This is a genomic window from Streptomyces sp. NPDC018610 (assembly GCF_044391765.1).
GTDB lineage: Bacteria > Actinomycetota > Actinomycetes > Streptomycetales > Streptomycetaceae > Streptomyces.
On the sequence record NZ_JBISAL010000014.1, the window covers coordinates 103,532 to 148,346 of the forward strand.

41 protein-coding genes, 1 tRNA gene and 1 pseudogene are annotated in these 44,815 nt (G+C 74.8%); 26 read left to right on the top strand and 17 right to left on the bottom strand.

The features are described from left to right. Nucleotides 1–459 precede the first annotated feature (459 nt). A complete protein-coding gene (locus ACH5A8_RS31050; protein ID WP_399007316.1) occupies nt 460–1,845 on the top strand; it encodes a condensation domain-containing protein in 1,386 nt (461 codons plus the stop codon). On the opposite strand, the gene ACH5A8_RS31055 is transcribed toward ACH5A8_RS31050, so the two are convergent. Next, the gene (locus tag ACH5A8_RS31055; protein WP_399007317.1) at nt 1,846–4,599 is read right to left on the bottom strand and encodes a SpoIIE family protein phosphatase; all 2,754 of its coding nucleotides are present in this window, start codon (nt 4,597–4,599) and stop codon (nt 1,846–1,848) included. It lies immediately after the preceding gene. Nucleotides 4,600–4,850: 251 nt separating this feature from the next. Further along, nucleotides 4,851–5,426 carry a TetR/AcrR family transcriptional regulator gene (locus ACH5A8_RS31060; RefSeq protein WP_399007318.1) on the bottom strand — a complete coding sequence of 192 codons (576 nt, stop codon included), beginning with the start codon at nt 5,424–5,426 and terminating at the stop codon, nt 4,851–4,853. 264 nt (nt 5,427–5,690) lie between these two features. On the opposite strand from ACH5A8_RS31060, the gene ACH5A8_RS31065 reads away from it, so the two are divergent. Further along, complete coding sequence (locus ACH5A8_RS31065) at nt 5,691–6,161, top strand: MarR family winged helix-turn-helix transcriptional regulator (RefSeq protein ID WP_399007319.1); 471 nt, start codon at nt 5,691–5,693, stop codon at nt 6,159–6,161. 161 nt (nt 6,162–6,322) lie between these two features. Continuing rightward, a complete protein-coding gene (locus tag ACH5A8_RS31070) occupies nt 6,323–7,891 on the top strand; it encodes an MFS transporter (protein ID WP_399007320.1) in 1,569 nt (522 codons plus the stop codon). A gap of 74 nt (nt 7,892–7,965) precedes the next feature. On the opposite strand, the gene ACH5A8_RS31075 is transcribed toward ACH5A8_RS31070, so the two are convergent. After that, complete coding sequence (locus ACH5A8_RS31075) at nt 7,966–8,178, bottom strand: hypothetical protein (protein ID WP_399007321.1); 213 nt, start codon at nt 8,176–8,178, stop codon at nt 7,966–7,968. A gap of 154 nt (nt 8,179–8,332) precedes the next feature. On the opposite strand from ACH5A8_RS31075, the gene ACH5A8_RS31080 reads away from it, so the two are divergent. Further along, nucleotides 8,333–9,070 carry a hypothetical protein gene (locus tag ACH5A8_RS31080; protein WP_399007322.1) on the top strand — a complete coding sequence of 246 codons (738 nt, stop codon included), beginning with the start codon at nt 8,333–8,335 and terminating at the stop codon, nt 9,068–9,070. Between the two features lie 102 nt (nt 9,071–9,172). Here ACH5A8_RS31080 and ACH5A8_RS31085 read toward each other — a convergent pair whose 3' ends face one another. Beyond that, nucleotides 9,173–9,652 (bottom strand): ATP-binding protein, encoded by a 480-nt coding sequence (locus tag ACH5A8_RS31085; protein ID WP_399007323.1) that lies wholly within the window; start codon nt 9,650–9,652, stop codon nt 9,173–9,175. Nucleotides 9,653–9,845: 193 nt separating this feature from the next. Between ACH5A8_RS31085 and ACH5A8_RS31090 the strand changes: the two genes are divergently transcribed. The 11 genes from ACH5A8_RS31090 (at nt 9,846) to ACH5A8_RS31140 (ending at nt 19,842) form a co-directional block, all read left to right on the top strand. Further along, nucleotides 9,846–10,247, top strand: coding sequence for an ATP-binding protein (locus tag ACH5A8_RS31090; protein WP_399007324.1), 402 nt, complete (start codon nt 9,846–9,848; stop codon nt 10,245–10,247). 256 nt (nt 10,248–10,503) lie between these two features. Continuing rightward, nucleotides 10,504–11,331: an ABC transporter ATP-binding protein gene (locus ACH5A8_RS31095; RefSeq protein WP_399007325.1), complete on the top strand. Its 828-nt coding sequence runs from the start codon at nt 10,504–10,506 to the stop codon at nt 11,329–11,331. 463 nt (nt 11,332–11,794) lie between these two features. Beyond that, nucleotides 11,795–13,468, top strand: coding sequence for a multicopper oxidase family protein (locus ACH5A8_RS31100; RefSeq protein WP_399007326.1), 1,674 nt, complete (start codon nt 11,795–11,797; stop codon nt 13,466–13,468). A 258-nt stretch (nt 13,469–13,726) separates the two neighbouring features. Continuing rightward, on the top strand, nt 13,727–13,972 hold the full coding sequence (locus ACH5A8_RS31105; protein WP_399007327.1) for a ferredoxin: 246 nt from the start codon (nt 13,727–13,729) through the stop codon (nt 13,970–13,972). Continuing rightward, complete coding sequence (locus ACH5A8_RS31110; protein ID WP_399007328.1) at nt 13,962–15,356, top strand: NAD(P)/FAD-dependent oxidoreductase; 1,395 nt, start codon at nt 13,962–13,964, stop codon at nt 15,354–15,356. Before ACH5A8_RS31105 ends, ACH5A8_RS31110 begins: the two co-directional genes overlap by 11 nt. A 130-nt stretch (nt 15,357–15,486) precedes the next feature. Further along, nucleotides 15,487–16,722 carry a cytochrome P450 gene (locus tag ACH5A8_RS31115; protein WP_399007329.1) on the top strand — a complete coding sequence of 412 codons (1,236 nt, stop codon included), beginning with the start codon at nt 15,487–15,489 and terminating at the stop codon, nt 16,720–16,722. Between the two features lie 199 nt (nt 16,723–16,921). Beyond that, nucleotides 16,922–17,101: a hypothetical protein gene (locus ACH5A8_RS31120; protein WP_399007330.1), complete on the top strand. Its 180-nt coding sequence runs from the start codon at nt 16,922–16,924 to the stop codon at nt 17,099–17,101. Nucleotides 17,102–17,375: 274 nt separating this feature from the next. Further along, nucleotides 17,376–17,717: a hypothetical protein gene (locus ACH5A8_RS31125; RefSeq protein ID WP_399007331.1), complete on the top strand. Its 342-nt coding sequence runs from the start codon at nt 17,376–17,378 to the stop codon at nt 17,715–17,717. 90 nt (nt 17,718–17,807) lie between these two features. Then, the gene (locus ACH5A8_RS31130; RefSeq protein ID WP_399007332.1) at nt 17,808–18,260 is read left to right on the top strand and encodes a hypothetical protein; all 453 of its coding nucleotides are present in this window, start codon (nt 17,808–17,810) and stop codon (nt 18,258–18,260) included. 12 nt (nt 18,261–18,272) lie between these two features. Next, entirely contained in the window at nt 18,273–19,487 is a 1,215-nt protein-coding gene (locus tag ACH5A8_RS31135) for a YbdK family carboxylate-amine ligase (protein WP_399007333.1), read from the top strand. Beyond that, nucleotides 19,441–19,842 (top strand): hypothetical protein, encoded by a 402-nt coding sequence (locus ACH5A8_RS31140; protein ID WP_399007334.1) that lies wholly within the window; start codon nt 19,441–19,443, stop codon nt 19,840–19,842. Before ACH5A8_RS31135 ends, ACH5A8_RS31140 begins: the two co-directional genes overlap by 47 nt. A gap of 31 nt (nt 19,843–19,873) precedes the next feature. On the opposite strand, the gene ACH5A8_RS31145 is transcribed toward ACH5A8_RS31140, so the two are convergent. Beyond that, the gene (locus ACH5A8_RS31145; protein WP_399007335.1) at nt 19,874–20,281 is read right to left on the bottom strand and encodes a four-helix bundle copper-binding protein; all 408 of its coding nucleotides are present in this window, start codon (nt 20,279–20,281) and stop codon (nt 19,874–19,876) included. Between the two features lie 419 nt (nt 20,282–20,700). On the opposite strand from ACH5A8_RS31145, the gene ACH5A8_RS31150 reads away from it, so the two are divergent. After that, the gene (locus ACH5A8_RS31150) at nt 20,701–21,750 is read left to right on the top strand and encodes a 4Fe-4S dicluster domain-containing protein (RefSeq protein WP_399007336.1); all 1,050 of its coding nucleotides are present in this window, start codon (nt 20,701–20,703) and stop codon (nt 21,748–21,750) included. Next, on the top strand, nt 21,747–22,766 hold the full coding sequence (gene nrfD / locus ACH5A8_RS31155; protein ID WP_399007337.1) for an NrfD/PsrC family molybdoenzyme membrane anchor subunit: 1,020 nt from the start codon (nt 21,747–21,749) through the stop codon (nt 22,764–22,766). The genes ACH5A8_RS31150 and nrfD overlap by 4 nt, the downstream gene beginning before the upstream one ends. Before the next feature lie 26 nt (nt 22,767–22,792). On the opposite strand, the gene selD is transcribed toward nrfD, so the two are convergent. Beyond that, nucleotides 22,793–23,818, bottom strand: coding sequence for a selenide, water dikinase SelD (gene selD / locus ACH5A8_RS31160; RefSeq protein WP_399007338.1), 1,026 nt, complete (start codon nt 23,816–23,818; stop codon nt 22,793–22,795). Nucleotides 23,819–24,022: 204 nt separating this feature from the next. Here selD and ACH5A8_RS31165 point away from each other — a divergent pair. After that, nucleotides 24,023–24,115: transfer RNA gene (locus ACH5A8_RS31165), tRNA-Sec, on the top strand. 83 nt (nt 24,116–24,198) lie between these two features. Here the strand turns inward: ACH5A8_RS31165 and ACH5A8_RS31170 are convergent. Both ACH5A8_RS31170 and selA read right to left on the bottom strand, forming a co-directional pair. Continuing rightward, nucleotides 24,199–25,899: pseudogene (locus tag ACH5A8_RS31170) on the bottom strand (GTP-binding protein); the annotation flags it as partial. Nucleotides 25,900–25,904: 5 nt separating this feature from the next. Continuing rightward, nucleotides 25,905–27,380, bottom strand: coding sequence for an L-seryl-tRNA(Sec) selenium transferase (selA, locus tag ACH5A8_RS31175; RefSeq protein WP_399007339.1), 1,476 nt, complete (start codon nt 27,378–27,380; stop codon nt 25,905–25,907). A 330-nt stretch (nt 27,381–27,710) separates the two neighbouring features. Here selA and ACH5A8_RS31180 point away from each other — a divergent pair, with 330 nt between their 5' ends. Then, nucleotides 27,711–28,421, top strand: a complete 711-nt coding sequence (locus ACH5A8_RS31180; RefSeq protein WP_399007340.1) for a hypothetical protein — start codon at nt 27,711–27,713, stop codon at nt 28,419–28,421. Here ACH5A8_RS31180 and ACH5A8_RS31185 read toward each other — a convergent pair. Beyond that, the gene (locus tag ACH5A8_RS31185; RefSeq protein WP_399007341.1) at nt 28,385–29,146 is read right to left on the bottom strand and encodes a hypothetical protein; all 762 of its coding nucleotides are present in this window, start codon (nt 29,144–29,146) and stop codon (nt 28,385–28,387) included. The genes ACH5A8_RS31180 and ACH5A8_RS31185 overlap by 37 nt on opposite strands. A 62-nt stretch (nt 29,147–29,208) precedes the next feature. Further along, nucleotides 29,209–29,766, bottom strand: coding sequence for a hypothetical protein (locus ACH5A8_RS31190; RefSeq protein ID WP_399007342.1), 558 nt, complete (start codon nt 29,764–29,766; stop codon nt 29,209–29,211). Nucleotides 29,767–30,250: 484 nt separating this feature from the next. On the opposite strand from ACH5A8_RS31190, the gene ACH5A8_RS31195 reads away from it, so the two are divergent. Then, nucleotides 30,251–30,637, top strand: a complete 387-nt coding sequence (locus tag ACH5A8_RS31195; protein ID WP_399007343.1) for a hypothetical protein — start codon at nt 30,251–30,253, stop codon at nt 30,635–30,637. Nucleotides 30,638–30,754: 117 nt separating this feature from the next. Here the strand turns inward: ACH5A8_RS31195 and ACH5A8_RS31200 are convergent, their stop codons facing one another. The 3 genes from ACH5A8_RS31200 to ACH5A8_RS31210 all read right to left on the bottom strand — a co-directional run bounded on the left by ACH5A8_RS31200 (nt 30,755) and on the right by ACH5A8_RS31210 (nt 33,389). Further along, a complete protein-coding gene (locus tag ACH5A8_RS31200; RefSeq protein ID WP_399007344.1) occupies nt 30,755–31,168 on the bottom strand; it encodes an SRPBCC family protein in 414 nt (137 codons plus the stop codon). A 75-nt stretch (nt 31,169–31,243) separates the two neighbouring features. After that, nucleotides 31,244–32,374, bottom strand: a complete 1,131-nt coding sequence (locus tag ACH5A8_RS31205) for an AI-2E family transporter (RefSeq protein ID WP_399007345.1) — start codon at nt 32,372–32,374, stop codon at nt 31,244–31,246. A 262-nt stretch (nt 32,375–32,636) separates the two neighbouring features. After that, a complete protein-coding gene (locus ACH5A8_RS31210; protein ID WP_399007346.1) occupies nt 32,637–33,389 on the bottom strand; it encodes an SOS response-associated peptidase in 753 nt (250 codons plus the stop codon). A gap of 1,526 nt (nt 33,390–34,915) precedes the next feature. Between ACH5A8_RS31210 and ACH5A8_RS31215 the strand changes: the two genes are divergently transcribed. Continuing rightward, a complete protein-coding gene (locus tag ACH5A8_RS31215) occupies nt 34,916–35,887 on the top strand; it encodes an NlpC/P60 family protein (protein ID WP_399007347.1) in 972 nt (323 codons plus the stop codon). Between the two features lie 67 nt (nt 35,888–35,954). Here ACH5A8_RS31215 and ACH5A8_RS31220 read toward each other — a convergent pair whose 3' ends face one another. Continuing rightward, nucleotides 35,955–36,767, bottom strand: coding sequence for an SAM-dependent methyltransferase (locus ACH5A8_RS31220; RefSeq protein WP_399007348.1), 813 nt, complete (start codon nt 36,765–36,767; stop codon nt 35,955–35,957). A 233-nt stretch (nt 36,768–37,000) separates the two neighbouring features. Here ACH5A8_RS31220 and ACH5A8_RS31225 point away from each other — a divergent pair, with 233 nt between their 5' ends. Together ACH5A8_RS31225 and ACH5A8_RS31230 are read left to right on the top strand one after the other, a co-directional pair. Beyond that, complete coding sequence (locus tag ACH5A8_RS31225) at nt 37,001–38,332, top strand: PP2C family protein-serine/threonine phosphatase (RefSeq protein ID WP_399007349.1); 1,332 nt, start codon at nt 37,001–37,003, stop codon at nt 38,330–38,332. A gap of 1,127 nt (nt 38,333–39,459) precedes the next feature. Next, a complete protein-coding gene (locus tag ACH5A8_RS31230; RefSeq protein ID WP_399007350.1) occupies nt 39,460–39,825 on the top strand; it encodes an STAS domain-containing protein in 366 nt (121 codons plus the stop codon). Nucleotides 39,826–39,941: 116 nt separating this feature from the next. On the opposite strand, the gene ACH5A8_RS31235 is transcribed toward ACH5A8_RS31230, so the two are convergent. Together ACH5A8_RS31235 and ACH5A8_RS31240 are read right to left on the bottom strand one after the other, a co-directional pair. Then, nucleotides 39,942–40,505 carry a hemerythrin domain-containing protein gene (locus ACH5A8_RS31235; RefSeq protein ID WP_399007351.1) on the bottom strand — a complete coding sequence of 188 codons (564 nt, stop codon included), beginning with the start codon at nt 40,503–40,505 and terminating at the stop codon, nt 39,942–39,944. Between the two features lie 133 nt (nt 40,506–40,638). Next, nucleotides 40,639–41,949 (bottom strand): cytochrome P450, encoded by a 1,311-nt coding sequence (locus tag ACH5A8_RS31240; RefSeq protein WP_399007352.1) that lies wholly within the window; start codon nt 41,947–41,949, stop codon nt 40,639–40,641. 258 nt (nt 41,950–42,207) lie between these two features. Here ACH5A8_RS31240 and ACH5A8_RS31245 point away from each other — a divergent pair, with 258 nt between their 5' ends. Together ACH5A8_RS31245 and ACH5A8_RS31250 are read left to right on the top strand one after the other, a co-directional pair. Continuing rightward, nucleotides 42,208–42,741 carry a DoxX family protein gene (locus ACH5A8_RS31245; RefSeq protein ID WP_399007353.1) on the top strand — a complete coding sequence of 178 codons (534 nt, stop codon included), beginning with the start codon at nt 42,208–42,210 and terminating at the stop codon, nt 42,739–42,741. Between the two features lie 190 nt (nt 42,742–42,931). Continuing rightward, on the top strand, nt 42,932–43,468 hold the full coding sequence (locus ACH5A8_RS31250; RefSeq protein WP_399007354.1) for a hypothetical protein: 537 nt from the start codon (nt 42,932–42,934) through the stop codon (nt 43,466–43,468). Between the two features lie 285 nt (nt 43,469–43,753). Here the strand turns inward: ACH5A8_RS31250 and ACH5A8_RS31255 are convergent, their stop codons facing one another. Further along, nucleotides 43,754–44,011, bottom strand: a complete 258-nt coding sequence (locus tag ACH5A8_RS31255) for a hypothetical protein (RefSeq protein ID WP_399007355.1) — start codon at nt 44,009–44,011, stop codon at nt 43,754–43,756. Here ACH5A8_RS31255 and ACH5A8_RS31260 point away from each other — a divergent pair. Continuing rightward, a complete protein-coding gene (locus tag ACH5A8_RS31260) occupies nt 44,001–44,693 on the top strand; it encodes a hypothetical protein (RefSeq protein WP_399007356.1) in 693 nt (230 codons plus the stop codon). The two genes, ACH5A8_RS31255 and ACH5A8_RS31260, sit on opposite strands and share 11 nt — an antisense overlap. Nucleotides 44,694–44,815: the final 122 nt, after the last annotated feature.

The following is a 44,815-nucleotide window of genomic DNA, read 5'->3' on the forward strand; positions in this document are numbered from 1 at the left end:
CCCGCGCGTGGCTCTTGGCCCCAAAGGTTCCGCGGGCCCCCCGGGGGGCGGGGGGGGGGCCCCCCCCCCCCCCCGCGCGGTGCGGGCCCACCCACCCCCGCCGCGGCACTAGAGTCGCTCGTCCGGATCGCCCGGGCTCGACCCTGACTCCGTGTCAGGGTCGGGCCCGGGCTCGTTTCGGGGTCCGCACAGGGATGTCACGGATAGTGACTGGACGGTCGCGTACGGCACGCTGTCGTCATGCGGAACTCATGCCCCGGCCGCCGAGCGCTGCCGACCCCTGGCCGAAGCCCCCGACCGGCGGCCCGGCCCCCATGGACGGGGCGGGAACTCCCTGTCCCACGACGCGGCCGGCCCGCCGCGCGCCCCCGCTCGGCCTGCCGCTCCCCGTCCCGACCGCAACCACTTGTGCCTTTACGCAGTTGCTTCCCTGTACCCCCTCTGCAACGGAGGCTTCCCTTGCGTATCACCGACATCCAGCGCTGCGAGGTCCGGCCCGGACGCCTCGTCGAGTGGACACTCGATCCGGCGGCCGTCGAGGCGGCGACCGGCCTGCCGGACGATTCACGGCCGCCCGCGTACATCCAGGAGTCCCACATCCGCACCGCCAGGACCGTGCGGGAGGACGGCCTGTTCGTGCCGACCTGGCTGGGCGCGGCGTTCGACATCCCGGGCAGAGTGGATCTCGACGTGCTCGGCGAGGCGCTGCGCGCCTGGATGCTCCGCCATGAGACGCTGCGCAGCGGTTTCCGCTGGTCCGGCGACGACATGCGCCGTTTCACGCTCGACGCGCGGGACGTGTCGCTGCACCGGGAGACCGTCGGCGACTTCGACGACGCGCAGGTGCTGGTGCGGCACCTGCAGGATCGCTTCGACGTGACGGCGGACGCGCTGCGGTGGCCGAACTTCCTCTTCGCCGCCGTCGTCAGGGACGACGGGGCGAGCGTGTACATGGCGTTCGACCACAGCAACGTGGACGCCTACTCCGTCTACCGCATCCCGGCCGAGATCCACGAGCTGTACACCGCGGGTCTCGAGGGCGGCAGCGCCGAACGCGGCCCGGTCGGCAGTTACGTCGACTTCTGCCGGACCGAGCGGGCCAGCGCCGACGAGATGGACGCCACGGACGCGATCGTGGGCCGCTGGCGGGAGTTCATCGGCCGCTGCGACGGCAGGCTGCCGAGCTTCCCCGTCGACCTCGGGCTGGACCCGTCCGGCGAGCTGCCCCGCCAGAAGCTCATGCACGAGATGCTGGTGGGCCCCGACGACGCGGCCGCGTTCGAGGCGTACTGCCGGCCCTTCGGCGGGAGCCTGGTCGGGATCCTGGCGGCCACCGGCATGATCGTCCACGAGATCGGCGGCCAGCCGGTCTACCGGACGGTCGTCCCGTTCCACACCAGGAGGAAGTCCCAGTGGATGGAGTCGGTGGGCTGGTACGTCGGCGGCGCCCCCGTCGAGATCGAGACCTCCCGGGCTCCCGACTTCCAGAGTCTGCTGCGGATGGTGAGCGACCAGCTACGGGCCAACCGGACACTGTCCCGGATGCCGCTGGCCCGGGTGCTGCGCCTGCTGGGCGCGGACTTCCGCCCGACCTCGCCCGACCTGTACTCGATCGTCTCGTTCGTCGACGCGCGCGCGGTGCCCGGTTCCGAACGCTGGGCCGAGCTCAAGGCGTACGGCCTGATCAGGGTGTCGTACGGCGACCAGGTGTGCGCGTGGATCAACCGGCTGCACGAGGGACTGCAGTTCGCGAGCCGGTACCCGGACACCGAGATCGCCTACAAGAACATGCTGCTCTACGTCGAGCGGCTGCGGGAGGTGATCGTCTCGGTGGCCCGCTCCTGATCAGCTCTTCCCGTCCATCGCCTCGTCGAGTTCCAGCAGGGCGTCGAGGCCCGGGAACACCGGGTCCACCGCGCCGGCGGCGCCGGGCAGGGCCAGTTCGGCCCAGATCACCTTGCCCTCGGCGGTGTAGCGGGTGCCCCAGCGCTCGGCCATGCGCGCCACCAGGAACAGGCCCCGGCCGCCCTCCTCGGTGGTGGCCGCGTAGCGAAGGTGCGGGGAGGTGCTGCTGCCGTCGGACACCTCGCAGATGAGCGTGCGGTCGTGGATCAGGCGGACGTGGATCGGCGCGGAGCCGTAGCGGATGGCGTTGGTGACGAGTTCACTCAGGACGAGCTCGATGCTGAAGGCCAGCTCCGACAGGCCCCACTCGTCGAGCTTCGCGCAGGCCGCGGCGCGGGTGCCGCCGACGGCGGCCGGGTCCGGCGACACGTCCCAGTCGGCGATCCGGTCGGCCGGCAGCGCCTGGGTGCGGGCGACGAGCAGGGCCACGTCGTCCTTGGGCCGGGCGGGCAGCAGCGCGTCCAGCACGGCCTGGCAGCTCTGCTCCGGCGGCCGGCCGGGGTGGCCGGCGAGGGCCTGGCGCAGCAGCTCCATGCCTTCGTCCAGGTCGCGGCTGCGGTCCTCGATGAGGCCGTCGGTGTAGAGGACGAGCTGGGTGCCCTCCTCCAGTTCGAATTCGGCGGTGCGGAAGGGCAGGCCGCCCAGGCCGAGCGGGGGGCCGAAGGGCAGGTCGGGGAAGGTGACGTCGCCGTGGGGGCCGACCAGTGCGGGGGCGAGGTGTCCGGCGCGGGCCATGGCGCAGCGGCGGGTGACGGGGTCGTAGACCGCGTACAGGCAGGTGGCTCCGACGACGGCGGCGGCGGCCTCGGTGCTCGCCTCGTCCTGGTCGATGCGGCCGGCGAGGTCGTCGAGGTGGCTCAGCAGTTCGTCGGGTGGCAGGTCCAGGGTGGAGAAGTTGTGCACGGCGGTGCGCAGCCGGCCCATCGTGGCGGCCGCGTGCAGACCGTGGCCGACCACGTCTCCGACGACCAGCGCGACCCGGCTGCCCGGCAGCGGGATCACGTCGAACCAGTCGCCGCTGACGCCGGACTGGGCGGGCAGATAGCGGTAGCCGGCCTCGATGGCGCTCTGTTCGGGCAGGGCCCGGGGCAGCAGGCTGCGCTGGAGGGTGACCGCGAGGGCGTGCTCGCGGGTGTAGCGGCGGGCGTTGTCGATGCTGACGGCGGCACGCGCCACGAGTTCCTCGGCGAGCGAGAGCTCCTCGTCGTCGAAGGAGCCGTGCTCCTTGGAGCGCCAGAAGTTGGCCATGCCGAGCACGACGCCGCGGGCCTTGATCGGAGCGGAGATGAGCGAGTGGATGCCGTAGTCGATGATCTCCTGGGAGCGTTCGGGGTCCTGTGCCTGCCAGCCAAGGGCCGACGACAGGTCGGGCACCAGCTCCAGGTGGCCGGTGCCGTAGCCGCGGGCCTGGGGCGTGGAGGGCAGGAAGTCGATCAGCCGGCCCTTCTCGTAGAGCGGATGGTCGTCGCGGACGCCGTGCACGGCGATGCGGCGCATGCCCGTGGCCGTCGAGGCCGGCTCCTCGCCGTGCAGCACGGGGTCGGCGAGGTCGACGGTGACGAAGTCGGCGAAGCGGGGGACGGCGACCTGTGCGAGTTCGTCGGCGGTGCGGGCCACGTCCAGGGTGGTGCCGATGCCGAGGCCGGCGTCGTACAGGAGCTTGAGGCGTTCCCGGGCGACCTCGGCCCGGCCGGAGACGGCCTGCAGTTCGGTGGAGTCGCGCAGGGTGACGACGGTGCCCTCGGGGCCTCCGTGGCGGTCGGTGGGCCGCTGGTTGACGGCGAGCAGCAGGCCGCCGGCCAGGTGCACCTCGTCGGTGGCCTCGCGGCCCGAGGTGAGCAGGGCGACGATCTCGGGTTCCAGGTCCGGCAGTTGTTCCACGTGCCGGCCCTCGGCGTCCGCGGGCAGGTCCAGGAGCCGTTTGGCCTCGTCGTTCGCCAGCAGCAGCAGACCGTCGCCGCCCACGATGAGGACGCCCTCGCGCACGGAGTGCAGCACCGCGTCGTGGTGGTCGTACATGCGGGTCATCTCGTCCGGGGCGAGGCTGTGGGTCTGGCGGCGCAGCCGCCTGCCCACCAGCGCCGTCACGGCGGTGGCCACGCCGAGCGCTCCGGCGCCGGCGGTGAGGATGATCGGTATCTGCCGGTCCACCTGGCTGGTCACGTTCCGGACCTTGAGGCCCGCGGAGACGAGGGCGACGACGCGCCCGGCCGGGTCCTTGACGGGGACGACGGCCTGCACTTCCTCGCCGAGCGGCCCGTGGACGCTTTCGGTGTAGGTCTTCCCGGCCAGGGACGGCGCGATGGTGCCGACGAAGCGCTTGCCGATGCGGTCGGGCATGGGGTGCGTGTAGCGGATGCCGTGGGTGTCCATGACCACGATGAAGTCGACGCCCGCGGTCTTGCGGCCCGCCTCGGTCAGCGGCTGGAGCACGGTCGACGGGGCGGGCGTCCGAAGCGCGGTGAGAATGCCCGGGGAGTGCGCGAAGGTCTGGGCGACGGCTATGGAGCGGCGCTTGGCCTCGTCACTGGTGTCCCGCTCGGACTGCAGGAGGAGGGCGAAGACCGCGCAGGCCACGAGCAGCACCACGAGGGCCACCTGGAGGACGAACACCTGTCCGGCGACGCTCCGCGGGCTCTTTCCCACCAGCGACCGCCCCGATATCCGTCGAAGACGGTCAAAACGGTCTGCCATCAGGCCTTTCTAGCATCCATATACCCGAATCGTCACGACCTCGGTGAATGTTCCCTGGCGGGGCCACGGCCCCGGGAGCGTGCCGTGAAGCACCGTCTCCCCTGCTCAGGGGGCCAGAGACCGTCCGGACGGAGAAGGCTTCGAAGGCGTCCTCGCCGTCGGGTCCGGGGGCGAGGCCGCCCGCGAGGAAGCGGTGCCGGGCTCTTCGCACGGCTCACGGCCGGCGACCTGGCGCGCGGGTCCGCCACGGGTCAGGACGCGGACCCGACCATGCCGCGCAGCATGGCGTCGAGGCGGTCCAGGACCCAGGCCCACGTCTCCTGCGAGTCGGGGGCGCTGTGGCTGAAGCCGCCGGCCAGTTCCAGGCTGACGTAGCCGTGGAAGACGCTGCCCAGCATCCGTACGGCGTGGGTCTCGTCGGGTTCGGTCAGGTCGTAGCCGCGCAGGAGTGCCCGCGTCATCTGCGCGTGCCGCACTCCGGCGCTCGCGGCGGCCGTCGGCGGGTCGAGCCTGAGCCGGGCCGCGGCATAGCGGCCGGGGTGCTCGCGGGCGTAGTCGCGGTAGACGTCCGCGTAGGCGGCCAGGGCGTCCTTCCCGGCCCGTCCGGCCAGGGCGTCGGCGGCGCGGTCGGCGAGCTCCTCCAGGGCGAGCAGGGCGATCCCGGTCCGCAGTTCCTCGGAGTTCTTCAGGTGTGAGTACAGGCTCGCGACCTTGACGTCGAACCGCCGGGCGAGGGCCGAGACGGTCACATGCTCGAAGCCGACCTCGTCGGCCAGCTCCGCTCCGGCCCGGACCAGGCGTTCGGCGGTGAGTCCAGCACGTGGCACGGCGATCCCTTCAGTTGCCTGAAGGGATTGTGTGCCTCCCTAAAGGGCTTAGGCAAGCCCGTCCAGTCCGGTCCGGCGAGCTCAGCCGGACGGCGGCGTCGGCCGCCTAGGCCCAGGTGACGCGACAGGACGCCCCCACCGGCACGACCCCCTCGACCCGGTCGCACAGTCGCGCAACCACCGCCCGCCCGTCGGTCGCAGCGCGCGGCGGAACCACATTCCCTATGTTGACATACCTATATCGTCATATGTAATCTTGAAGGCGTGTCCAGAACCCCCACGCCCGCCGATCGCGCCGCCGCGGACCTCGCGGTCGCCGTGCCGGCGCTGCACCGGGCCCTGGACCACCGCATCCGCGCGGACTTCCCGCACGACAAGCTCCCCGACGGCCAGCTCGCCCTGCTGCGGCTCGTGGCCGAGCACGAGGGCGTCACCGTGCGGGAGGCGGCCGAGGCGCTGCTGATGAAGCCGAACAACGTCAGCGCCCTCGTCTCCCAGCTGACCGGCCACGCGCTGCTGGAGCGCCGCTCCGACCCGGCCGACAGGCGCGTCGCCCATCTGCACTGCACGGACCTCGCCCGGGAGCGTCTCGCCGAGGCGGACGCCCTCGCCGAGCGCCACCTCGCCGCCGCCATGCGCCATCTCGGCGAGGGCGAGAAGGCCGCGCTGGGGTCGGCCCTGGGCGCGCTGCGCTCCCTCACCGCGCATCTGCGGCCCACGACCGGCCAGGACTGAACCGCGCCCCTCGGCGCGCCCCGGCCCGTCCTGCCCGCCCGCTCCTCCCCGGCCCTCACCCGCTTCCGCACCGCCGTCGGCCACCGTCCGCCGGCGGTGCGGCGCGCCTGCCGTGCGGGCCCCTCCCCCGTCCCGATCCTCACCACAAGGCAGCCTTCCTCATGTCCTCGCCCCCTGCGACCCTGCCCGCCGCCCGGCCCGAGCCCGCCGTCGGCCGCCGCGCCAATCCCTGGCTGACCCTGATCGCCGTGGCGTTCGGCCTGTTCATGGTCGGGCTCGACGGCTCGGTCGTCTCCATCGCCAACCCCGAGATCGGCCGGGACCTCGACGCCACGACGGCCGACCTGCAGTGGGTGACCAACGCCTATCTGCTGGCGCTCGCCGCCGCCCTCATCCTCGGCGGCAAGCTCGGCGACCGCTTCGGGCGCCGCACCGTCTACCTGGTCGGCGTCGCCGGCTTCACCCTGGCCTCCGTCGCGATCGGCCTGTCCGGCGCCATCGCCCCCGTCATCGCCTTCCGTGCCGTGCAGGGCTTCTTCGGCGCCCTGCTCATGCCCAACACCCTCGGGCTGCTGCGCGCGGTCTTCCCGCCGAGGAAGTTCGGCATGGCGGTCGGCATCTGGGCCATGGTCTCCTCTGTCTCCACCGCGCTCGGCCCGATCGTCGGCGGACTGCTCGTCGAGCACGTCGACTGGCAGTCCGTCTTCTACGTCAACGCCCCGATCGGCGTCCTCGCGCTGATCGTCAGCGCCCTGGTGCTGCCGCGGAGCCGCAACGAGGCCGCCCGCACGGAGAGGTTCGACATCCCGGGCGTGGTGCTGCTCGCCGCCGGCGCGCTCCTTGTCGTCCTCGGCGTCGTCAAGGGCGAGACGTGGGGCTGGACCTCGGCCGGCACGCTCGGCTCGATCGCCGCCGGCGTCGTCGTGCTGCTGCTCTTCGGCCGGTACGAGACGCGGGTGAGCGCTCCGCTGCTGCCGATGCGGCTGTTCCGCAGCCGCGCGCTGACGATCGGCACGGTGATCACCGGGCTGAACTTCTTCGTCCTGCTGGGCTCGATCTTCTTCGTGATGCTCTACCTGCAGAACGTCCGCGGCTTCTCCCCGGTGGAGGCGGGCGTGCGGACGCTGCCGCTGAGCCTCGCCTCCGTCGTCGCCTCGCCGCTCGGCGCCGCGCTGACCGAGCGCTTCTCGGCCCGGCTGACGATGCCGCTGGGCATGGTGCTCCAGGCCGCCGCCTCGTTCCTGATGCTCACCTGGAGCGCCGACTGCGGGTACGGGGCGCTGTGGCCGCCGTTCATCGCGCTGGGCCTGGGTGTCGGCATGGTGATGTCGGCCTCCTCCGACACGATCGTCGGCAATGCCCCGGTCGCGGACGCCGGCGTCGCGGGCGGACTGCAGGCCACCTCGCTCCAGGTCGGCGGTGCGCTCGGCACCTCCGTGCTGGTGTCCCTGATCGGCTCCCGCGTCGGCGCCACGCTCGGCCCGGCCCTCACCTCGGCCGGCGTTCCGGAGCGGACGGCCCGTCAACTCGAGGCCGCGAAGGACGCCGTCTCCATGGGCGTCGCACCGGTCTCCACCGGCATGCCGGCCCAGCTCCGGGAAGCCGTCACGGCGGGCAGCGGCCACGCGTTCATGAACGGTCTGCACGCCGCCGCCCTGACCACCGGCGTGCTGTGCGCGGCGGGCGCGCTCACCGCCGTCCTCGGTCTGCGCGGCCGCCGGGACGGCTGACCCGCCGTACACGGAAGAAGGCCTGTCCGTCGTGGACTTCGTCCACGACGGACAGGCCTTCACGCCACGGACGGCTAGCGGTCCGTGGCGGCGGGGGAGCCGACGACAGGTGGTGCGGTCATCAGCTTCCCGAACAGGGCCATGCAGGTGGAACAGTGGCCGGCCCGCTGTGCGCTCGCCCCGTCGACGCGTTGGCCGAGCCGCTGGCCGCACAACGTCGTGGCCGTGTTCTTGGCCATGACGTGCCACACCAGCGCGCCGCCGGGTTTCTCGACTCCAGCACACATTTCATACATGATCGGCTCCCTTGATGGACGCCTCTCTGACTCCAGGAGACACCCGGTCAGCCGTACCCACGCTGCCACGGACGGCCATTCGGGTGACGACGCGCCGACGGGGGCGACGACCGGATGGCCCGAACACGGTGGAATCATGGGGGCCATGCGGAAAAGCGGTGCGATGCGGAGGGCGGCCTTGATGGCCGTGTGCGGTGCGGTGACGATGTCCCTGACGGGCTGCGGCGGTTCCGGGCACGCGAACGCGGGCGCGGCGGGCAGTGGCGCGGGCACGGACGACGCGGCGCCACCGGCCGCCGCCTGGAAGCAGGTGCCCGGGATCGGCGACCGGCTGTGGCAGCGCGTCCCGGCCGGCACCCGGCAGATCGTCGCCGTCTACGGCGCCGGCCCCGACTCCCCCGACTCCACCGCCGAACTCTTCGTCAAGCAGGGCTCCACCTGGAAGCGGACCGCGTCCTGGGCGGCGCACAACGGGCAGCGGGGCTGGACGACGCACCACCACGAGGACGACAAGCGCAGCCCCGTGGGAGTGTTCACGCTCAGCGACGCGGGCGGGGTGCTGGCCGATCCCGGCGCCAAGCTGCCGTACACCCACTCCGCCGCGTTCCAGGCGCCGCACTACTGGAGCAAGTCGTACTGGCACGACTTCGACTACGTCATCGCCATCGACTACAACCGGGTCAAGGGCACCCCGCCCGACGACCCGACCCGGCCCCTGGGGCAGACCAAGGGCGGGAACATCTGGCTGCACATGGACCACGGCAGCGGCACCTCGGCCTGCGTCTCCCTGCCCAAGTCGGCGATGCGGACGCTGCTGCGCACCCTCGACCCGCGCGAGCACCCGGTCGTGGTGATGGGCGACCGGCGCGACCTCGCGGCCTGACGACCTTTCCGCAAGCGGGCCCGGCCCCGACCGTCACCGCGCCGGACCCGCACCGCGCCGGACCGCCGGGACCGGCCGGTCGTGACCGGCCGCCGGGAGGCCCTAGCGGGAGCCCTTCCTGCCCGTGCCGCCGTCCGCTTCGTCCAGGAGCGCGATGCGGGCGATGACGCGCTTGCCCACCGGCTCCCGCCGCACCTCGAAGCCCTGGACGACGGCCATCACGATCTCCAGGCCGTGCTGGCCGACCCGGCCCGGATCCGCGGCCCGGGCCACCGGCAGCACCGGGTCGCTGTCCCAGACCGCGACCTCCACCGCGTCGCCGTCGACCGCCAGGTCCAGGAGGATGGGCCCCGAGGCGTACTTGCGGGCGTTGGTGACCAGTTCGCTGACCACCAACTGGGTCAGGTCCATCGCCCGGTCCGGGACCGGCAGAGCGTGCTCGTCCCGCACCCGGGTCAGAAATCCGGCCGCGAGACGACGGGCTTCGGCGATGCACGTGCCGTCCCCGTCGAGGGCCGCTGCCGTCCGTATCACGTCAGCATCCGCAGCCCTTCTCCCACCGCCGAGGAGGACGGATCGCATGTCCACCGCATTCACCACCCTGTTCACGGGGCTGCATATACCCCTGTTCGGTGAACCCACGCCCCCTCACTTCCTGTCAGCTACGTCACACCCGCCCCACGGTGTCCGGCCGGGCGGGGTCCGGTTTTCGCCGCGTCGACGGCGTCCCGGGGGGTAGACGCGCTCCAGCCGCAGACGACAGAGAGGGCTCACAGTGGACGAGACGTCGCTCCGGGCGGTGGGCTGGGCACGCTCACTGCCGATGGAAAGCGAGGTGAAAGCGGCCCGGGACTGGGCGCGCGGCCACCTGGAGACGCTGGGCTGGACCACCGACGCCCCCGAGACGGTGGACGCCGTCCTGCTGACCGTCTCGGAGCTGGTCACCAACGCGCACCGGCACGCCCACAGCAGCGCCCAGCTGGTGCTCACCTGGGACGACCGCTGCCTGCACATCGCCGTCCACGACGCCTCCAGCGAACTGCCGGCGCCGCGGGAACCGAGCACCGAACGCCTGGGCGGGCGGGGGATGTTCCTCGTCGACGCCCTCGCCGACTCCTGGGAGACCCGCAGCTGCCCGCACGGCAAGACGGTCGTCGCCTGCTTCCGGCCCACCTAGTGAGCCGCGCCGGGCCCCGCCGGGCGAGCCCCGCCGGTCCCACCGGGCGAGCCGCGCCCGTCCCTGCGGACGGCCCCAGACCGCCCCGGATGATCCCCGACCTCGCTGGGTGACTTCCGACCGCCGCGGGTGAACCCCCGCCCCCGGTCCGCCCCGCGTCCACCAGCCGGACGGCACGACGACCGGTCGGCGGACGCATCTAACGTCTGCCGTGCCGGACGGACGAGCGGCCGGTACGTCGAAGGGAGCGCGGGAGATGACCGGGAGGACGACGGAGCACGGGCCGGCGGAACCCGAGGCCGTCGTGGCGCTCCGGGAGGTGGGCGTCCGCCGGTTCACGACCGACCAGGTGATCCTGGACGGCGTCGACTGGACGGTCCGGCCCGGCGAGCACTGGGCCCTCCTCGGCGCCAACGGCGCGGGCAAGACCACGCTCCTGCGGCTGCTGGGCGCGCTCATGCACCCCACCTCCGGCACCGTGGAGGTGCTGGGCGGCCGGCTCGGCCGGATCGACGTGCGCGAGCTGCGCTCCCGCATCGGGCACGTCACCTCGGCCCAGCGCGTGCCCCAGGACCTCGACGCGCACACGGTGGTGCTCACGGGTCACACGGGCACGGTGCAGCCGCTGTGGAAGTCCTACGACGACGAGGTGCGCCGGCGGGCCCACGAACTCCTGGCCGAACTGGACGTCAAGGAGCTGGCCGACCGACCCTACGGCGTCTGCTCGGGCGGCCAGCGCGCCCGTGTGCTGATCGCCAGGGCCCTGATGGCAGAGCCCGCGCTGCTGCTGCTCGACGAGCCGTTCAACGCCCTGGACCTGCCCTCCCGCGAGGATCTGGTGGAGGCCATGCACCGGCTGGCCGAGGGCCGTCCGCGGCTGGCCACCGTGACGGTCACCCATCATCTGGAGGAGCTGTCCCCCGCCGTCACGCACGCCCTGCTGCTGCGCGAGGGGCGGATCCTGACCGGCGGGCCGGTGGCGGAGGTGCTGACCGGTCCGTGGCTGACCGCCTGCTTCGGCCGCCCCATCGCCGTGAACCGGCACGAGGGCCGCTGGTGGGCGTACTCCGCGCCGCGGGGCTGACGCCGGCCGGGAAGTGGCGCAGCGTGGCCGATAACGGTTTTCCACTACCGGCAGTAACCTGATCAACTTTGGCGTGAGGTGCTCCCGACAACCGGGTCGAGCGCCTCGTCTGCCGTTCGATCACCCCCGTGCGAGGAATCCCATGCCGTCTCAGAGCGATGCTCTGCAGCAAGCGCATACCGACTACCAACACCACATGCACACGTGCCGCCAGTGCCACGCCGACGGCGTGCCGTGCGCCGTGGCCAAGCATCTGATGCGGGTCTTCAACAACGCCCGCAGAAGCGCCGCCCGCGCCGGCTGACGGCCCGTCGGCGGCGGGACCCGCGGCGCCTCGGGTCCCGCCGACCGGGTGATCCCGCCTCGCGGGCGAAGGCTCGCCGCGGGAATTTGGCCGCCCGGATCACCGGACGCGCCGCCTCGGTTCTCCCACATATCGTCTTAAAACGTGTGTTATTCAGTCATGCACACACATACGCGGCGCACCTTGCTCAGTGCCTCGATCTTGGCTGCCGGTTCGGGACTCCTGGGCGCCTGCTCCGGGTCCGGCTCCCCCTCGGAGCCGGGTCCGCGTCCGGGCGCCACGGAGGGGCCGGGTTCCACTTCCGGCCCCGGCACCGCCGACCGCGCCACCCGCCGCTTCGTGCCCAAAGGACCCAAGGGGTACGTGAACCCCTCCGACCCCGAGGTCCTGGCCGCCGAGAAGGAGCGCGGCGCCGGACCGGTGCGCACGTACCGGTTCACCGCCACCGAGACCTCGCTGGACCTCGGCGGACGCACGATCAGAAGCTGGGCGTACGGGGACGTGGCGCCCGGCCGGGCGGTCCGGGTCACCAAGGGCGACGTGCTCGCCCTCACGCTCGCCAACCACCTGCCCGTGCCGACGACCCTGCACTCGCACGGTGTGCGGCTGCGCTGCGACATGGACGGCGTGCCCGGTCTCACCCAGGAGGGGATCAAGCCGGGGGCCGAGTTCACCTACCGCTTCGCGGTGTCGTACCCGGGGACGTACCTGCTCCATTCGCACGAGGGCATGCAACTGGACCGCGGCCTGTACGCGCCCCTGATCGTGGAGGACCCCAAGGAGCCGCTGAAGTACGACAAGGAGTGGGTCGTCGTCCTGGACGACTGGGTGGACGGGGTGGACGGCTCCGACCCGGACGCGGTGCTGTCCCAGTTGCACGGCGGCAAGCGCCCGCCGATGAGCATGGACATGGGCGGCGCCGACCAGCACGGCGGCGCTCACGGCTCCTCCGGCAAGCGGGCGCCGGCGCGCGCCGCCTCCGGCGGCCCCTCGCGCGTCCTGCGCACCTCGCACAGCGACCTGCTGCGCGGCATGGGCGGCAACGTCGATTTCCCCTACTACCTGGTGAACGGCCGTCTCCCGCAGGCCCCTTCGGTATTCCGGGCCAAGCCGGGCGAGCGCGTCCGGCTGCGGATCATCAACGCCGGCGCGGACACCGCCTTCCGGGTGGCCCTGGGCGGCCACCGGATGACGGTGACGCACACCGACGGCTACCCGGTCGAGCACCACGACACGGACGCCCTGCTGATCGCGATGGCCGAGCGCTACGACGTCGTCGTCACCGTCAAGGACGGCACGTTCCCCCTGGTGGCGCTGGCCGAAGGAAAGGGGAAGAAGGCCCGGGCGCTGGCGGTGCTGCGCACCGACAACGGCAAGAGCCTGCCCTCGCCCTCCGCCCACCCCGCCGAACTGGACGGAATGCTCGTGCCGGCCAAGCGGCTGGCGCCGGCGGAGTCGGTGGCCTTCGCCGACCGCCGCCCGGACCGGGAGATCCGGATCCGGGCCAGCGGCAACATGAAGCAGTTCAACTGGCAGTTCGACCACCAGTCCTACTCCACCGAACACCGCCACCCGGTCCGCCAGGGCGAGCGGGTCCGGCTGACGGTCATCAACGGCACCGACATGTGGCACCCCATCCACCTGCACGGCCACACCTTCGCGCTGACCGGCATCGACGACGTCGGCACCCGCAAGGACACCGCCATCGTGCTGCCGCACCGCAAGCTGGTGTGCGACTTCTACGCCGACAACCCCGGCCTGTGGATGCTCCACTGCCACAACCAGTACCACTCCGAGTCCGGCATGATGACCATCCTCGGCTACCGCAAGTGACGAACGCGGTCAGGAGCGCGGCGACGAAGGCGGCCACGGACCCGGTGGCCGGACCGCCCCGCCCGGCCCCGCGCCGTGCCTCTCACGGCGGGACGCGGCCGCGCGACGGGCACGGCCCGTCACCCCTTCGGCGGGGTCCGGCGAGCGGACGGGCCGCCGCGCCTCCGATGCTGGCGTGGGGGGAGATGACCACCGTCCCAGGACGCCCGCCGACGGGCGGTCGCCGGGGACCTGGCCGCTGAAGGGCGGATCGCGCCGATGAGGCTTGTCGTCGATCTCAACAGGTGTCAGGGGTACGCGCAGTGCGCCTTCCTCGCGCCGGAGGTGTTCACCATGCACGGCGAGGAATCGCTCGTCTACGACCCCCTGGCCGACGACGCGCACCGGGAGAAGGTGGCACGCGCCCTCGCCGCCTGCCCGGTGCAGGCGATCACCGCGGACGGGCCGGACGGCGTGCCTGGTGGGTCCGGCTCGGCGGGGCGGGCGGCGTCCGATGCCCGCTGAACAGTTCCACGAGTGGCTCAGGCGCGAGGGCCGCATCGTCGTCGTGGGCGCCTCGCTGGCCGGCCTGCGGGCCGCCGAGACGCTGCGCGAGGAGGGTTTCGCCGGCTCGCTGACGATGATCGGCGACGAGCCCCACCCGCCGTACGACCGGCCGCCGCTGTCCAAGGCGGTGCTGCTCGGCAAGGCGGCGCCGGACCGCACCGATCTGCCCCGGCGCCGCGACATCGGCGCGACGTGGCGTCTGGGCGTCGCCGCCACCGGGCTCGACCTCGCGGGCCGCCGGGTGCGGCTGGCCGACGGCGACGAGGTGCCCTACGACCGGCTGCTCATCGCGACGGGGGTGCGCGCCCGGCCCTGGCCGAAGGAGGAGGAGGCCCAGCTCGACGGGGTCTTCACGCTGCGCACCAGGGACGACGCGGTGCGGCTGCACCGGCGGCTCAAGGCCGGGCCGCGCCGGGTGTTCGTCGTCGGCGCCGGGTTCACCGGGTCCGAGATCGCCTCCGCCTGCCGGGACCAGGGCATCGCGGTGACCGTGGCCGAACGCGCCGACGCCCCGCTGGTGGGCGCGCTGGGCGGGGTGATCGGCGCGGTGGCCGCGGAGCTGCACCGGGACAACGGGGTGGACCTGCGCACCGGTGTCATGGTCACCGGGCTGGAGGGCGACTCGGTCGGCCGGGTGCGGGCCGCCCATCTGTCCGACGGCTCCGTCGTCGACACGGACGTCGTGGTGGTCTCGCTGGGCGCGACCCGCAACACCGACTGGCTGGCCGGGTCCGGGCTCGGCGCGGGACCGCGGGGCATCGCCTGCGACGCGGGCTGCCGGGCCTTCGACTTCCGCGGCATCGTCACCGACGACGTATACGTGGCCGGCGACGTCGCCCGCTCCCCGCATCCGCTGTTCGGCTACCAGTTCCTGTCGCTGGAGCACTGGGGCAACGCGGTGGCGCAGGCCGAGGTGGCCGCGCACAACATGATCAGCGCCAGTGCCGACCGGCGTCCGCACATGTGGGTGCCCGCCTTCTGGTCCTCCCAGTTCGGCGTGAACATCAAGTCGGTGGGCGTGCCGACCATGGGCGAGGAGATCATGATCACGCAGGGGTCTCTCGCCGAGCGCCGGTTCGTCGGGGTGTACGGCTACCAGGGCCGGGTGATCGCCGCCGTGAGCTTCGACAACACGCGGTGGCTGGACTTCTACGAGGGGCAGATCGAGCGGGGCGCGCCCTTCCCGCTCGAGTACCCGACGATGGACCGCCGGCCCGAGGGCCGCAAGCCGGTGCCGTCCGACTTCCCCGACCCGTCCCTGCCGACCCACGGTCCGACCGTGACCCTGAGCGGTTACTCCCCGGCCGACCGGCGCCTCGTCTTCACGCCGGCCCGCCACTGACCGGCCCCTCCCCCGCCGCACCTGCCGCGGTCCGTCCCCTTCTCCGTCGCCGGCCGCAGCGGCTCGGCCTCCCGTACGCCCGCACCGCCGCCCCGCCGGCCCCGACTCCACCACGCCCGAGGGACCCGTCATGACGCAAGCCTCGCTCCTGCGCCGGATCACCGACTACTCCAGCCGCGCCGACCCGTACCCGCTGTACGAGGAACTCCGCAGGACTCCGGTGCTGCACGAGGAGGAGGGCGGCCCGTACGTCATCAGCTCGTACCACGACATCAAGGGGCTGCTGCACGATCCGCGGATCAGCTCCGACGCGGCCAACGCCACCGCCGCCGACGACGAGTTCTCGGCGCCGGAGGCCACGGGGCTGCCGCCGAGCTTCCTGCGGCTCGACCCGCCCGAGCACGACCGGCTGCGCAGGATCACCAACAGCTCCTTCGGGCCGCCGCACTGCCCCGACCGGATCGACTCCCTGCGCGGCGAGCTGGGCGTGATCGTCTCCGATCTCCTCGACGGCCTCGCCGGCGCGGAACGGATCGACGTCGTCGACCAGTTCGCCTACCCGTTCCCGGTGACGGTCATCTGCCGACTGCTCGGCGTGCCGCGCGAGGACGAGCCGCGCTTCCGCGCCTGGGTCGACCCGATCGTGGCAGGCCTGGACCCCGGCGACGGCGAGGGTTCCGACGCCCCGGGCCCGCGCGCCGCGCAGGAGGCCCGGGTCCAGCTGGGCATGTACCTGGCCGGGCTGGTCGAGGAACGCACCCGCGACCCCCGTGGCGACATGCTGTCCGACCTGGTGGCCGGGCACGGCCCGGACGGGGCGATGTCGATGATGGAGGTGCTCAGCACGTCCGTGCTGCTGCTGATCGCCGGGCACGAGACGACGGTCAACCTGATCACCAACGGCATGCTCACCCTGCTGCGCCACCCGGAGTACCTGGAGCGGCTGCGGACCGACCCCGGGCTGTCCGTCAGGATCGTCGAGGAACTGCTGCGCTACGAACCGCCGGTGCAGTTCGTACCGCAGCGCACCTGCATCACGGACATCGAGCTGCGCGGGGTGACCATCCCCAAGGGCTCGCGGATCTGGCTCGTCCTCGCCGCGGGCAACCGGGACCCGGAGCGCTTCAAGGATCCCGACCGGTTCGACCCGGACCGCGAGGACATCCAGCACCTCGGTTTCGGCAGCGGCATCCACAGCTGCTTCGGCGCGCCGCTGGCCCGGCTGGAGGCGCAGATCGCGCTCGCCGAGCTCGCCCGCCGGCTGGACAACCCGCGCCTGGCCGAGGACCCGCCGCCCTACCGCCGCAACGCGGTGCTGCGCGGACCGCGCCATCTGAACGTCGACGTCGACGGCGTGCTTCCTTGACGGGCCTGGCCCGGGAGCAGGATCGGCGCGGCCGGGGTGCTCCCTGCCGGACCGCTCGGCCGGGCCGCTCCCCTGCCGGACCGCTCGGCCGGTCGCGGAGCGTACGGATGCGACTACGTCACAGAATTTTCTAGACATCTTAGAAAAATCAGACAAAATGGTGTGCATCCCCACCGCGACTTCGAGGAGCCGCCTCCGCATGGCGTACGGAGCCCACCACAGCCCCACCCCGCCTCCCCGCCCCGATCTGGGCCTGGCCCGCGACTGCGACCACTGCCTGGGCTGGGGAACCGTCGTCACCCGCGACGGGAACCACGAGCTGTGCGACACCTGCCAGTCGGACACGGACGGTGACGAACCTCCGCCGGGGCCGGTCTGACACCGGCGCCGCTCCCGGCCGGGAGCGGCGCTGCTCCGGTCGAGTGGTGCATCGCCCCGCCCGGCCGTAGCGTCGATACAGAGTCAGACGTCGTCGGCCGGGAGTGAACATGCGCAAACACACAGTGAGCACAGCGGTCACACTCGGTGCCACCGTCCTGCTCGGCGCGGGCGGCCTGGGAACGGCATCCGCCGCACCCGGGGCACCGGCTTCACCGGCGGTAACAGACCCGGCGCACCGACCCCCCGGACAGTCCGTGCTCGTGGACTGCTCCATGAAGTCCCAGGTGCGCCCCGACACGTTCATCCTCGCCTGCGGTGACGGCAACAGCCGGCTGGTCTCGCTGCACTGGACGAAGTGGACCGGCCGGACCGCGGTGGCCAGAGGCGTCAACGCCGTCAACGACTGCAAGCCCTACTGCGCGGCCGGCACCTTCCGCTCGTACCCGGTCGTCGTACGGCTGGAGAACCCGCAGCCCTTGAAGAAGAACCCCCAGCTGCGGCAGTTCACCCGCCTCAGCCTCGTCTTCCAGGGAGCCAGGCCCGAGGGGTACCAGCGGGTCGTGACGTACCGGCTGGGCGACTCGGCGATCGTGGCTCCCCAGCGGGGCAACTGAGCCGTCGAGCGGGTGCCCGCGAGGAACGCGGGCACCCGTCGGCGTGAACGGCCCCACCACCGCCGCACCTCGACCAAGGGAGCGTCCGGTATGCACTCGATCACCAAAGGCCTGCTGGCGGGCGCCGCGGGCACCCTCGCACTCGACGTGGTCACCTACGGCGACATGCTGCTGCGCGGCCGGCCGTCCAGCGGCATCCCGGCACAGGTCGCGGACCGGCTCGCGCAGCGCGCCGGAGTGCCGCTCGGCGGCGGCGAGGTACGGGACGCGCGCACCCAGGCCGCCGGCGCGCTCATGGGCTACGGCACCGGGGTCGCGGCCGGAGCCGCGTACGGGCTGCTGCGGCGGGGGCGGCGGCCGCTGCCGAACGCGGTGGCCGGGCCGCTGCTCGGCGCGGCCGTCATGGCGGGCGCCAACGTCCCGGCCACGCGGCTGCGGCTGACCGACCCCACCTCTTGGGACGTCGGGTCGTGGCTGTCCGACATCGTCCCGCACCTGGTGTACGGCCTGACGACGGCCGCCGTGTACCGGGCGCTGGACTGAGCGGGTGACGCCATGCAGCGCATAGGGGCCGAGGAGGAGTTCCACCTGCTGGACGCGGAGAGCGGGCTGCTGGTGCCGCGCGCCCGCGCCGCGCTCGCCCTGCTGCCCGGTCCCGGGTTCACCCGCGAGCTCCACCGTTCGGTCGTGGAGAGCAACAGCGGCGTGCACGACACCCTGGAGGGCCTGTACGCGGACCTGGCCGCGTCCCGGCGGCGGCTGGACGCGGCGGTCTCCTCGCTCGGACTCGCGGCCGCGGCGGCCGGCACCGTCCCGCTGGCCTGCGTCGCCCACGGCGACGTCACCCCCGAGCCGCGCTACCGGCACATGACCGACGAGTACCGTCAGGTCGCCGACGAGCAGCTGATCTGCAGCGCCCAGGTGCACGTGGACGTGCCGGACCGGGACACCGCCGTGCGCGCCATGTGCCTGGTGGCGCCCTGGCTGCCGCCGCTCCTGGCGCTGTCGGCCAGCTCGCCGTTCTGGCTCGGCACGGACACCGGGTACGCGAGCTGGCGGACGATGCTGTGGCAGCGCTGGCCCACCGCCGGCCCGGCCGGCTGCCACCGCGACGCCGCCGAGTACGACGCGACGATCGAGGAACTGGTCCGCTCGGGCGTCATCACCGACGCCGGGATGGTCTACTACGACGTCCGGCCCTCGGCGCACCAGGACACGCTGGAGCTGCGGATCTGCGACGCCTGTCCGCGCGCGGAGACGGTCGTGCTGATCGCCGGCCTCTTCCGGGCACTGGTGCAGGAGGCCTGCGTCCGGCTGGCCCGGCGCGAGGCCCCCGCGTGCGACGGCCACCACGAGTGGCTTCGGGCCGCCGCCTGGCGGGCCGCCCGCTCCGGTCTCGAGGGCCCTCTGGTCGACCCGGTGACGCGGCGTGCCGTCCCCGCCCGGGCGGCCCTGCACGGCATGCTGGCCCGGCTGCGTCCGGCGCTGGAGGCCTGCGGCGACTGGGAGACCGTGCTCGAACTGCTGGACCGGGCCCTGTCCGAGGGCAGCGCCGCGCACCGGCTGCGCCGGGCGGCCGAGGACGGGGGCCTGTCGGCCGCCGTCCGCCTGATGGTGGCCGACACCCGCGGCGCCGGGTCCGGCGGGCGCGTTTCACGGCCGCCGGAGCGGGCAACTCCCGAGTCCTCGTCAGCAGCACGTCCGGGAAGTGAGCGCGGTGAGCATGTGGAAGCGCAGGAAGCGGGGCCGGGGACGCCCACGGCCCGTTGAGCCGCTGCCGTTGGAGCTGTGCGACCTGTGCGCCGCGACCTTCCCGGCGGACCGGGCGGTGCGCGGGTACGTCGCCGACTCCTCCGCCGTCCATCCGACCGACGACTGGCTCGACGGGCTGCGGCCCGTCACCGCGTGCACCGACGCGCACTTCGCCGTGATCCGGGACCGCTACCGGCACCGGCCCTTCGTGCAGGAGGAGCTGTGGGCCGCGAAGATCGAACGGGCGCTGACCGGCGGCACGCCGGTCCTGACGATGGTGCAGCTCGGCTGTCGTACCGGACTGCACGAGCCGGAGATCCGGCGGGCCATCGCCTGGCACAACGCGCAGCGCGGGCACGGCGCACCGCCGTGATCCCGCACGCCCGCCGTCCTCGCGCCGGCGCTCAGCGCAGGGCGTCCAGCAGCGTCCGGCAGGCCTGGGCGCAGCGGCGGCAGGCCTCGGCGCACACCGCGCAGTGTCCGTGGCGCCGCTCGTGCCGGGCGCACTGTCCGGCGCATGCCTCGCAGGCCGCCGCGCAGGCCGCCAGGACGTCCCGGGCGGTGTCGACGCCGTAGCCGGTGTGGCGGGAGAGGATGCGGGCGGTGGCGTCGCAGATGTCCGCGCAGTCCAGGCAGGCGCGGATGCAGGCGCGCAGTTCGGTGACCGTGTCCTGCGCCAGGCAGGCGTCGGCGCAGGCCGAGCAGGCCTGGAAGCAGTCCAGGCACCGGTCTATGCAGTCGGCCAGCGTCTCGCGGTCGGCCGCGCCGAGGTCGGCGGGGCAGGTCCGGAGCATGTCCGAGGTGACGGTCATCCACCACTCCTTCGTTCGGGGTCGGATCGCGCCTCCCTGGGGGGCCGCGTCGGCGCTCCGGGGGGTTTCCGTGCCGACGGCGCCGAAACGGCGGGCCCCGGGCGTTCACCCGCGTGGCCGCGGCCCCGCGCCGGACACCTCCGAAAGGCGGGCGCCGTCTCCCGGCGGCGGGCGGGGCCGTCCCGCCGCCGCGGCTCGCCCCCGCGGTCGCGCGCGAGGGGACGGTCCGTCGGCCCGTCGGCGCGGTTTCGGGCGCGCGCCCGCCGGGCACTCGTGCCAGGCTCGTCGACGAGCACCGGGCGCGGGCGTCCGGTGCGGCGGCGAGGACGGGCGGGCACGGTGTGGCGGACGCCGCGGGTCCGCGTCACGGGCGCGGACGGGCCGTGGACGGTTCAGGAGCCGAGCTGGGAGGTCGGGACATGGCCGAGAGCGACACGGCGGCGCACACGCGGGGCGGGGATCCGCCGCCCCCGTCGCGCAACCTGCTGTCCGGGCCGCAGCCGGACGTCGCACGGGCCGCCGGATACACCGACCCGCCGCCGCGGATGGGCTTCTTCACCGACACGTCGGTGTGCATCGGCTGCAAGGCGTGCGAGGTGGCCTGCAAGGAGTGGAACTCCGTGCCGGAGGACGGTCTCGAACTGACCGGCATGTCCTACGACAACACCCAGGGGCTGGGCGCGGACACCTGGCGGCACGTGGCGTTCATCGAGCAGCGCAAGCCGTTCGGCGGCCAGGAGCCCGGCGTGGGCCGCGAGGGCTTCGACGTGTTCGAGGCCGCCCGGAACCTGGGCCGCTCCCCCGCCTCTCCCGGCCCGGGCGCCACCGCGCCGTCGCCCGGGGCGGCCCCCGCGGGCGCTCCCGCCGGGGAGATCTCGCCCCTGTCGCCGGACGGGCGGACCGAGCTGCGCTGGCTGATGGCGTCCGACGTGTGCAAGCACTGCACGCACGCGGCCTGTCTCGACGTGTGTCCCACCGGGGCGCTGTTCCGCACCGAGTTCGGCACGGTCGTCGTGCAGGAGGACGTGTGCAACGGCTGCGGGTACTGCGTGCCCGCCTGCCCGTACGGCGTCATCGACCAGCGCGAGGACGACGGCCGGGTCTGGAAGTGCACGCTGTGCTACGACCGGCTCGGGGTCGGGATGGAGCCGGCCTGCGCCAAGGCGTGCCCCACCGACTCCATCCAGTTCGGCCCGCTGGAGGAACTGCGCGAGCGCGCGGCGGCCCGGGTGTCGCAGCTGCGCGCGGCCGGGGTCCCCGACGCCCGGCTGTACGGCGAGAGCCCGGACGACGGGGTCGGCGGCGACGGCGCGTTCTTCCTGCTGCTCGACGAGCCCGAGGTCTACGGTCTGCCGCCGGACCCGCAGGTCACCACGCGGGACCTGCCCGCGATGTGGAAGCACGCCGCGACGGCCGCCCTCGCGCTCGCCGCGCTGGGCGTCGCCGGCTTCGCCGGGAGGTCCCGATGAGCGGATCGGACGTCGGCCGCGAAGGGGTGCGGGGGGCGCGTCCGGGACGGGAGGCTCCGACGGGCGCCCATGCCGGACGGCGGCGCCGGCGGCGCGGGCGCGGCGAGCGGCAGATGGTTCCCGACGTCCGCTTCTCGTCGTACTACGGCAAGCCGGTCCTGAACAAGCCGACCTGGAAGGCCCTCGACATCGCCGGCTACCTGTACCTCGGCGGGCTGGCCGGGGCGTCGTCGCTGCTGGCGGCCGGCGGCCACGCCACCGGACGGCCGGATCTGGCCCGGGTGGCGAAACTGGGCGCGGCGGGCGCCATCACCGTTTCGCTGGGCGCGCTCGTGCACGACCTCGGGCGGCCGGCGCGCTTCGTCAACATGCTCCGCGTCTTCAAGCCCACCTCTCCGATGAACCTGGGCTCGTGGCTGCTGGCCGGGTACGCGCCGCTGACGATGGCGGCGGCGGCCGCCGACGTCGCGGGCCGCTTCCGTCTCCTCGGCGCGGCCGCCACGGGGGCGGCCGCGGCGCTGGGCCCCGCGGTCGCCACCTACACGGCCGTGCTGCTCTCCGACACGGCGGTGCCCTCCTGGCACGAGGGATACCGGGAGCTGCCGTTCGTCTTCGCGGGGTCGGCGGCGAGCACCGCGGCCGGTCTGGCGCTGGTCTGCGCGCCGGCGACACAGACGGGCCCGGCGCGCCGGACGGCGGTGCTCGGCGCGGCACTGGAGACGGGTGCGTTCACGCTGATGAAGCGCCGGATGGGGCTGGCCGCCGAGCCGTTCGAACAGGGTGCGGCGCACCGGCTGCTGCGCGCCGCCGAGTTGCTCACGGCGGGCGGCGCGGCGCTGGCGGCGTGCGCGGGGCCACGGCGCGGCCGGGGGCTCGCGGTGGCCGCCGGAGCGGCGCTGCTCACCGGTTCGGCCGCCCTGCGGTTCGGCGTGTTCCGTGCCGGGGTGGCCTCGGCCGAGGATCCCAAGTACACGGTCGTTCCGCAGCGCGAGCGGCTGCGGGCGCGCGCCGGCTGACCCGCACGGGCGCCGGGGCCCGGGTCTCACCTGAGGACGACCGAGTGGGACCCGCGCGGCAGGAGTTCGCCGATCACCGGTGCGCCGGGGACCTCGCCGGCGACGAGAAGGCCGCCGGAGGTCTGGGCGTCGGCCAGCAGGAGCCGGGTGTCGGTGTCCGTGCGCCCGAAGTCGGTGAACGGTGCCACCCATGCGAGGTTCCGGCGGGTGCCGCCGCTGACGTAGCCGTCCCGTACGGCCTGCCGGGCGCCGTCGAGGTAGGGCACGGCGGCGGTGTCCACCACGGCGGTCACGTTCGAGGCGCGGGCGAGTTTGTGCAGGTGACCGAGGAGGCCGAAGCCCGTCACGTCGGTCGCGCAGGTGGCCCCCGCGGCCAGGGCCGCCTGTGACGCGTCCCGGTTGAGGGCGACCATGGTCGCCACGGCCTGTTCGAAACGTTCGCCGGTGGCCTTGTGCCGGTTGTTCAGAACGCCGAGGCCGAGCGGCTTGGTCAGGGACAGGGGCAGGCCCGCCCGGCCGGCGTCGTTGCGCAGCAGCCGCGCCGGGTCGGCGAGCCCGGTGACGGCCATGCCGTACTTGGGTTCGGGGTCGTCCACGCTGTGGCCGCCGCCGACATGGCAGCCGGCCTCGGTGGCGATCTCCAGCCCGCCGCGCAGCACTTCGCGGGCCAGGTCGAAGGACAGCACCTCGCGCGGCCAGGCCAGGAGGTTGACGGCGAGGACCGGGCGGCCGCCCATGGCGTACACGTCGGACAGGGCGTTGGCCGCGGCGATGCGCCCCCAGTCGAACGGGTCGTCGACGACCGGGGTGAAGAAGTCGGCGGTGGACACCATCGCCTGCGCGGGAGATCCGCCGGACGTGGGCAGGGCGACCACGGCCGCGTCGTCGCCGGTGGCCAGCCCGACCAGCAGCGGCGTGTCGGCCGGGGCCGGGAGCGGCGCCGTCAGCGATCCGAGCACGTCCTCCAGTTCGCCGGGCGGGATCTTGCAGGCGCAGCCGCCGCCGTGGGCGAACTGGGTGAGCCGGACGGGGGTTTCGGGGGTGGTGGTCATGCCGTCTCCCTGGGTTTTCGGGGGCGTGGGGGCGGGTTTCCGGGTGGGGCTCGGACGGCCTTCGGTGCGCGGCGTGTTCGGCGTGCTGTCCGCGTCCTCCCGCCCGCTGTCCGCGTCCTCGGGTGCGCGGGCCAGGTCTCGCCGCCGTCGGGGCGCGTCCGGGTGCCGGTGGTGACGGGGCCGTCCGGTAGCCTGGCGGGCGGTGGAGGCGTGTGGGTGCCTGGTGGCCCTCCCGGTCTTCAAAACCGAGGTGCCCGAGGATCTCGGGCAGGCGGGTTCGATTCCCGTCCGCCTCCGTCCTCCTTCTCCGCCCGGCAACGTCTGCGCTGGTCGTCCACGCGTTCGGTGAGACCGCGGGCATCGAGGAACTCCAGCAGCGGCACGGCGACCCGGCGGGTGGTGTCGAGGGCCTTGCGGGCCTCGCTCAGGGTGAAGGGTTGCGGCAGGCCGCGGAGCACGGCGGCGGCGCGGTGGTCCGCTCCCGGGAGCAGTACGACGGCGTCGTTGACGCGCAGCAGTGCGCCGGCCGTGACGGCGGCGGCCAACGCCTTGCGGTGCAGGCCGAGTTCGGCGAGGCGGTCGGCCTCGGGAGCGCGGAACGGCGCGGTCTCCAACTCCTGGCGGACGGCGTCCACGGCCGCGCGCAAGGGCGGTGGCAGGGTGGGGCCGGTGCGGCCGGGTCCGTACAACCTGCCCTGTCTGCTGAGGAGCTCGGGCTCTCCCGGGGTGTGGGCGAGGGCGTCGACGAGAATCCGGTCGGGCAGGTCCAGCAGCCGGCGGGCCGCCTCGGTGGGCAGGCCGGGTTCCATGGGGTGCGCCCGCGCGTGCCCCTCCACCTCGTCCGCCAGGCGTGCGCGCAGCCGCTTCCAGTGCTCCGGGTCGGCGAGCCAGTCGCCGGCGACGGGCTCGCCGGAGGCGGAAACGCCCATCGCCGTCAGCTCGGTGCGGCGGACCAGTCGACGGCGGCGCAGTTCGGCCGCCGCGTCGGGGCGGCCGGTCATCGTGGCCAGTTCGGCCGCCCTGGCCCGGCCCGCGCCGCGCCGGGCCAGCCGGGGCGGGCGCACGTCGAGCACGGTCACCGCGCGGGGCGGGCGTCCGCCGCCCGGTTCGCGCAGGACCGCCCGGTCCCCGACGCGCAGCGGCAGCGGCCGGCCGAGGGTGAGCCGTGCGGTGTCCTCGCCCAGGGGCCGCACGGTCACCGGGACGGCGGCCGTGCCGATGTGCAGGCTCACCTCGCGGGGCAGGTCGGCGGCGGGCTCGCCGGTGACGCGGACGTCGGCGAGCGTGGTGAGCAGCCAGCGGTCGGGGGACAGCAGCACGTCCCCGCGGCGCAGTCGGCCGTCCGGGGCGCCGTGCACGTTGACGGCAACCCGCGCCACCGCGCTCACCGCTGTCCGCTCCCGCTTCAGGCACTGCAGGGCGCGCACCCGCAGCACCGCGGAGCCGTCCCCGGTCACGAGCCGGTCCCCGACGCGCAGGGCGCCCGCGGCGAGGGTGCCGGTCACGACGGTGCCGTGGCCGCGCACGGTGAAGGCGCGGTCCAGCCACAGCCGTACGTCGGCGTCGGTGTCCGGCGTGGGCAGCGAGCGGGCCAGCCGGGCCAACTCGCCCCGCAACGCGCCGAGTCCGGTCCCGGTCACGGCGCTCACCGCGACCGCCGGAACGGTCCCCAGCGAGGTGTCGGCGAGGCGTCGCAGGGCGTCGGCGCGCACCGGCTCGGGGTCGGCCAGGTCGCTGCGGGTCACGGCGAGCACGGCGTGCCGCACCCCGAGCGCCTCCAGGACGGCGAGGTGCTCCTGCGACTGGGGCTGCCAGCCCTGGTCGGCGGCCACCACGAACAGCACGGCCGGCACGGGGCCGACGCCGGCCAGCATGGTGGCGACGAACTTCTCGTGGCCCGGCACGTCCACGAAGGCGAGGTGCTCGCCGTCGGCGTCGGGCCCCGTCCACACGAACCCGAGGTCGAGGGTGAGCCCGCGGCGCCGCTCCTCCTCGTGACGGTCGGGCTCCATCCCGGTCAGGGCCCGGACCAGGGCGGACTTGCCGTGGTCGACGTGTCCCGCGGTGGCCAGCACCCGCATGCCGCTCACCTCGGCCCACCCTCCGCCGCCCGTACGGCCCCGGCGAGCCGTTCGTCGTCCTCGGCCGGCACCGCGCGCAGGTCCAGCAGGCACCGCCCGGCCTCCAGGCGCCCCACCACGGGAACCTCTCCGGTGCGCAGCGCGACGGCGTAGGGCTCCGGCAGGGAGAGCGCGGCGCTGGGCAGGGTCACCCCGGGCGCTCCGCCGCCGCCGACCGTGGCGGCGCTGGGGACGGACCGTGCGTCGATTCCGGCGGTGCTCAGCGCGGCGGCGAGGCGTTCGGCGCGGCGCGTGAGGTCGCGCGGGTCGGCGGTCAGGGCCTCGGCGGTCGGAGTGGCGGGGCCGGTGAGGGTGGCCTCCAGGGCGGCCAGGGTGAGCTTGTCCACCCGCAGTGCCCGGGCCAGCGGGTGGCGGGCCAGGGCGCGCACGAGGTCCCCGTCGCCCAGGAGCAGTCCGCACTGGGGTCCGCCGAGGAGCTTGTCGCCGCTCGCGGTCACCAGCGACGCGCCCGCCCGCAGTTCGGTCGCGGCGTCGGGCTCGTCGGGCAGCAGGGGGTGCGGGGCGAGCAGTCCGGAACCGATGTCGACGACCAACGGCACGCCCAGTGAGGCCAGTTCCGCCGTCGCGGGGGCGCGGGTGAAGCCGGTGACGCGGAAGTTGGAGGGGTGCACCTTCAGGACGAAACCGGTGTCGGGGCCGACGGCGTCGGCGTAGTCCGCGGCGCTCGTACGGTTGGTGGTGCCGACCTCGCGGAGCCGGGCGCCGGTGGACACCAGCAGGTCGGGCAGCCGGAAGCCGTCGCCGATCTCCACCATCTCGCCCCGGCTGATGACGATCTCGCGGCCGCCGGCGAGCGCGGTGGCGGCCAGGACGAGGGCGGCGGCGCCGTTGTTGACGACGTGCGCCGCGGCGGCGGACGGCACCCTGGCGCGCAGCGCGTCCAGGGCGCTGCGGCCGCGGCGGGCCCGGGCGCCGGTCGGGAGGTCCAGTTCTACGTCGGTCGGCCCGGCGGCGTCCTGTACCGCCTGCCGGGCCGCCGCGGACAGGGGCGCCCGGCCGAGGTTGGTGTGCAGCAGGACGCCGGTGGCGTTGATCACCGGCCGCAGTCCGCCCGCCGTGCGCGGCAGCAGCGCCACCGCCTCGTCGGCCACCCGTTCGGGGTCGAGCACTCCGTGACGGGCCCGTTCCTGGGCCTGCCGGACGGCGGCCTTGACCGGGCCGGGCCCGAGCCGTCCGACCGCCGCTGCCAGGCGCGGATCCCGCAGGACGGCGTCGGTGCGGGGGACGCGCCGACGGGCGTCGGGTGCGGGCGGGGCGGGCACCGGGGTACGGGCGTCACCGCCGGTCACGGTCGGGCCGGCGAGGGCGGAGGGGCCGGCGACCGTGGACGGGCCGCCGGACGCGGACCGGCCGTCGGCCGCGGCGGGGCCGCCGGTCAGGGACGGGGCGTCGGACGCGGGCCCGGGACCCGGTCCGGTCATGTCTCCGGTTTCCGCCGTGCCGCCCGCTGCGGGCGCCCCTGTGCCGGGCCTCCCCCCGGTCGTCCGGCCCGCGACCCGCTGGTCCACGCAGTTCCTCCGTTCCGCGCCCCGCGCCGTGGCCGCCGGGCACCGCCCCATGGTCGTCTCGCGGCGCCCGCGGCCGTCCGCACGACACGCCGGTACCCCGGCGGCGCCGCCCGATGCCTGCCATGTGACACACCCGCCGTTTCGCGGCGGCGGGGCCGGGAACCCGCGCGGGTGCCGTCCGGCGCGCCGTCAGTCCGGTCCGGGGGCGGCGACCGTGACCGACGGAACGGAAGAGGTGCCGGGGTGGACAGTGACCGCCGGCCGCCGGGACCGTCCGGCGCGGCCCGCCGGACTCGTACGCGCTGGGTCTTCGACGGCTTCATCGCGGGCATCGGCACCGCGTCCGGTACGCGGCTGGTGCTGGGCCACTGGACGGACTCGCCGTTCGGGCCGGTCAGCGACGTGATGCTGGAACACGGCGACGGGCACCGTGTGCTGCTCGCCCCCGATCCACGCACGGCCGACTTCATCGCCGGCACCTACTGCTTCGACGAGGTGCGGGTCGAGCCGGTCGTGGTGCGGTCCGACGCGAACTGCTGGACCGTCACCTCGTATTCACTGAGCCTGCGCTTCGCCACCGGCCGGCGCGGGCCGCTCGGCCTCCTGTTGCGGGCCGTCCCCGCGGCTCTCGCGGTACGTCCGCTCTGGATCGCGGCGGTGGACCGGCCGGCCCGCGCGCTGCGTGGCGTGCGTACCCGCGGCACGGCGGGCGGCGGCCGTCACGAGTGGTACGGCGCACGGGATCTGCGCCCGGTCGTCTCCGCGACGGCCGCCTACGAGGGCGTCGACCTCGGCCCGCCGGCCCCGGTCGCGCCCCCGGTGCGCTTCGGCTTCGGTTCCACCCCGCGCACCCCCTGCCTCGTCCGGGTCACCACCACGGTGGAGGGCCCGAGGACGGCGGGGGCGGCGGGCGGCGGTCAGTTGCTGAGCAGGCGGTTGAAGAAGGACCGGTAGCGGCGCAGCGCCATGCGCAGGTCCTCGGTGTCCGCCCGCTCGCCCTGGCTCCACTGGCCTTCCAGGGTCTGCTTGTGCTGGGCGAAGGTGGCGGCCAGCGTGCGTATGACGTCGGCGACCAGGGTGTCGGCACTGTGCACGGCCTCGCGCGGGTCGTCCACGAACTTGCTCTGGGTCTCCCGCCAGCGGTCACGGAAGCGCTGCTCGTCGTCCGCGTCCAGCAGGCGGGGGGTCTCCTCGTCGGCGTCCGCCGTGCCCCTGGCGTCCCGCGTGCCCGCCGTGCCGGTGGTCCGTCCCGCCTCGGTGACGTCCGCGCCGGTGCCGCGTCCGGTGTCTGTGACGTCCGCGCTGGTCGCGCGTCCCGTACCGGTGACGCCCGCGGGACCCGTGACGTCCCGTGTGCCGGTGACGTCCCGTGTGCCGGTGACGTCCCGTGTGCCGGCGGCGGTCTCCGCGGTGCGTGACGGGTCGGCCGTGCCGGTGGCGCCCGCCGTCCGCGCGGTGTCCGCCGGTGCGGACGGCGGCGCCGCGGTGGTCGCGGACCGTTCCGCCGGGGGCCGGGCCGTCGTCGGCCCGCCGGTGCTCTCGCCCGGGTAGACGGGCACCTCGGGGCCGGCCGCTCCCGGTTCCCGGGCGTCGCGGCCCGGGCCGCTGGGCGGCTGGTGTGCGAGGTCTTCCGGGGTCAGGTCGCCGGCGAAGCGGCTCGGTTCCTTCTTGCTGTGCATGGCGTTCCTCCCTGCCGGGACGGCGACGTCGCCGGCGAGTGCGGCGGGACGGCGGGCCGGTGTCAGGACGGTGCGTGCTGGGGCCTGCCGCCGTCGGAGATCAGTTCGTCGAAGATCGTGCGGTAGTGCACCATCGCGCCGCGGAGCTGTTCCGTCGTGGCCTTGCTGCGGGTGGTGAGCGACTCGATCTCGTGCGCGGCGCGGTAGTGCTCGAGGGTGCTGCCGTGCTCGACGGAGAGGTCCGCGGCCTGCTGCTCGAACCCGTCGGTCGGGTAGCCCCGCTCGTGCATCAGCGAGGTCACCAGCCGGTCCGCGTCGTGCACCGCCTCCTCGGGGCGGTCCACGAACTCCTCCTGGACGCTGCTCCACTCGTGTGTGTAGCGGTCCCGGGAGGCGGCGGGCAGCGGTTTGATGTCCAGCGCGTCGTGCCGCTTTTCGCGGTCCCTGAGCTCGCGCTCGGCGGCCCTCCGGTTCCCGGCGTCCGCGACCGTCCGTTCGTACTCGGGCCCGAAGCGCTCACGCAGACGGCGACGACGCATCAGCAGTGACACCCCGACCGCCACCAGGGCGAGTACGACGACGACTGGGATGATGATCGCGAGAAGTGTTCCCGTGGACATGTGACACACCCCCTTGGGCACTGCTTCGCCTGCCCGTCGCGGGCCGCTTCATGCGCCTCGACGCCTTCCGGCCCGTGCGTGTCCGCGTCGTTCGTTCCGGCCGTCTCGGCGCTCCGTCCCAAGAGGCCGCGGACCGCCGCGGGGGACTTTCCCGGCCGCGTCCTCACCCTGCGATTCCCTGCCGCGGAAATTGTGTTGCCCCGGGCGACCGCTCAAGATGCCGACCGGCGAAGCGGCGACTAGCGTCTACCAGTGGAAGCCGCAACCGGGGCACGCCCCGTCCGGCGAGGTCTCCACCGAGGGGCCCGTAGCCGCAGCGCCGATCCGTGGAACCGTACGCGGGTGGCGTGGACGGTGTCGGAGACCGGGACGTGTTCCCCACCCACAGCGGCCCAGACCGCGCCGCACAATCCGATCCGGCGAGCGCGGCCATCATTCTCGCGCCGATCCTGTCGCGCGAGACGATGGAAAGAAAGGTATACCCATGCGAGCACAGCGCGTTAGGCGTCTCTTCGCCGTGTCCGCGGCCGGCATCGTGATGGCCGGCGGCGCCGCGATCGGCGCAGCGGGGACCGCATCGGCCCATGAGTCGGGTTTCGACTCCAACCACCACTCCGGCTACAGCCGTGACTGCGACCGCGGCTGGTGGGACGACTGCGGCTACGGAGGCTACGGCGACCACGGCGGACGTGGAGACCACGGCGGCTTCGGCGGCTACGGCGGCTACGGCGACCACGGCGGCTTCGGCGGCTACGGCGGCCACGGCGGCGGCTTCGGCGGCGGCCACGGTGGCGGCGGCTTCGGCGGCGGCCACGGCGGTGGCGGCCACGGCGGCGGCGGCCATGGCGGAGGAGGCCATGGAGGTCGCTGAGGCCCCTGACCAGACTCACTGAATCCACGGCGTGCGGCCCGGTCACCGGTCCGCACGCCGTGACGTGCGCGTCCGCTGGCCTCGCGCGGCTCGCGCCCGGTGCGCGGGCGGAGCCGGTCAGCCGGCCGCGTTGTCCACGCGGATGCGCACCTCTTCCTCCAGTCGGCGCAGGCTGCTGTCGAGGGCGTCGCACGCGGCCCGCTCGCCCGGGTCGTGGCTGTCGTCGAAGAACGACAGGTGGACGGTGACCTCGCTGGCGCCGGTGCCGATGCCCGCGACCTGGAGCCAGCCGGCGTAGCCGCCCTGCTCGCGGGTGCCCCACTCGATCCGCATCTGGTCGCGCTCGGCGCGCATCAGGGCGGAGGTGTCCTGGCCGGTGTCGTCCTCGTGGACGGTCACGGCGGGCGGCTCCTCGGCGCGCACGTGCAGGGCGTCCGGCAGCCAGGCGTCCATCCTGCCGACGTCCGCGGCCTGGTCGAAGACCTGCTCGGGCTGGGCGGGCATCGTGCGTGAGCGTTCGTACTCGGACATGGCGGCACCGTTCCTCACACTCGGGGTCGTATCAGGAACGCGTGCCCCATCTTCCTCCGCCGAAAAGCCCCCGTGTCACCGCGGACCGGAGCGCAGGGCGCTCAGCACGGCCCAGGCGACCGAGACGAACGGGACCGCCACGACTGCGCCGATCACGCCGGCGACGATGCTGCCGGCGATGACCGAGACGGCCACGACCAGCGGGTGCAGACGGACCGCCCAGCTCATCACCAAGGGGTGCAGTACGTGGCCTTCGAGCTGGCCGATCACGACGATGAGGACGATCACGGCCAGCGCCGTGAGCGGGCCGCGTCCGGCGAGGGCGACCACCGTGGCCACGGCGAGCGCGACCGGCGACCCGACCAGCGGCACGAAGGCGGCGAAGAACTCCAGCAGGGTCAGCGGCAGTGCGAGCGGCACCCGCAGCAGGGACAGGGCCACGCCGACGAGCACCGCGTTGGTCGCGGCCACGATGATGATGCCGCGCGTGTACCCGGAGAACGCGTGCCAGGCGGCGGCGCCGGCCCGGTCCCAGCCCGGCCGGGCGCCGGCGGGCAGGAACTGGTCGCGCGTCCAGTGCCAGAGCCGCTCGCCGGAGTGGAGGAAGAAGACCGAGGAGAAGAGCGCGAGCACCCCGGCGGTGACCAGTTCGACGAGCCGGCCGACGCCGCTGAGGGCGCTGTCGACGAGGTCGGCCCGATGTGCGGAGAGGTACACCAGGATCTGGTTCTGCAGATGGGAGAGCCTGCCGGGGCTGATCCGGAACGGCGGACGTTCGAGCCACTGTTCGATGCGGTGGACTCCGCCTCGCAGCTCGTTCGCGAGTTGCGCGGACTCCCCCGCCACCGCGTCGCCGACAAGGGCGAGCAGCGCCATCAGGAACAGCAGACTGCCCACCAGCGCGACGGCGACGCACAGCGGCCTGGGCAGGAACCGGTTCAGCAGGTCGGCGAGGGGCCGCAGGACCGAGGTGATCACCAGGGCGATGAACAGGGCGACGGCGATGAGCTGGAAACGGCCCAGGACCGTGAAGACGCCGTAGACGGCGATGCCGACGAGGACGAGTCGCCAGGCGTAGGCGGCGGCCACGCGCAGCCATGGCACGGTGCGCTCGGCGAGCGGGTGTTCGGCGGCCGGGGCCGCCGGGAGGAAGCGGGCGCGCGAGGGGAGGGAGGAGGAGTGCGCCGGCCGGCTGCCCAGCACCACGCCGCCCGTCCGGCGCCCGCGCCCCCGTCCGGCCGCCGGGCCGCCCGCATCCGCCACCGTGCCTCCCGTTGCCGACCGCCGGTCACCCCGTAAGCACGGTACGGGCCGGGCGCGCGCGGCCCGGGTGCAACGCGCCCGGTCAGGGGGCATCCGTGGGCCGCGGCTGCCCGTCCGGCGCATGGCCCCGACCGGGACCCGGCGGTCTTCGGGAGCCGGCGGCCGCCGAAGGCCCGCCGGCCCGGTCCCGTGGGCGCGCGGGCCGTCAGGGCGCCGGTTCCTCCGGCTCCTCCAGCAGCTGCGGGCCGTTGTGGTGGACGTCGTTGACCGCCGGGGAGACGGGGCGCGCGGCCAGTCGGCCCTCGGCCGGGGGGCTCAGCAGCCGTCGCAGCTCACCGGGGTCCCGGCGGCGGGGGTCGAGCCAGCTGTCGTAGTGCTCCGGGCCGAGGGCGAGGGGCATGCGGGGGTGGACCCGGCCGGCCGCGTCGGTGGCGTCCGTGGTGATGACGGTGCAGGTGCTCAGCCAGGCGTCGGGGTCGTCGTCACGCAGGACCGCCGGGTCGCGCCAGTACTCGTACAGCCCGGCGAGCGCCATGATGCCGCCGTCCTCGGGGTGGACGTAGTACGGCTGCTTGCGCGTTCTGCCGGCGCCCTCGGCCTTGACCCGCTGCCACTCGTAGAACCCGTCGGCGGGCAGCAGGCAGCGGCGTCTGGCGAAGGCCCGGCGGAAGGCCGGCTTCTCGTGCACGGTCTCCACCCGGGCGTTGATCATCCGGGCGCCGATCTTCACGTCCTTCGCCCAGGGCGGTACGAGCCCCCAGCGCAGCGGCCGCAGTTCGCGGCGTACCGCGCCCGGGCCCCGCTCCTCGCGCGGGGCGCGCTCCAGTACGGCCCACACCTCGTCGGTCGGAGCGACGTTCCAGCTCGGCGCCGGCGCCTCCCGCCCGTGGCACTCGACCGCGCCGAAGTGCCGGGCCAGGTCCTCGGGGCTGCGGGTGGAGACGTAACGGCCGCACATGGGGTCAGGGTGCCACGGCCCGGCGGCCCGTCGCGCGAGGGCGGCGCGCGTCGTGACCTTTCCCGAGAGGGGACCGACGGCCCCGGGCGACGGCGGGCGCAGGAGGCCCCGACGCAGGGCGCGGCCCTCGGCCGGGCGCGGGGCCGACCGGACGCGGCACGCCCGTACGAGTCGGGCGCGGGCGGACGCGACGTCGGTCCGGACGGCCCCGCAGCGTGCCGCCGGAGGCGTGAGCACGCTCCGTCCGGCACCCGAGCCCGCCGCGCCCGAGGCGATACCGTCCCCGGCACGCCCGGCACGCCCGGCACGCCCGGCACGCCCGCCCCGGCGCGGCCGGAGCGGGACCGGCGTCACGGTGGCTGCCGCTCCGAGCGGTCCTGCCCGCCGCGGCGGCACGGGCCGGGCCGTATCGGACATTCCTCACCCGAACCTTCACGCGGGGCACACATGTTCGCTAGGTTGACGTCCAGGCCGCACGATCGCCTCCGGCGAATCGCGTCGGGTCGTGCGCCCTCCGCCCAATCCGGTCCGCGGGGCACGTCCTCCGGGCGCCGTCCGCCCGAACCCGACAGCCGACCCGTGGGTCGGCCGCGCAGGCGGCCGATGGAAGGAGCACGTCTTCCTTGGCGCCGGAACGACCCCCACGCCCGCAGGACACCGGCCTCCCGGGCCCGCGCGGCTCCGCCCGTCCGGCGGCCGCCGGCGCCGACGGCCCCAGCCGCGCCGAGGTGCAGCGGCGGATCAGCAGTCTCTACGACCGGGCCGAGACCGCGACGGGGAACTACAACGCGACCCGCGCGATGAGCGGGGCGGGGCGAGCCGCCCGGTCCGGCTCGGCCTCGGGCGACGCCGCCGGGCGGTCCGATCCGGCGCTGGACGCCATGGCCAGGCAGTGGTTCGAGGCGGCCCGCGCCCGCCTGGGGCCGTCCGTACCGGCGGCCCTGCCGGCCGATCGTCTGCCGCGACCGGCCGACGCGGGCGCGGCTCGGCCGGTGAGGGACGCGGCTCGGCCGGTGAGGGGTGGGGGTGCGGGTGACACGCCGGCGCCGGACGCCCCGGGGGCCCGCGACGCGCTGGGCGCCATGGCCGTGCTCGGCCGTCGGGACGCGGCACAGGCCCTGCCGGAGCCGCCCGCCGGCCCGACCGCCGCGCCGCTTCCCGAGTTGACGGCCGGTCCGACGCCCGGCCCGGCGACCGCCGCTGCCCCCGCGTTCCCTGCGGACCCGGTCCGCCCGGAACCGGCCACCGGGCCGTCGGACGGACCCGCGGACGGCGGGCCCGCGACCGGCGGAGCGCCCGTCCGTGGGCGGGGAACGGCCTCCGGGCCGGCATTCGCCTACGGCCCGGAGGGTGACGGCCCGGTCGTCGAGGGGCGGGGAACGAACGGTCCGGCTGCCTACGGATCACCTTCCTACGGATCGCCTTCCTACGGCCCGGGACCGAACGGTCCGGGGTCCGGCGGCCGGCCGGCCCTCGACTCCGCGCTGGAAGGCTCGTCGCCGCTCGATCCGACGAGCGGAGGCCTGGTGACCGCCGGCCCGGGGTACGGCGCCCCGCTGGACTTCGGTCCCGCGTCCGAAGCAACGGCGGCGCCCGATCCGACGCACGCCCGCACGGGGGGCACCGGGCCGTGGAGCAGCGCTCCGCCCGCCTTCGGCCCCGCACTCGAAGGAGGGGCGACGCTCGGCGGAACCGGCGACGGCCCGGTGGCCGCCGGTCCGGTGGCCGGCGCCTCTTCGAACTTCGGCCCCGCGCTCGACGAACCGCCGGCACTCGGCCGGACGTACGACGGCCCGGTGAGCGCCGGCCCCTCCAGCGGCGCGCTGCCGGTCATCGGTCCGGCGTCCGACGGCCCGACGGGCCCGGGCCCTGGCCCGGGAGTGGCCGGTGGGACGCCCACCGGCGCGGTGGCGCGGCCCGGGCAGCCGGTGTCGGGGAACGCCAAGGAACGTTCGCGGCGGAAGCTGTACCAGGCGCGTGACCTGCTGTCCCGGCACGCCACGCCGCACACACCGCCACCGGACAGCTTCCGCGCCCTGCCGCCGCGCGAGTTCCGGCTCCCGGCCGGCGGGGAGCCGGAGGCCGCCGTCGCCGTCGGCGGCGAAGCCGCCGTGGCCGCCGCCCCGGGCACCGGGTACGGGACGAAGGCCGTGCAGGCGCTCGGCTTCGCCCGCGCGCAGATCGGCAAGCCGTGCGTGTGGGGGGCCGGCGGACCGGGTTCGTACGACTGCTCGGGCCTCACCCTGGCCGCCTGGCGGGTCGCCGGGGTGGCCCTGCCGCGCACCGCGCACGAGCAGGCCGGCTGCGGCGCGGCGGTTCCGCTCGCCGAACTGGAGCCCGGGGACCTGGTGTTCTTCCACGCCGACGCCGGCCATGTCGGGCTCTACGCGGGCAACGGCACGATGGTGCACGCGCCGGGCCCGGGAGCGGCGGTGTGCGAGGAGTCGGTCTTCTTCGCCGGCGCCCAGGCCATCCACAGCGCGCGACGGCCCGGCTGAGGACCACGGTCACCGGAGCCGGGAGGGACGGAAGGCGGGCCCGGGAGCCGGCGCCTTCCGTCTCCGTTCAAGCGCTCTTGCGGCCGACGCCCGCGTACACCCAGTACTGGGACGGGTTCTCCGGGACCTCCTCGGTCCGGTCGGGGCGCCACAACGGGACGTGGACCAGGCCGGGTTCGACCAGGTCGAATCCGTCGAACAAGGCTTCGATCCCGTCGCGGGGGCGGGCGGTGACCGGGGAGGTGGCGCGGTCGCGGTACAGCTGCCCGACGGCGGCGGCCGTGTCCGGCCGGTCCTCGTCCGTGGCATGGGTCAGGGCCAGCCAGCTGTCGGCGGGCAGCGCCTCGCGGAAGGCGCCCACGATGCCGGCCGGGTCCTCCTCCTGGGTGACGAAGTGCAGAATCGTGATCATCAGGACGGCGACCGGCTGCCGGAAGTCGATCAGGTGCCGCAGGCGCGGCGCGGAGAGTATGCGGGCGGGGTCGCGTATGTCACCGGCGACGATCGTCGCGTCCGGATTGTCGGCGAGCAGCGCCTCGCTGTGCGCGACGGCCACCGGGTCGTTGTCGACGTACACCACCCGGGCGCCGGGGCAGGCGGCCTGGGCGACCTCGTGGACGTTGCCCTGGGTCGGGATGCCGGAGCCGAGGTCGATGAACTGACGTACGCCCGCCTCGACCAGGAAGCGCACCGCGCGCCCGAGGAAGGCGCGGTTGGCGCGGGCCAGGGTGCGCACCTGCGGGTCGATCGCCGTGAAGGCCGCCACCGCCTCCCGGTCTATCGCGAAGTTGTGCTCTCCGCCCAGCATGGCGTCGTACATGCGGGCCACACTCGCCTTGCCCGGATCCACACCCCGCGGCAGACCGACCCCGTCCGGCATGACAACTCCCCCAGAACTCCGGCGACCTTGACTGTGACTGGGCATCATATAGTTGCCCCTGGCACACGCCACCGCCTCTCCCGAACGCCCCGACCTCCCCCCTCCGCGCCCCCCTCTCCGCCGCTACCGGCCCCACCCGGAAGGCAACGACCCTGCGGAACACAGAACGCGGTGAGCCGAGCGAGCCGCCCGCCCCGCGCGCCACCGACGCGCCGTCGGACGCCGTCCGTCTCATGGCGCCGCCGCTCCGCGGCCGCGGGCACTTCTCCCCCGCGGCCGACGCCATCGGCTCCGAGCTGGATCTGGAGCTGACCGGCCGTCATGTCGCGCACGCGCTGGCGCCGGCCTTCTGCGACGCCGCATCGGTGTACCTGCTGCAGCGCTGGCTCCTGGAGGAACAGGCGCACAGGGCGGCCGATCCGCCGCAGATCGAGGCGCGCCGGCTCGCCCTGCGCATAGGGTCGGACGCCGCCGAGGACTGGGAGCCCCTGCTGCCGGTCGGCGAGGTCCTGGTCTTCCCGCGCGAGACGCCCTACGCGCGGGCCCTGGCGACCGGGCAGACCCAGCTCCTGGACCGCATGGACGGACACACCTTCGAACGGCTGCGCAGGAGCGGTCCGGAGGACAGCGGGGTGAACGCCCTGCTGCGCAGCGCGTCGTTCCTGATCGTCCCGCTGCGGCTGCGCGGCACCGCCGTCGGTTTCGTCGCCTGCACGCGCGGCCCGGACAAGGAACCCTTCACGCGCCGCGAGGCCCTGGCGGTGGAGTCGCTCGGCGCCCGGGCCTGCGTCGCCCTCGACAACGCGCGGCGCTACGAACGCGAGCGCCGCACGGCGCTGGCCATCCGCCGCAGCCTGCTGCCCGAGACCGGTCAGACGTTCGAGGGCTGCCGGGTCGCCCACGGCTACCGGCCCGCCGGGCAGGACAACGTCATCGGCGGCGACTGGTACGACGTGCTGCCCCGGCCGGGCCGCCGCCTCGGGATGATCGTCGGCGACGCGATGGGGCACGGGCCGGAGTCGGCCGTCGCGATGATCCAGCTGCGCACCGCGGTACGCACCCTGGCGACGCTGGAGACCGGCCCGGCCGAGCTGATGCGGCGACTGGACGCCGTCGCCGGCGACACCCCGGGCGCCTCGTTCGCCACCTGCATGTACGCGGAGTGGGACGCGGAATCGCGCACCTGCACCTTCGTCGGGGCGGGCCACCCGCCGCCGCTGGTCCGCGGGCCCGGCGGCCCGGCGGTGCCGGTCGTCCTCGCCACCGCCGGTCTGCCCCTCGGGCTGGGCCCGGGCCGCTACGAGCCGACCGTGCTGCACCTGTCCGAGCCGACGCTCGTCCTGCTCTACAGCGACGGCCTGGTCGAATCCCGCGCCAGTGACATCGATCAGGGCATCGGCCGGCTGTCCCTCGCCCTGGACGCCGGCGCCGACGATCTGCCGGACCCCGGGCGGCCGGACGCCCTGTCGTCGCTGTGTCGGCGACTGCTGAGCGAGTGCGGGCCGGACGACGTCCGTGACGACCGGACGCTGCTGCTGGCCGAACTGACACCCGGGAAGAACTGAGAAAAGGGCCGCGCCGGAGGGCGCGGGGGGGCCGGCCGGTGGACGCCGCGAGCGCGGGGGGCGCCGGTCCGTGGGCACCGCGGGTCGCTCGTTCGCGGTCCGCGTGCCCCCGGCTCAGCCGTCCCCGTCGCCCTGTCCGACGCGGTGCGGTGGGCCGCGCCGCGGTCTGTTCGTCGCATGAGCGGCAGCGTCCGTTCGGGCGGTGTCCTCACCTGATGCGGTGAGGGGCGGGGCACCAGGCGTACGGAGGGGGCGCAGTCGCCGTTGCTCCGGCATGGACAGCACTTCTCGGGCCGTACCACCGTCCTCGTCCGGGCGTCCGCGCGGGGACCGGCCCTTCGGGACGCCGGTCGGCGGGCACCCGAACCCGTCAGCGGCCCCGGACACCGGCTCGCCCCCGCCGCCCGCCCCGGCGGGGACGGATCCCGGCGCGCCGCTGCTGCGGCCGTGGGGCGCGGGGACGGGCGAGTTCCCGCCGCCGGCCGGGACGGCGCGGACGGCGGGTCCCGTCCCGGCGGTGCCGGTGCCCCGAGGGATCTCCGTCCCGTGAGGCCGGTCGCGGTGATCGCCGGGCCGGGCGCGCGGTCGTGGCCGTCGCGGGCCGCCCGGGGGCCGGGGGTGTCGGCCTCGCGGTGGCGGACGCGGTCCTGGCCGCCCCGGCGGCTGCCGGGCGCGGCGAAGGCGGGGCCGGGGGCGGGGCCGAGCGGGGACGCTCGTGCGCGATCCCGGGGCGCGGGGGCGCCTGCCTGGCTGGAGCGCGCGTACCTGGTCGTGCTGTCCGTGGCGGTGCTCACCGCGGTGGCCGCGCTCGTGGCGGCGGTGACGGTGAGGCCGGGCTGAGCGGCGAGTCGGCGTCCCACCGCGCCGTCACCCCGCCGCACCCGGTGCCCCGCCGTGTCAGCCTGCCGCCACAGTGATCTCCCGCCGGGCCGCTGCCCCGCCTCAGCGGGGTCCCGCCGGGGCCGGTGAGCCGCCTGGCGGCCGATGTGCCACCCACCCGACCGGCGTCCCGCCCACCCACCGGACCGAGTGCTTCTGCTTCCGCCGTCCCCGTCCTCACGAACCCCTGCCATCATGGGCACCGGTCCACTGGCCCTGGCCAGGTGTTCACGAGAAGTGAGGGAAGAGTGGCGGAGACCGAGGGAGCGGCGGTGCCCGACCGGCTGCTGATCACCCGTACGACGGCCGAGGACGGCACCCGCGTCGTGACGCTCGTGGGCGAGGCCGACCTCGACAGCAGCACGCGGCTGCGCGACACCCTGCTTACCTGCCTGGCGTCCGCGCCCGCAACGGTGGCCGATCTCAGCGGGCTGACGTTCATGGACTCCAGCGGCATCAACGCCCTCATCTCCGCCCATCAGGCGGCGCAGGCGGCCGGGGCGCGGCTGTCTCTGGCGGCGCCCCGGGAGGCGGTCCTGAGGGTGCTGCAGCTCGTCGGCGTCGACACCCTCATCCCCTGCTACCCCAGCGTGGAGGCGGCGCTCACAGCCTGAGGGCAGGCTGTCGGCGAGGGCGTGCGCACGCTCGCGCGGGGCCGCCGGACCGTGAGGTCACGGCGGCACCGCGCACCGTCACCGGCGCCCTGCCCGCCGGCCGGAGGCGTCGCCCGTCAGTCGGTCTTCCCGCGGCCCGACAGCGCGTCCCTGATCCGGTCGACCATTCCGGCGCCGGGAGCCAGCAGCTTGTTCGCGGGCGGGGTGTCCGGGGCGGAGGGGTGCGGCCGCGTCGGCGCCGTCTTCTTCGCCGTGCGCACCTTCTCGCCGAGCTTCTCCAGTTCCTCCGGGCTCGCGGCCTGCCGCAGCCGGGGGAAGAGGTTCTCCTCCTCGTCCGTGACGTGCTCACGGATCTCCCGCATCAGCCGCCCCATGAACTCGTCGAACCGGGGGTCGTCGGCCTGACAGCCCTCCAGCTCCTTCATGGTCCGCTCGGCCTCGGAGTGGTCACGGACCTCCCGGTCGGCGATCGCGTCGCCGTCGGGGAGGAAGTGGCGCACCGCCGGGTACAGATACATCTCCTCGGCCACGGAGTGGCGGACCAGTTCGATGGTGGCCTGGTCCGCCAGGTCCTTGCGCCGCTTGTCCCCCACCGGGAGCGCCTCGATCTGCGCGAAGATCTCGTCCACCTCACGGTGGTCGGTGGTCAGTTCGTTGATGACGTCTCCGCCGTGTCCCATGGCAGGGCTCCTCGCTGTTCGTCGTCGTCTGTCACCGGTGGACCGCGGTGCGTCACCGGTGGGCCGCCACCGGGCGGGTTCCCCCGGCGGACCGCGGCACACCGGCCAGTACGGGAAGGGGTGAACCGGGGGTTCAGCGGCCGGGGCTCGTACCCACCGCCGCCGCGGCCGGCCGCCCGCGGTGCTCCGGCGCGCGTACGCCGGTGATCACGAAGCCGCTGCGCGGTCGTGCGGGGACACGGCGCAGCGGGATCCGCAGGTCCTGCTCGGGGACGTCGTACCGGAGGCGGGCCAGGCGGATCGCCAGGGTCTCCAGCAGCCCGAGGGTGACGCCCTCGCCGGGGCAGCGGTGGCCGGAGCGCGGATCGCCGCCGCCCTGCGGGATCAGTTCGTCGCGTTCGGCCGGGTGCTCCAGGAAGCGCTGCGGGCGGAAGGCGTACGGGTCGCCCCAGAGGTCCGTGTCGTGGTTCTGGCCGTAGACGTCCAGGATCACCATCCCGCCCTCGGGCACCGACTGCCCGTGCCAGGACAGGTCCCGGACGGCCAGGCCGCCGAGGAACGGGGCGAACGGGTAGAACCTGCGCACCTCGTGGGCGAACGCGGTGGCGAACTCCGTGTCGCCCTCGCGCAGCCGGTCCCGCAGTTCAGGCCGACGGTGCAGGGCGTGCGCGGCGAAGGCGACGAACCAGCTGACGGCGACCGTCGGGCGGACGATGTTGAGCAGTTCCACGGCGGCCGTCCCGGGCGGCAGCGGCTCGCCCGTGGCGTCCCGGTGCTCGGCGACCCGCTCCAGCAGGGAGCCGGGAGCGGCCGGGGCCCGGCCGGAGCGCGCCTCGCACACCAGACGCGCCAGCCGCTCCTCCTGCCGGCCCCGGGCACGTCGGGCGCGCCAGTGGCGTGGCCCGGGGGTGGCGAAGCCGTCGACCATCGCGATCAGGTCGCGGGCCGCCTCCTCGGTCTCGGCGTCCGCGAGAGGGACGCCGGCCCAGCGGTGCGCGCCGCGGGTGAGCACCACGGCGGCCTCGTCGAACAGGACGGTCCGCGGGCTGCGGGCCCACCCGGCGACGGCCTCGTCCCAGGCCGCGCCGACCTCCTCGACGACGCCGGCGACGCGGTCGGCCTGCAGCAGGGGCAGGAACAGCTTCTTGCGCGCGCGGTGGGCCGTGCCGTCCAGGGTGTGCACCGCGCCGTGGCCGAAGAGCGTGGCCCGCACGGGGCCCGGGATCGCTCCGTGGCGGCGGACGTTGCGCTCGTCGTAGAAGAACCGCACGGCGTCCGGGCCGCGCACGGCGAGGGCGGGCTTGCCCATCAGGCGGGTGCGGACCGCGGGTCCGCCGCTCTCCCGCATGCGGGACGGCAGCCATGCGTAACCGCCGGCGAGCACGGCGAGCGTCTGGTCGGTCAGGGGGTGCGGAGGGCGTGGGGGGCGTCGATCGGCGTCCATGCGGGGGCGAGTGCCCCGGGCCCGGAGGCCGGAACCTGCCGCGCCGGGCCCTGACCCGGCGGGCTCCCGTCGCCTTCCTCGCCGCCGTCGCCGCCGTCGCAGCCGTCGCAGCCGTCGCAGCCGTCGCAGCCGTCGCAGCCGAGGATGCCGACCGTTCGGTGCCGACCGTCCGTGGCCGTTCACCCGTACGGCTCGATTGCATCCGGTCGGCCCGGGAACCCGGCGAACGCCGCACCCCCCTCACATCTGGAGAGGACCATGAGTCTGCTGCGCCTGGCCGGTCGTCCCCTGCTGGCCTCGATGTTCGTCGCCGGAGGCATGAGCTCCGTACGCAGCCCCGAGGCTGTGGCCCCGCTCGCCGAGCCCGTCGTCCGGCCGATCAAGGAGCGGGTGCCGATCCTGCCGGACCGCACCGAGCAGGTCGTGCGGCTGAGTGGCGGCGTCCAGGTCGTCGCCGGTGTCATGCTCGGTCTGGGGCGCATGCCGAGGCTCGCCGCCCTGGCCCTGGCGGCGACCCTGGTGCCCACCACGCTGGCCGGGCACCGCTACTGGGAGGCCGAGGACGCGGGCGACCGCGCCCAGCAGCGCATCCACTTCCTGAAGAACCTCTCCATGCTCGGCGGTCTGCTGATCGCGGCCGACGACACCGGCGCCGCGCCGTCGCTGCTGTGGCGCGGCCGGCACTCGGCCCATGAACTGCAGCGACAGGCCGCCGTCATGAGGCGCTCCGTCCGCGCGACGGCCCGGCCGGCCGCCGTGGCCGGCGGTATCCGGGCCAAGCTGCCCGGCTGACCGACCCGACAGCCCGGGCGACCGGCCGGCCGGGTCGACGGTCGGCCGGCCGGGGAGCCCGCCGACGCGCCCCGCGCCGTCCCGGCGGGCCGCCCGGCGACCGGCGACGGCGTCCGGTCACCTCCAAGGACACCGCGGCGACCGGTGGCGCCCGGCCGTGCGCCACCGACGGAGAAGGACACCCACACCCATGAACGACCAAGGACGCTCGGGCACCCTGGTGCCCGGGTTCGCAGGTCCGAGCGGGCACACCCTGCTCGGCATCTACCTCAACGACCACCTGGCGGGCGCCACCGTGGGGACGGAGCGCTCCCGCCACCTCGCGGCGACCTGCCGGGGCTCGGAGGTCGGCGACGCGATCGCACCGGTGGCCGCCGAGATCGCCGAGGACCGGATGGCCCTGCTCCAGATCATGCGCGGTCTCGACGTGCCGGTACGGCGCTACAAGGTGTACGCCGGGCGGCTGGGCGAGCGGGCCGGACGGCTCAAGAGCAACGGCGCCCTGGTCCGGCGCTCCCCGCTCAGCACCCTGGAGGAACTGGAGCTCCTGCAGCTCGGAGTGCAGGGCAAGGCGTGCGCCTGGGAGGTGCTGCGGGGGCTCGCCGGGCACGACGGGCGCCTCGACGCGACGCGGCTGGACGACCTGCTGGAGCGGGCCCGCGGGCAGCTGCGCACGATCGGCGACCTGCGTCTGCGCCAGGCCGAGCGGACCTTCGGCGCTCCGTGATCCGCCCGGCCGCCGCACAGGGACGCGGGCACGGACACGGACGGCGGGCGGAGCGATGGACCGGACGTGGGCACGGAAAACCCTAAGTGCGTGTGGCCCACAGCTATTGCCCGCTCTTGGTTCCGCAGTCCAGACTGATAAACCTATCGTTATTACGTGGACGTCGAAGAAGCCGTGAGGGCGCGCTCGGCGCGGGCGCCGGGCCCCGGGTACAAGTGGGTGGCCCTGTCCAACACCACGCTCGGGGTGCTGATCGCCACGATGGACGCGTCCATCGTGATCATCTCACTGCCCGCGATCTTCCGGGGCATCGGCCTCGACCCCCTCGCTCCGGGCAACATCGGCTACCTGCTGTGGATGATCCTGGGCTACCTTCTGGTCTCGGCGGTCCTGGTCGTGGTGCTGGGCCGGCTGGGCGACATGTTCGGCCGGGTGCGCATCTACAACCTGGGCTTCCTGGTCTTCGCCTGCGCCTCCGCTGCTCGCCGCAGTCGACTGGCGCGCGGTGTTCTGGCTGAGCGTCCCGATCAGCGTGACCGGCACCGTCCGGTCGTATCTCAGCCTGCGGGAGACCTCGACGGGGCGGCGCGGGCGGATCGACTGGCTGGGCAACGCCCAGAACTCCGGCACCGCCCTGTCCATCGGCGTGTTCTTCTCCCTGATGATCTCGGGGATCGCCGCCTCCCTGCCCGCGGCCCTGGGCTATGGGCTGCGGGCCCACGGGGTCCCGGCCGGCGCCGCCGGGCAGGCCGCCTCGCTGCCGCCGGTGAGCACGCTGTTCGCCACCTTCCTCGGCGACAACCCGATCGAGCACCTGCTCGCCGCCGGCGGGACGCTCGACCACCTGTCCGCGCAGCAGCGGCGGACGCTGACCGGGCACGCCTTCTTCCCGCAGCTGGTCTCCGGCCCCTTCCACCACGGGCTGACCGTCGTCTTCGGCGTCGCCGCGGGCATGGCCCTGATCGCGGCGTCCGCCTCCGCGCTGCGCGGCCGCCACCGGCTGCCCGACGAACCGGACCGCGGCCGCGCCCCGCTGCCCGGGGGCGCCACCGCCGGCGCCCCCTCCGTACCCACGAGCACGCCGCCGGCGAACGCGCCCGCCGGACCGGCGTCTTCCGCAAGGACACCGGCCGCCCAGCGGGCGGTACCCGGGAGGACGCCCCCGCGGGAACCGCCCGGCAGGACGCCGACGGGGCCCCCGCTCGACGAACGGGGGCCCCGGTGAGGCTCTGCCGCCGCGGGGGGGCGGCCCGCGGGGGCCCCCCCGCGGGGGCCCCCCCGCCGTACGACGTGGTAGCGGGCGTGTGGTTGGGGTGGGTGTTTACCTAGGGGAGAGGGGGGGGGCCC

Bases quoted from the DNA above. Each gene is read 5' to 3' on its own strand.
- ACH5A8_RS31145 (WP_399007335.1), bottom strand. From the start codon at position 20,281: ATGACCGTCACCTCGGACATGCTCCGGACCTGCCCCGCCGACCTCGGC.
- ACH5A8_RS31245 (WP_399007353.1), top strand. From the start codon at position 42,208: ATGAGTCTGCTGCGCCTGGCCGGTCGTCCCCTGCTGGCCTCGATGTTC.
- ACH5A8_RS31070 (WP_399007320.1), top strand. From the start codon at position 6,323: ATGTCCTCGCCCCCTGCGACCCTGCCCGCCGCCCGGCCCGAGCCCGCC.
- ACH5A8_RS31105 (WP_399007327.1), top strand. From the start codon at position 13,727: ATGAGGCTTGTCGTCGATCTCAACAGGTGTCAGGGGTACGCGCAGTGC.
- ACH5A8_RS31210 (WP_399007346.1), bottom strand. From the start codon at position 33,389: ATGTGCGGCCGTTACGTCTCCACCCGCAGCCCCGAGGACCTGGCCCGG.
- ACH5A8_RS31185 (WP_399007341.1), bottom strand. From the start codon at position 29,146: ATGCACAGCAAGAAGGAACCGAGCCGCTTCGCCGGCGACCTGACCCCG.
- ACH5A8_RS31080 (WP_399007322.1), top strand. From the start codon at position 8,333: ATGCGGAAAAGCGGTGCGATGCGGAGGGCGGCCTTGATGGCCGTGTGC.
- ACH5A8_RS31130 (WP_399007332.1), top strand. From the start codon at position 17,808: ATGCACTCGATCACCAAAGGCCTGCTGGCGGGCGCCGCGGGCACCCTC.
- ACH5A8_RS31135 (WP_399007333.1), top strand. From the start codon at position 18,273: ATGCAGCGCATAGGGGCCGAGGAGGAGTTCCACCTGCTGGACGCGGAG.
- ACH5A8_RS31250 (WP_399007354.1), top strand. From the start codon at position 42,932: ATGAACGACCAAGGACGCTCGGGCACCCTGGTGCCCGGGTTCGCAGGT.
- ACH5A8_RS31095 (WP_399007325.1), top strand. From the start codon at position 10,504: ATGACCGGGAGGACGACGGAGCACGGGCCGGCGGAACCCGAGGCCGTC.
- ACH5A8_RS31195 (WP_399007343.1), top strand. From the start codon at position 30,251: ATGCGAGCACAGCGCGTTAGGCGTCTCTTCGCCGTGTCCGCGGCCGGC.
- ACH5A8_RS31190 (WP_399007342.1), bottom strand. From the start codon at position 29,766: ATGTCCACGGGAACACTTCTCGCGATCATCATCCCAGTCGTCGTCGTA.
- ACH5A8_RS31125 (WP_399007331.1), top strand. From the start codon at position 17,376: ATGAAGTCCCAGGTGCGCCCCGACACGTTCATCCTCGCCTGCGGTGAC.
- ACH5A8_RS31200 (WP_399007344.1), bottom strand. From the start codon at position 31,168: ATGTCCGAGTACGAACGCTCACGCACGATGCCCGCCCAGCCCGAGCAG.
- ACH5A8_RS31220 (WP_399007348.1), bottom strand. From the start codon at position 36,767: ATGCCGGACGGGGTCGGTCTGCCGCGGGGTGTGGATCCGGGCAAGGCG.
- ACH5A8_RS31120 (WP_399007330.1), top strand. From the start codon at position 16,922: ATGGCGTACGGAGCCCACCACAGCCCCACCCCGCCTCCCCGCCCCGAT.
- nrfD (WP_399007337.1), top strand. From the start codon at position 21,747: ATGAGCGGATCGGACGTCGGCCGCGAAGGGGTGCGGGGGGCGCGTCCG.
- ACH5A8_RS31100 (WP_399007326.1), top strand. From the start codon at position 11,795: ATGCACACACATACGCGGCGCACCTTGCTCAGTGCCTCGATCTTGGCT.
- selD (WP_399007338.1), bottom strand. From the start codon at position 23,818: ATGACCACCACCCCCGAAACCCCCGTCCGGCTCACCCAGTTCGCCCAC.
- ACH5A8_RS31150 (WP_399007336.1), top strand. From the start codon at position 20,701: ATGGCCGAGAGCGACACGGCGGCGCACACGCGGGGCGGGGATCCGCCG.
- ACH5A8_RS31240 (WP_399007352.1), bottom strand. From the start codon at position 41,949: ATGGACGCCGATCGACGCCCCCCACGCCCTCCGCACCCCCTGACCGAC.
- ACH5A8_RS31085 (WP_399007323.1), bottom strand. From the start codon at position 9,652: ATGCGATCCGTCCTCCTCGGCGGTGGGAGAAGGGCTGCGGATGCTGAC.
- ACH5A8_RS31225 (WP_399007349.1), top strand. From the start codon at position 37,001: ATGGCGCCGCCGCTCCGCGGCCGCGGGCACTTCTCCCCCGCGGCCGAC.
- ACH5A8_RS31055 (WP_399007317.1), bottom strand. From the start codon at position 4,599: ATGGCAGACCGTTTTGACCGTCTTCGACGGATATCGGGGCGGTCGCTG.
- selA (WP_399007339.1), bottom strand. From the start codon at position 27,380: ATGACCGGACCGGGTCCCGGGCCCGCGTCCGACGCCCCGTCCCTGACC.
- ACH5A8_RS31115 (WP_399007329.1), top strand. From the start codon at position 15,487: ATGACGCAAGCCTCGCTCCTGCGCCGGATCACCGACTACTCCAGCCGC.
- ACH5A8_RS31075 (WP_399007321.1), bottom strand. From the start codon at position 8,178: ATGTGTGCTGGAGTCGAGAAACCCGGCGGCGCGCTGGTGTGGCACGTC.
- ACH5A8_RS31140 (WP_399007334.1), top strand. From the start codon at position 19,441: ATGTGGAAGCGCAGGAAGCGGGGCCGGGGACGCCCACGGCCCGTTGAG.
- ACH5A8_RS31235 (WP_399007351.1), bottom strand. From the start codon at position 40,505: ATGGGACACGGCGGAGACGTCATCAACGAACTGACCACCGACCACCGT.
- ACH5A8_RS31110 (WP_399007328.1), top strand. From the start codon at position 13,962: ATGCCCGCTGAACAGTTCCACGAGTGGCTCAGGCGCGAGGGCCGCATC.